This is a genomic window from Schaalia meyeri, from assembly GCF_900105015.1.
GTDB classification, from domain to species: Bacteria; Actinomycetota; Actinomycetes; order Actinomycetales; family Actinomycetaceae; genus Pauljensenia; species Pauljensenia meyeri.
Genome location: NZ_FNLK01000005.1, coordinates 115344 through 173014, shown reverse-complemented (window position 1 = coordinate 173014; position 57671 = coordinate 115344). Strand labels below are relative to the sequence as shown.

The 57671-nt window shown below is 64.3% G+C and carries 50 protein-coding genes, 1 tRNA gene and 1 pseudogene (2 of these 52 cut by a window edge); 5 read left to right on the top strand and 47 right to left on the bottom strand.

Annotated elements, in window-relative coordinates; genetic code table 11:
• Positions 1-82, bottom strand: the 5' portion of a protein-coding gene (locus tag BLT68_RS01545; protein WP_009211600.1) for an ANTAR domain-containing response regulator. Its footprint begins 509 nt before the window's first position; 82 of the gene's 591 nt are visible here — the first part of the coding sequence; it begins with the start codon at positions 80-82; the stop codon falls past the left edge of the window.
• Positions 83-146: 64 nt separating this feature from the next.
• Here BLT68_RS01545 and BLT68_RS01540 point away from each other — a divergent pair.
• Positions 147-220 (top strand) — tRNA-Leu (locus BLT68_RS01540).
• Positions 221-355: 135 nt separating this feature from the next.
• On the opposite strand, the gene BLT68_RS01535 is transcribed toward BLT68_RS01540, so the two are convergent.
• The 15 genes and pseudogenes from BLT68_RS01535 to aspS all read right to left on the bottom strand — a co-directional run bounded on the left by BLT68_RS01535 (position 356) and on the right by aspS (position 18269).
• Positions 356-571, bottom strand: a complete 216-nt coding sequence (locus tag BLT68_RS01535; RefSeq protein ID WP_050694705.1) for a hypothetical protein — start codon at positions 569-571, stop codon at positions 356-358.
• Between the two features lie 243 nt (positions 572-814).
• The gene (gene pyk / locus BLT68_RS01530) at positions 815-2263 is read right to left on the bottom strand and encodes a pyruvate kinase (RefSeq protein WP_074632555.1); all 1449 of its coding nucleotides are present in this window, start codon (positions 2261-2263) and stop codon (positions 815-817) included.
• Positions 2264-2395: 132 nt separating this feature from the next.
• Positions 2396-3349: a prolipoprotein diacylglyceryl transferase gene (gene lgt / locus BLT68_RS01525; RefSeq protein ID WP_050695756.1), complete on the bottom strand. Its 954-nt coding sequence runs from the start codon at positions 3347-3349 to the stop codon at positions 2396-2398.
• A 265-nt stretch (positions 3350-3614) separates the two neighbouring features.
• Positions 3615-3991, bottom strand: a pseudogene (locus BLT68_RS01515) (indole-3-glycerol-phosphate synthase TrpC); the annotation flags it as partial.
• Positions 3992-4453: 462 nt separating this feature from the next.
• The gene (locus BLT68_RS01510; RefSeq protein WP_074632553.1) at positions 4454-5146 is read right to left on the bottom strand and encodes a prepilin peptidase; all 693 of its coding nucleotides are present in this window, start codon (positions 5144-5146) and stop codon (positions 4454-4456) included.
• Entirely contained in the window at positions 5143-6012 is an 870-nt protein-coding gene (locus BLT68_RS01505) for a shikimate dehydrogenase (protein ID WP_074632703.1), read from the bottom strand. The genes BLT68_RS01510 and BLT68_RS01505 overlap by 4 nt, the downstream gene beginning before the upstream one ends.
• Positions 6009-7448, bottom strand: coding sequence for an endolytic transglycosylase MltG (mltG, locus tag BLT68_RS01500; protein ID WP_232618782.1), 1440 nt, complete (start codon positions 7446-7448; stop codon positions 6009-6011). Before mltG ends, BLT68_RS01505 begins: the two co-directional genes overlap by 4 nt.
• The gene (gene ruvX / locus BLT68_RS01495; RefSeq protein ID WP_082175834.1) at positions 7445-7933 is read right to left on the bottom strand and encodes a Holliday junction resolvase RuvX; all 489 of its coding nucleotides are present in this window, start codon (positions 7931-7933) and stop codon (positions 7445-7447) included. The genes mltG and ruvX overlap by 4 nt, the downstream gene beginning before the upstream one ends.
• Positions 7930-10635 (bottom strand): alanine--tRNA ligase, encoded by a 2706-nt coding sequence (gene alaS / locus BLT68_RS01490; protein WP_050694702.1) that lies wholly within the window; start codon positions 10633-10635, stop codon positions 7930-7932. Before alaS ends, ruvX begins: the two co-directional genes overlap by 4 nt.
• Positions 10636-10753: 118 nt before the next feature.
• Positions 10754-11377 carry a 30S ribosomal protein S4 gene (gene rpsD, locus BLT68_RS01485; RefSeq protein ID WP_050694701.1) on the bottom strand — a complete coding sequence of 208 codons (624 nt, stop codon included), beginning with the start codon at positions 11375-11377 and terminating at the stop codon, positions 10754-10756.
• 123 nt (positions 11378-11500) lie between these two features.
• A complete protein-coding gene (locus BLT68_RS01480; RefSeq protein ID WP_070779009.1) occupies positions 11501-12844 on the bottom strand; it encodes a replication-associated recombination protein A in 1344 nt (447 codons plus the stop codon).
• A 10-nt stretch (positions 12845-12854) separates the two neighbouring features.
• Positions 12855-14198 carry a type IV secretion protein Rhs gene (locus BLT68_RS01475; RefSeq protein WP_074632701.1) on the bottom strand — a complete coding sequence of 448 codons (1344 nt, stop codon included), beginning with the start codon at positions 14196-14198 and terminating at the stop codon, positions 12855-12857.
• A gap of 208 nt (positions 14199-14406) precedes the next feature.
• Positions 14407-15420 (bottom strand): hypothetical protein, encoded by a 1014-nt coding sequence (locus BLT68_RS01470; protein ID WP_232618783.1) that lies wholly within the window; start codon positions 15418-15420, stop codon positions 14407-14409.
• A gap of 363 nt (positions 15421-15783) precedes the next feature.
• Positions 15784-16401 (bottom strand): L-threonylcarbamoyladenylate synthase, encoded by a 618-nt coding sequence (locus tag BLT68_RS01465; protein ID WP_074632548.1) that lies wholly within the window; start codon positions 16399-16401, stop codon positions 15784-15786.
• Positions 16402-16475: 74 nt separating this feature from the next.
• Positions 16476-18269: an aspartate--tRNA ligase gene (gene aspS / locus BLT68_RS01460; protein WP_198482602.1), complete on the bottom strand. Its 1794-nt coding sequence runs from the start codon at positions 18267-18269 to the stop codon at positions 16476-16478.
• A gap of 102 nt (positions 18270-18371) precedes the next feature.
• Here aspS and BLT68_RS01455 point away from each other — a divergent pair, with 102 nt between their 5' ends.
• Positions 18372-19766, top strand: a complete 1395-nt coding sequence (locus BLT68_RS01455) for an MFS transporter (protein WP_173546186.1) — start codon at positions 18372-18374, stop codon at positions 19764-19766.
• Here BLT68_RS01455 and BLT68_RS01450 read toward each other — a convergent pair.
• The 18 genes from BLT68_RS01450 to BLT68_RS01365 all read right to left on the bottom strand — a co-directional run bounded on the left by BLT68_RS01450 (position 19754) and on the right by BLT68_RS01365 (position 40814).
• Positions 19754-21934, bottom strand: coding sequence for a DEAD/DEAH box helicase (locus BLT68_RS01450; RefSeq protein WP_074632547.1), 2181 nt, complete (start codon positions 21932-21934; stop codon positions 19754-19756). The two genes, BLT68_RS01455 and BLT68_RS01450, sit on opposite strands and share 13 nt — an antisense overlap.
• 223 nt (positions 21935-22157) lie before the next feature.
• On the bottom strand, positions 22158-23747 hold the full coding sequence (locus tag BLT68_RS01445; RefSeq protein ID WP_198482603.1) for a GTPase: 1590 nt from the start codon (positions 23745-23747) through the stop codon (positions 22158-22160).
• Entirely contained in the window at positions 23744-25396 is a 1653-nt protein-coding gene (locus BLT68_RS01440; protein ID WP_074632546.1) for a GTPase domain-containing protein, read from the bottom strand. The genes BLT68_RS01445 and BLT68_RS01440 overlap by 4 nt, the downstream gene beginning before the upstream one ends.
• Positions 25397-26749, bottom strand: a complete 1353-nt coding sequence (gene hisS, locus BLT68_RS01435) for a histidine--tRNA ligase (RefSeq protein WP_074632544.1) — start codon at positions 26747-26749, stop codon at positions 25397-25399. It lies immediately after the preceding gene.
• A gap of 28 nt (positions 26750-26777) precedes the next feature.
• Positions 26778-27497 (bottom strand): MBL fold metallo-hydrolase, encoded by a 720-nt coding sequence (locus BLT68_RS01430; RefSeq protein ID WP_050694693.1) that lies wholly within the window; start codon positions 27495-27497, stop codon positions 26778-26780.
• A gap of 1 nt (position 27498) precedes the next feature.
• On the bottom strand, positions 27499-28830 hold the full coding sequence (locus tag BLT68_RS01425; protein ID WP_074632542.1) for a DUF349 domain-containing protein: 1332 nt from the start codon (positions 28828-28830) through the stop codon (positions 27499-27501).
• A 162-nt stretch (positions 28831-28992) separates the two neighbouring features.
• Positions 28993-31293 carry a RelA/SpoT family protein gene (locus BLT68_RS01420; RefSeq protein ID WP_198482604.1) on the bottom strand — a complete coding sequence of 767 codons (2301 nt, stop codon included), beginning with the start codon at positions 31291-31293 and terminating at the stop codon, positions 28993-28995.
• 80 nt (positions 31294-31373) lie between these two features.
• Complete coding sequence (locus BLT68_RS01415) at positions 31374-31913, bottom strand: adenine phosphoribosyltransferase (RefSeq protein WP_050694691.1); 540 nt, start codon at positions 31911-31913, stop codon at positions 31374-31376.
• The gene (gene secF / locus BLT68_RS01410; RefSeq protein ID WP_070779005.1) at positions 31910-32998 is read right to left on the bottom strand and encodes a protein translocase subunit SecF; all 1089 of its coding nucleotides are present in this window, start codon (positions 32996-32998) and stop codon (positions 31910-31912) included. Before secF ends, BLT68_RS01415 begins: the two co-directional genes overlap by 4 nt.
• 1 nt (position 32999) lies before the next feature.
• Positions 33000-34976 (bottom strand): protein translocase subunit SecD, encoded by a 1977-nt coding sequence (secD, locus tag BLT68_RS01405; RefSeq protein WP_074632541.1) that lies wholly within the window; start codon positions 34974-34976, stop codon positions 33000-33002.
• A 26-nt stretch (positions 34977-35002) separates the two neighbouring features.
• On the bottom strand, positions 35003-35416 hold the full coding sequence (locus BLT68_RS01400) for a preprotein translocase subunit YajC (protein ID WP_070779003.1): 414 nt from the start codon (positions 35414-35416) through the stop codon (positions 35003-35005).
• Positions 35417-35593: 177 nt separating this feature from the next.
• Positions 35594-36607 (bottom strand): Holliday junction branch migration DNA helicase RuvB, encoded by a 1014-nt coding sequence (gene ruvB / locus BLT68_RS01395; protein ID WP_131800060.1) that lies wholly within the window; start codon positions 36605-36607, stop codon positions 35594-35596.
• A 31-nt stretch (positions 36608-36638) separates the two neighbouring features.
• On the bottom strand, positions 36639-37244 hold the full coding sequence (gene ruvA, locus BLT68_RS01390; protein ID WP_050694686.1) for a Holliday junction branch migration protein RuvA: 606 nt from the start codon (positions 37242-37244) through the stop codon (positions 36639-36641).
• Positions 37245-37301: 57 nt separating this feature from the next.
• Positions 37302-37931, bottom strand: a complete 630-nt coding sequence (gene ruvC, locus BLT68_RS01385; RefSeq protein WP_050694685.1) for a crossover junction endodeoxyribonuclease RuvC — start codon at positions 37929-37931, stop codon at positions 37302-37304.
• On the bottom strand, positions 37931-38524 hold the full coding sequence (pdxT, locus tag BLT68_RS01380) for a pyridoxal 5'-phosphate synthase glutaminase subunit PdxT (protein WP_074632540.1): 594 nt from the start codon (positions 38522-38524) through the stop codon (positions 37931-37933). The genes ruvC and pdxT overlap by 1 nt, the downstream gene beginning before the upstream one ends.
• On the bottom strand, positions 38518-39420 hold the full coding sequence (pdxS, locus tag BLT68_RS01375; protein ID WP_070779000.1) for a pyridoxal 5'-phosphate synthase lyase subunit PdxS: 903 nt from the start codon (positions 39418-39420) through the stop codon (positions 38518-38520). The genes pdxT and pdxS overlap by 7 nt, the downstream gene beginning before the upstream one ends.
• A gap of 2 nt (positions 39421-39422) precedes the next feature.
• The gene (locus BLT68_RS01370) at positions 39423-40184 is read right to left on the bottom strand and encodes a YebC/PmpR family DNA-binding transcriptional regulator (protein WP_050694682.1); all 762 of its coding nucleotides are present in this window, start codon (positions 40182-40184) and stop codon (positions 39423-39425) included.
• Positions 40185-40331: 147 nt separating this feature from the next.
• The gene (locus BLT68_RS01365; protein WP_074632539.1) at positions 40332-40814 is read right to left on the bottom strand and encodes a SixA phosphatase family protein; all 483 of its coding nucleotides are present in this window, start codon (positions 40812-40814) and stop codon (positions 40332-40334) included.
• Positions 40815-40845: 31 nt separating this feature from the next.
• On the opposite strand from BLT68_RS01365, the gene BLT68_RS01360 reads away from it, so the two are divergent.
• Entirely contained in the window at positions 40846-41067 is a 222-nt protein-coding gene (locus tag BLT68_RS01360; protein WP_050694680.1) for a hypothetical protein, read from the top strand.
• Here the strand turns inward: BLT68_RS01360 and BLT68_RS01355 are convergent.
• The 7 genes from BLT68_RS01355 to glgA all read right to left on the bottom strand — a co-directional run bounded on the left by BLT68_RS01355 (position 41055) and on the right by glgA (position 49600).
• The gene (locus BLT68_RS01355) at positions 41055-41726 is read right to left on the bottom strand and encodes a histidine phosphatase family protein (protein ID WP_074632537.1); all 672 of its coding nucleotides are present in this window, start codon (positions 41724-41726) and stop codon (positions 41055-41057) included. The two genes, BLT68_RS01360 and BLT68_RS01355, sit on opposite strands and share 13 nt — an antisense overlap.
• Positions 41723-44659 carry a bifunctional [glutamine synthetase] adenylyltransferase/[glutamine synthetase]-adenylyl-L-tyrosine phosphorylase gene (locus tag BLT68_RS01350; protein ID WP_074632535.1) on the bottom strand — a complete coding sequence of 979 codons (2937 nt, stop codon included), beginning with the start codon at positions 44657-44659 and terminating at the stop codon, positions 41723-41725. Before BLT68_RS01350 ends, BLT68_RS01355 begins: the two co-directional genes overlap by 4 nt.
• Positions 44656-45996, bottom strand: coding sequence for a glutamine synthetase family protein (locus tag BLT68_RS01345; protein WP_050694677.1), 1341 nt, complete (start codon positions 45994-45996; stop codon positions 44656-44658). The genes BLT68_RS01350 and BLT68_RS01345 overlap by 4 nt, the downstream gene beginning before the upstream one ends.
• A gap of 67 nt (positions 45997-46063) precedes the next feature.
• Positions 46064-47017 (bottom strand): SPFH domain-containing protein, encoded by a 954-nt coding sequence (locus tag BLT68_RS01340; RefSeq protein WP_050695748.1) that lies wholly within the window; start codon positions 47015-47017, stop codon positions 46064-46066.
• Positions 47018-47053: 36 nt separating this feature from the next.
• The gene (locus BLT68_RS01335; protein ID WP_074632534.1) at positions 47054-47536 is read right to left on the bottom strand and encodes an NfeD family protein; all 483 of its coding nucleotides are present in this window, start codon (positions 47534-47536) and stop codon (positions 47054-47056) included.
• A gap of 15 nt (positions 47537-47551) precedes the next feature.
• Positions 47552-48340: an ABC transporter ATP-binding protein gene (locus BLT68_RS01330; RefSeq protein WP_050694675.1), complete on the bottom strand. Its 789-nt coding sequence runs from the start codon at positions 48338-48340 to the stop codon at positions 47552-47554.
• A gap of 36 nt (positions 48341-48376) precedes the next feature.
• Complete coding sequence (gene glgA, locus BLT68_RS01325; RefSeq protein WP_074632532.1) at positions 48377-49600, bottom strand: glycogen synthase; 1224 nt, start codon at positions 49598-49600, stop codon at positions 48377-48379.
• A gap of 170 nt (positions 49601-49770) precedes the next feature.
• Here glgA and BLT68_RS01320 point away from each other — a divergent pair, with 170 nt between their 5' ends.
• Entirely contained in the window at positions 49771-51009 is a 1239-nt protein-coding gene (locus tag BLT68_RS01320) for a glucose-1-phosphate adenylyltransferase (RefSeq protein ID WP_070778997.1), read from the top strand.
• Positions 51006-51716, top strand: a complete 711-nt coding sequence (gene serB / locus BLT68_RS01315; RefSeq protein WP_050694673.1) for a phosphoserine phosphatase SerB — start codon at positions 51006-51008, stop codon at positions 51714-51716. The genes BLT68_RS01320 and serB overlap by 4 nt, the downstream gene beginning before the upstream one ends.
• Here the strand turns inward: serB and BLT68_RS01310 are convergent.
• The 6 genes from BLT68_RS01310 to BLT68_RS01285 form a co-directional block, all read right to left on the bottom strand.
• On the bottom strand, positions 51713-52237 hold the full coding sequence (locus tag BLT68_RS01310) for an NUDIX hydrolase (protein ID WP_050694672.1): 525 nt from the start codon (positions 52235-52237) through the stop codon (positions 51713-51715). The genes serB and BLT68_RS01310 overlap by 4 nt on opposite strands.
• 52 nt (positions 52238-52289) lie before the next feature.
• The gene (locus tag BLT68_RS01305) at positions 52290-53483 is read right to left on the bottom strand and encodes a PrsW family intramembrane metalloprotease (RefSeq protein ID WP_232618784.1); all 1194 of its coding nucleotides are present in this window, start codon (positions 53481-53483) and stop codon (positions 52290-52292) included.
• 302 nt (positions 53484-53785) lie between these two features.
• On the bottom strand, positions 53786-55081 hold the full coding sequence (locus BLT68_RS01300) for a PrsW family intramembrane metalloprotease (protein WP_074632530.1): 1296 nt from the start codon (positions 55079-55081) through the stop codon (positions 53786-53788).
• Between the two features lies 1 nt (position 55082).
• Positions 55083-55706 (bottom strand): hypothetical protein, encoded by a 624-nt coding sequence (locus BLT68_RS01295; protein WP_050694670.1) that lies wholly within the window; start codon positions 55704-55706, stop codon positions 55083-55085.
• Positions 55703-56884, bottom strand: coding sequence for a glycosyltransferase family 4 protein (locus BLT68_RS01290; protein ID WP_070778996.1), 1182 nt, complete (start codon positions 56882-56884; stop codon positions 55703-55705). The genes BLT68_RS01295 and BLT68_RS01290 overlap by 4 nt, the downstream gene beginning before the upstream one ends.
• A protein-coding gene (locus BLT68_RS01285) for a phosphatidylinositol mannoside acyltransferase (RefSeq protein WP_074632529.1) crosses the window boundary here: on the bottom strand, positions 56881-57671 show its 3' portion. 136 nt of this gene lie beyond the right edge of the window; the window shows 791 of its 927 coding nt (coding positions 137-927); its start codon lies off the right edge, out of view — the gene reads right to left on this strand; the stop codon is at positions 56881-56883. Before BLT68_RS01285 ends, BLT68_RS01290 begins: the two co-directional genes overlap by 4 nt.

The window sequence follows — 57671 nt, the reverse complement described above, 5'->3', positions numbered from 1 at the left end:
GCGTCTCAACGATATCGAGACGGATCAACCCCTCGTCCTCAGCGACGAGGACGCGACGCGGCTCAGCCTGCTCTTCACTCATTGTCATATTCCTCAGTTTGATCGGTTTGCTCAGCTGTTCTATTGTGGGTCTCGCACACGCGAAAGCCCCGATAGCCCAACTGGCAGAGGCGGTCGGCTCAAACCCGGCTTGTTGTGGGTTCGAATCCCACTCGGGGTACCGCCAGTGGAGTACGTGCTCCCATGGTACCGGCAATCCTGTACCTACGCGATGCACGAATCGCAATTATTTCAACATATCTGCACACAGATGGAGGGGCCGACAAGCATCGCTTGTCGGCCCCTCCATCGCGACTCAGGCCACCACGCTCAGTTCGAGACCGAGATACTCGGCTGCCGCTCCCCTCAGGGAGGGTTCGTCAAGATCGGCGATCGCCTGCTTGACCCTCGAATCATGGAAGTCAGCAAACCACGGCTCAACAGCGCGAGAAAGCTGGCCGACCTCCAGGTTGTTGGCCACCCGGCCAAACAGAGTGTCGTGGACCGACACGGTCCGGATATCCGTATTCATTTCTCCTCCATCTTTCGTTGTGATGCGCCGGGGGAACGTGCTTTGATCGCACAGGCATCCCTCTACGCACCAGGCAGCGATCTGCTGCTATGCCGCGCCGTCGTTGGAGCGGCATCCACACGTTTCAACGTGTATCCGAGTACTGTATTCCCTCATCTCCCTTTTGTCCATACGAACGCGAATGAGTCGCGGCACAGGGGTGGGGGTGTCGGCACGTGCCGACACCCCCACCCCGCGAGAATCTCACGCGTCGCGTAAGCCCCCAATCGCGTAGTCGGCCTCGTCGCCAACTTCGTGGATACGCAGCATGTTCGAGGAGCCAGCGATGCCCGGCGGCATGCCGGCGACGATGACGAGCTGCTGACCGATATCCGCCAGGCGGGAGGACTGCACGACCTGGTCGAGCTGCCACACCATGTCATCCGTGTGCTGCACCTCGGGGACGCGGTAGGTGTGAACACCCCACGACAGAGCGAGACGCCGACGCGTTGATTCCAACGGCGTAAAGGCCAGCATGGGAATCGGTCGGCGCATACGCGACAGCAGGCGGGCGGATGTACCCGACTGAGTGAATGTCACCAGATAACGGGCATCCATGTGCTCGGCGATACGGGCTGCTGCCTCGCAAATGACGCCGGCCCGATCCGACGCGAAGTAACCGGGAATCGAAGCGATGCGCTCACCGCCGTTTTCCTCGGTGGACTCGATAATCGCGGCCATCGTGCGAACGGTCTCGATGGGGAAGGCGCCCACCGAGGTTTCGCCGGAAAGCATCACTGCGTCCGCGCCATCAAGAATGGCGTTAGCGCAGTCGGAGGCCTCCGCGCGGGTCGGACGTGGGTTTTTGATCATGGAATCCATGACCTGCGTGGCCACGATGACGGGCTTAGCCGCGATCCGCGCCAGCTCGATCGCCCGCTTCTGAACCAGCGGAACCGCCTCGAGAGGCATCTCGACGCCCAGGTCACCGCGCGCGACCATGATGCCATCGAAGGCCTCGATGATCTCTTCGAGCGCTTCAACGGCCTGCGGCTTCTCGATCTTGGCGATGACGGGAATCCGCTTGCCCATCTCGTCCATGATCTCGTGGACATCCTTGATGTCTTCGGCGGAACGCACGAAGGACAAGGCGATGAAATCGGCATCCATTTCGATGCCCCAGCGCAGGTCCTCCTTGTCTTTTTCGGACAGAGCGGGAACGGACACCGCGACGCCGGGCAGGTTCAGCCCCTTGTGATCGGAGACCGTGCCGGGGACCTCAACGCGGGTTACCACGTCAGTGTCGGTCACCTCGACGACGCGAACCGCGACGTTGCCATCGTCGATCAGCAGGCGATCGCCGGGAGCACAGTCACCCGGAAGGCCCTTGAAGGTCGTTCCGACGAGTTCCTTCGTGCCTGGAACATCGCGGGTGGTGATCGTGAAAGTGTCACCGATCGCCAGTTCCTGGGGCCCGTCTCGGAAAGTCTCCAGGCGAATCTTCGGCCCCTGGAGGTCAACGAGAACGGCAATCGCACGGCCGGACGTCGCGGATGCCTTCCTGACGCGCGAAATGACGGCCGCGTGTTCCTCGGCGTTTCCGTGCGACCGATTGATACGCGCGACATCCATGCCGGCGTCAACCAGCGCCTGGAGCTGCTCGGGGGAATCGGTGGCAGGTCCAATGGTGCAGACAATCTTAGCTCGACGCATGATGCCGATTCTAGCGCCCAGTGTCACCTTAATCACGGGGGCACCCCCACGCGATAACGTGATAATTCCCATGAATCACACCGATATGGGACCTCCGACTCACGTACCTCGGCACACGGTGCCCGCCCCGAGCTAGGAATCTGCTGTGGTCTGCGCCGCTTCCTCCCCACCTGTCGTTGCATCGTCATCGGGGTCGGGTGCGCTACCCGCGCGCTCCTCGCCCTTCTCCGCTAAAGCCTTATCTGCCTCGTCACGATCTGACCAGGGCTCCACCCGGCCAGGCCTCCCCAGACGCCCCGCAGCGACAAAGACACCTACGCCCAGCGCGAAGACGACGAACGACGTCCAAACATTTAGGCGCAGCCCGAAGAACGTGTGCGCATCGTCAATCCGCAGCATTTCAATCCAGCTGCGTCCCAACGTGTAAACCATGAGGTACAGGCCGAAAACCTGCCCGCCAGCGAAACGGTGACGGCGATCGAGCCACACGATGAACGCCGCCCCTGCGAGGTTCCACAGGCACTCGTAGAGGAACGTCGGATGAAAGAGAGTCCCCGTCGCATACCCCGCGGGGATATGCGACGCGTCAATCTGTAGTCCCCAGGGGAGCGTCGTCGGCCCTCCGAACAGTTCCTGGTTAAACCAGTTTCCCCAGCGACCGATCGCCTGGGCCACAAGAAGCGCCGGGGCCAGCGAGTCAGCGATGGGACCAAATCGAACGCCCGCGCGCCTAACGGCGATATACGCGCCGAGAGCGCCAAGGGCGACGCCTCCCCAGATACCGAGGCCCCCGCGCCACAGCTGGAGCGCTAGCCAGGGATCGCCGCCGGGACCGAAGTAGGCATCCGGCGAGGTCACAACGTGATAGAGACGGGCGCCGACGACCCCCAGCGGGATCGCCCAGAACGCCACGTCGTACAGCGTGTCCGGGTTTCCCCCACGCTGGCGATAGCGGCGGGCCGTCCACCAGACACCGACAACCATTCCGACGGCGATGATGATGCCATATGCTCGAAGAGGAATCGGTCCCACATACCACACGCCCTGAGACGGCGACGGGATACCGGATGCTGCCACAATGCTCACGCGCACGCTCCGTTCACACCAGACTCCAGTTCACGTGCGAGCTTCCCGATGGCCCCCAAAGCGCGGCCAGTGCCGCCGCCAAGGAGGGGCTTGACAAGCATCGCAACGATCGCCCCTTGCGCGTTATCGCCCATCCTGGCGATAACGCGCGTTTGCCCGCACTCCTTTACAAGCGGCGCACGCCCCAAGTCGCTGCTGATGCGACACGAGCCCTCGTGGCTTAGGTCCCCGATAGACGTTCCCAACACAAAGTTCTCCGTTTTCATCACTGTCCTTTCTGACGTGCCGCAGCGACACGCGCCTTGCGATCCGTCCGCAACGCGGGGTGTTGCCCTGCACTCACCATATCTCGAATACTTGCGCGCGGGTCATCCGACGTCACGAGGGCTTCCCTACCAAGACGGCGTCCGCGCCCCACTTTGCGTACCCGCACACGTCGTGCTCCCTGGCCACACCCGACTCCGCCACCGAAACAACATCCGGGAGAATCACATCGATCACCTGCTCGACTTCCGCGTGGTCAACCTCGAGAGTCTCGAGGTTGCGGGCGTTCACGCCGATAATCGATGCACCTGCATCGAGCGCGCGCAGCGCCTCCAGACGCGAGTGCGTCTCGACCAGAGCCTCCATGCCGAGCGAACGCGCTCCTCCCTTTCCTTCACGCGGGTTAGAGGAAGGTGATCTGCGCGCTGTTTCAGGTCCTGTCGGACCCCCGCAATAATGTCATCGAGAACGCTCATAACACTCCCCTTTCACCGAGAACCAATCCGACCTTTATAAGGCTATCGAACAAAACACTCACGGACGGAACATCCCACGCCGTCCACCAGCGGAACCAACGCGGATGCCGGCACGGCCAACCCCACGGCTGCGGCAGCCCTATCGCGGGACTCCACGTATCCAAATGCGCGCCATCGATAAATGGCGGGGATCACGGGCCATGATGCGGCCGACGAACGAAAGACGCCGCGCACAGGCCAGGTCAAAATCCGACCGAGACGCATAGGATCAAACTGATGCGAACGCATCGAAATACTTACGATGTCATTGTCCCATCCCCGACCCGCGCCGACCTGGCGGGCCCACAATGAAGCCGGTCGCGACCTACAGCCAGTCAGGAATCACGCCCCACGCGATCGTCCCCACCAGGGCAGAGCCGATCATCCACGGTCCCATCGCAACGCGCGACTTCGTCCCCGCGGAGCCGACAACAATCTTCCAGAGGGCGGCCACGCCGGCTGACACGAAGGACAGCGCTAATGCAAAGACAGCCGCATGAATCCCCACCGAACCGACCATCGCACCGAGGACGGGGGCTAGTTTGACGTCTCCACCACCCATTCCACCGGGAATACGATTCAACACAGCGATTGGAATAAACCAGATCAGGGCGCCGATCAGGCAACCCGTCAGCCGCTGCTGCCACAGGGGAGAAATAACGATGCCGACAACGACGCCAACGACAACACCGATCCCCATGGCCACCGTATAGGCGTTGGGCAGGCGATGGGTACGCGCATCAACGTAGGCACTCAGGGCCCCAACCATCGAGACCGTCATAACGGCCGGTATCCCGGGACGCATCTGAGCTGCAACGAAAGAGATGGCCCCGACGATAGCCGCACCCCACACGATGGCGTTGCGGCTGAGCGGCGTTTGCGTTGCCTCCACGAAGTATCGCCGTTGAATCTTCCATCCCGAGCGCCACAGCCACGCCAGGACGATGACCCACGTCAAAAAGCCCGACGCAAGGGATAGATCCGCGCTGATGCGCGTCGACAGCAACTCGACGATCACGAATCCACACCTCCCCCACCGGAGCGCGCGCGGCGCGCCAGCTCGTCTTCCAGGGCCTGCCTCATCACGTCCGAATGTGGGCTTTGCCCCGTCATGAGTTGCACCTGTGCAGCCCCTTGAAAAACCAGCATATCCGTGCCTTCAGCGACCACCGCGCCAGCGCGTTCGAAGACCGAACGCAGCGCGGTATCACGCGGGGTGTAGACGGCGTCTAGCAAGACCTGCCCCTCTCGCGGAGCAAGCAGAGCAGCGAGCGGGTCTGCAATCCCGGCGGGCAACGTAGAAATCAGAACGTCGGACGCGGTCGCCACCCGTGCGACCCCTTCAAGGTCCGCCCACATCGCCTGCTCAACGCGCACGCCTAGTCGCGAGGCAGCCGTCATGACGGAGCCGGGTCCGCCAAAGCGACGAGCCGCCACAGTCGCCAAGGTGATCCCCAATTCACCGAGCGCGGCGAGCGCGGAAGACGCTGTCGCGCGTGCTCCCAGGATGAGGGCGCTGCCCGGGATCGGGATTCCCGCCTGATCGCATGCTCGCCGGATCGCGGAGGCGATACCTGCGACGTCCGTGTTGAACCCGACGAGAAGCCCCGATGATGGCACAACGGTGTTCACTGCGCCGACGGCGACGGCCAGCGGATCGATCACATCAAGCAGGGGCATAATTGCCTGCTTGCAGGGCATCGTCACCGACAGCCCGCGGCACGCGTCGTCAAGCCCGTCGATGAAGGCGGGGAGAGACGAGGCATCCTGCTCGATGCGGCGGTACTCCCACCCGTCGATGCACAGTTCCTCCCACGCCGCCCGGTGAATGACCGGTGACAGGGAATGCTCAATCGGAGAACCGATGACGCCGACCCACGTCATGACGCGCTGCAAACCATCGGGTTAGCGTTGCAGTACTCCACTAGCTTCTCCCGGTTCTTCTCCTGTTCCTCAAGGGTCGATGCAAACAGGGTTTCTCCCGTATCGAGATTGACGGTCACGAAGTAGAGCCAGTTTCCTTCTGCCGGATTAAGGACGGCCTTGATGGCCCTCTCGCTGGGCTGGCCGATGGGCGTGGGCGGCAGTCCCGCGTGCAGGCGCGTGTTGTACGGGTTGTCGTTATCGAGGTCCTCCTGGTTGGGCACCCCGCTGGTCTTACCCACGCCGTAAAGGACCGTGGAGTCCATGCCGAGCATGCCCTTTGTTTCCCCGTCCTTGTCTGCCAAACGATTCTCGATCACGCGGGCGACCATCGGCATGTACTTGCCGATGTTCATTTCGCCATCGACGATCGAGGCCTTGATAAGCACAGTCTCTCGGTCCGCAGGCGCGACTCCGAGGCGATCCAGCTCGTGGATGGTGCCTGCCACCATCCGTGCGATCACGGTCGTTGGGGTATCGCCCTCCGAAACCTCGTAGGAGCCCGGCAGCAGCCACCCCTCAGCGTTGCCGCCGGCCTCGGAGGGAAGACCAATCGCTTCGGTGTCGGCGAACGCAGCGTTAACGTCGGATTCCGAGACCCCCATGATGTCGACGATGCGCTGCTTCACCTCAGACAGCTTTTGCCCGGCTCCGACGGTGATCGTCGAGTCCACGCGATTGGTCTCGTCCAGCAGGGCGGCGAGAGCTCCCGCAGCGCTCATCTGCTGCTGCAGGCGGTAGGTACCCGGGCGGATCGTCAGGGCCGCTCGGTTGGTCTCAAACTGGCGCACAAAAGCGCCCACTGATTTGATAACGTCGGCGTTGACGAGCGTTTGGCCGATCTGGCGACCGGAGGAGTCTTCGCTGATCGTGATCTCGACGCGGCCGCTACCGGGTCCCGGGTAGTCATCGGAGGCGGTTGTAGAGCCGTTAACCAGCTGAGAATAGGCGATGTATCCGGCTCCACTGACGAGACCAAGAACGACAACGAGAACGAAGAACGAGCGCAGACGACGGCGACGTCTGCGCTTGCGGGCCGCACGCCGCTCACTCGCCAGGCGCCGAGAACGCAACCCCGTGGTTTCCGCGGGGGAGTTTATCTCTCGCTCGGAGGCCGTCTTTTGCGCGGGGGCAGCTTCAACTTGCGAAGTCACCCCGCTGTCCGTCACCTCGTCGAAGGAAGGAAGAGCCGTGGAACGACGGCGCATGCTGGTCCCACGAATAGGAGTTTGGTCGGGATCTGACGAGGCGGCGGCACGCACTGCGTTGCCTCGCACCGGGGTGGGCGTCGCCGCTGTCGAGGATTCCTCCTCGCGCGGAACATCGGAGTAGACCCGCGGTTCACCGGAGTGAATCTCACGGCGCGAGCGAAAAGGATAGGTGGGAGGCGTGCTCATCGGTGCGCTCCTTCGCTGGTCTCGAGGATGATCTCCTCACCGGGAGCTCGACCGCTCATGCGCTCAAGCTCGAGAGCCTGTTCAAGGATGATCTGCGCCGCAACCTGATCAATGACCCCGCGGTGGTCATTCTCGGGGATTCCTGAGGCGCGCAGCCGCGCATGCGCCTGATTGGACGTGAGGCGCTCGTCAACCATCGCAACGCGAATGCCGGGGACGAGCTTCTTGATCCGGCGAGCGTACTTACGCGCACCCTTGGCGGATACGCCTTCTCCGCCACGAAGATGGCGCGGCAATCCCACGATGAACTCGATCGCATCATGTTCAAGAGCAATGTCAGCAAGTCGGCGAAGATCGGATAGATCAGAAGATCGAATGAGAGTTTCGACGGGCATCGTCAGGATGCCTTCGGGGTCACATCGGCTGACGCCGACACGCACGGTGCCAACGTCCACGCCGATGCGAACTCCCCTCCGCACGCTCACAGAGCCTCGATTTCATTGCGGATCGCATCGATCGCCGCCGCTATTCCCTCGGGCTTCGCGCCTCCGCCCTGGGCGATATCGTCGCGGCCACCGCCGCCACCGCCCATGTGCTTACCGACGGCGCGCACGAGCGCTCCCGCCTTGACGGATTGCTCGCGTGCTCCCTCGTTCGTGGCAACGACCAGGGACGGCTTGCCGCCGACGAGGCCGCCGAGGGCGACGACCGCGCCGCGCTCATTGCCCATACGGTCGCGGACATCAAGCGCGAGCGTGCGCAGCGCGTCGGCGGCGGGCATCACGCCAACGTCCGCGGCGACCAGGCTCACCTGTCCGACGCGCTCCGCCGAGGTCGCGAGGTCCGCGCCCCGGCTGAGCGCCTGTTCGGTGCGAATCTTTTCCAGTTCCTTTTCGGAATCGCGGAGCTTCGCAAGCAGGGTCTCGATGCGCTCGGGGAGCTCGTTGGGGCGGCCTCCGACAAGCTGCGACAGCTGTGCCACGAGCGCGTGTTCCTTGGCTTGGAACTCGTAGGCGCCATCTCCGACGAGAGCATCGATACGCCGCACACCGGAACCGATCGACCCCTCACCCAGGACGGTGATGCGGCCGATGTGCCCGGTGGTCGGCACGTGAGTGCCACCGCACAACTCCCGATCGAAGCCGTCGCCGATCGTCACCACGCGCACCTGCGCGCCGTACTTTTCGCCGAACAGGGCGATCGCGCCCGTCGCCTTCGCCTGATCGATGCTCATCACCTCGGTAGTGACCGCCAGATCCTCAGCGAGCTTTTCGTTGACCAGCGCTTCGATGTCCCCCAGCTGGGTGCCCTCAAGAGCGCTGGAGTGACGGAAGTCGAAGCGCAGGCGCGAGGGGGAGTTCTCCGACCCCGCCTGGGTTGCGTCCTCCGACACGACTGAACGCAGCCCGGCATACACCATGTGGGTGGCGGTGTGTGCTCGAGCAATATCCAAACGACGCTGCCCGTCGATCTGCGCATATGCCTTTTCGCCGACCGTCATGCCGCCCTCGGTGAGGGTGCCGCGATGGACGTTGAGTCCGCGAATGGGAGCCTGAACGTCGTTGACCTCGACGACTCCGCCGCCCGCCAGACGGATCACGCCGTGGTCGGCCAGCTGTCCGCCCATCTCCGCATAGAAAGGCGTGCGGTCCAGGACGACCTCGACCTCGGCGGGGGCGCTGGCCGCGGGCGCGGCGACACCGCCGACGAGGAGTGCCTGCACGGTCGCCTCGGCCGCCTGCTCCGTGTAGCCCAGGAAGGTTGACCCTCCGCCCATCTCCTTCTCGATGTCGCGGAACACCCTCACGTCGGTGTGGCCGGTCTTCTTCGCCCGCGCGTCGGCGCGGGCCCTTTCCTTCTGCTCCGCCATGAGCGTGCGGAAGCCCTCTTCGTCGACGGCGACGCCCTGCTCGGCGGCCATCTCGAGGGTCAGGTCGATCGGGAAACCATAGGTGTCGTGCAGAGAAAACGCCGAGGCACCGGAGATGACGGGAGCTCCCTTGGTTTCCTTCGCCGAGGCCACCGCGGTATCCAGGATCGTCGTCCCCGCACTCAGCGTGCGCCGAAATGCGTCTTCCTCCGCGTACGCGACCTCGGAAATCGTCTTCCAATTCGTTTCGAGCTCCGGGTACGAGGCCTTCATCGCGTCCTTCGACGCAGTCAACAGGGTCGGCATGGCCGCTTCGTTGACACCCAGCAGGCGCATCGAACGAACCGCGCGGCGAACGAGGCGGCGCAGCACGTAGCCGCGGCCGTCGTTGCCCGGGCGCACGCCGTCGCCGATCAGCATCAGGGCGGAGCGAACGTGGTCTGCGACGACGCGCAGGCGCACGTCGTCCTCGTAGGCGTTTCCGGCGCTCGGACCCTCTGCTCCCAGACCGTAGGTCTTGCCCGACATCTCCTGGGCGGCCGCAATGACGGGGAACACCTCGTCGATCTCGTACATGTTCGGCTTGTCCTGCATGATGAAGGCGAGTCGCTCGAGGCCCGCTCCCGTATCGATCGCGGTCTTGTCGAGCGTGCCGACAAGTTCGAAGTCGTGGCCCTCGCCCTCACCTCGGACGAACTCATCGAACACGAGGTTCCAGATCTCGAGGAAGCGGTCGCCGGCGACATCGACGATCGGCCCGCCGTCGGGGCCGTATTGGGGACCGCGATCGTAGTGGATCTCGCAGCACGCGCCGGCCGGTCCCGGCTGCCCCGTCGACCAGGAGATCTCCTCGAACGGGAGCCGCTGGACGCGCTCGGGATCGACGCCGATGGTCTTGGTCCAGTGAGTGAAGGATACCTCGTCCTTCTCCCAGATCGTCATCCACAGGCGATCGCCGTCCAGACCGTAGCCGCCCTGCGCCTGGGGCGTCGTCAGGAGCTCCCACGCGTAGTCGATCGCACCCTCCTTGAAGTAGTCACCGAAGGAGAAGTTGCCGTTCATCTGAAAGAACGTCCCGTGACGAGTCGTTTTACCAACGTTATCGATGTCATTCGTTCGGATGCACTTTTGGACCGACGCGGCGCGCGGCCACGGAGCGGGCTCGACACCCGTGATGTAGGGGATGAAAGGAACCATGCCGGCAATCGTGAATAGAATCGATGGTTCCGGCGACACCAGGGACACCGAAGGACGGATCTCATGCCCCTGCTGCTCGAAGTATTCGAGCCAGCGGGTGCGGATTTCAGACGTACGCATATTCCCCCATCGTAGCCGGTAGGCTCCCATCGCGGCACATCGGCACGCAGAACCGGCCGGAGGTATAAACACGACCGCGCCCCCGAGCACAGGCTCGGGGGCGTGGGATGGACGAGTGTCAGCGCGAGTAGTGCTCGACGACCATCTGCACGTCGACGGTCACGGGGACCTCAGCGCGCTTCGGGCGGCGCACCAGGGTGGCCTTCAGACGGGCCAGGTCAACATCCAGGTACTCGGGGACGGCGGGAAGCACGTCGCGGTGGATGCCCTCGGCGGCGATCTCGAAGGGGACCGTGGTCTGCGACTTCGGCTTGACCTGCAGGGTCTGACCGGGCTTGACGCGGAAGGAGGGGCGGTCAACGATCTTGCCGTCGACCAGGATGTGTCGGTGGACGACCACCTGGCGGGCCTGCTGGATGGTGCGGGCGAAGCCGGCGCGCAGCACCAGAGCATCCAGGCGCATTTCGAGCAGCTCGACCAGGTTCTCACCGGTCAGGCCAGCGGTGCGGCGGGCCTCTTCGAAGGTGCGGCGCAGCTGCGACTCGCGGATGCCGTACTGGGCGCGCAGACGCTGCTTCTCCTTCAGACGAACGGCGTAGTCAGAGTCCTGGCGGCGGCGGGTACGACCGTGCTCGCCGGGGCCGTAGGGGCGCTTCTCGAAGTAGCGGACGGCCTTGGGGGTCAGTGCCAGGCCGAGGGCGCGTGACTCGCGCACCTGCTTACGGGAACGATTCGTTGCCATGATTCTTCTTCCTGTTTCTCGTGTCATGCCGGGGAACACCCGGCATGGGGCCAACTCCTGGATCGAAGTAAAATCCGCCGGCTAAGGCCCCAGGCGTCCGCCGGTGCGGACAGCTGTTCTATCCTAGCGTCTCTTCAGCAGATTGCGAATCACACCGAGCCGCTTCGTGAGCATCGCCTCATGTCCGTTCTCGGTTGGCTCGTAGTATTGCTGGCCTTCAAGGTCGTCGGGCAGGTATTGCTGGGCGGCCACGTGGTGCGGATGGTCGTGCGCGTACAGGTAGCCGTCTCCGTGCCCGAAGGTCTGCGCGGTCGCATAATGGGCATCACGCAGGTGCGCGGGGACGACTCCCCCACGACCGGCTCGCACGTCGGCCAGCGCGCGATCGATGGCCAGGTAAGTTGCGTTCGACTTTGGTGCGGTCGCGACGGCGACGACCGCTTGGGCCAGGAGCAGCCGAGCCTCAGGCATCCCGACGAGCGCGACGGCCTGGGCGACGCTGACGCAGGTTGGTAGCACCTGCGGGTCGGCCATCCCGACCTCTTCCGACGCGGCGATCATGATCCTGCGTGCGATGAATCTGGGGTCCTCCCCCGCTTCAATCATTCGGGCCAGATAGTGCAGCGCGGCGTCGACGTCCGACCCACGCATCGACTTAATAAAGGCACTGGCCACGTCGTAGTGCTGGTCCCGATCCCACCGAACCAACGCCTGGTTAGCGGCAGCTTCCACGCTCTCCACCGTGATATCGCCGGAGTCGTCGTCGCTCGCGACTCCCGCGGCGGCCTCAAGGAGGGTGAGGGATTTGCGCGCGTCAGCCCCCGCCAGGCTAACGAGGCCCGACACGGCCTCGTCGCTGATCGCAAAGCGTCCGCCGAGCCCACGTTCATCCTTCAGCGCGCGGCGAATAAGCCTCTCGATTGCTTCAGGTTCCAATGGACGCAGCGTGAGCAGGAGGGAGCGGGACAAGAGCGGCGAGATAACAGAGAACGAAGGGTTTTCCGTCGTCGCCGCGACGAGCACCACCCACCGATTCTCAACCGCAGGAAGGAGGGAATCCTGCTGCGACTTCGAGAATCGGTGCACCTCGTCAATAAAGAGCACTGTTTCCTCGCCACCACCAGCGAGCCTGCGTCGAGCCTCTTCGACGACGCCGCGCACATCGCTGACCCCGGAAGAGACGGCCGAAAGCTCCACGAAGTATCGCCTTGGCGCGCGCGCTATCAGGTACGCGAGCGTCGTCTTGCCTGTGCCCGGGGGACCCCACAAAACGACAGAGGACACAGCAACCCCGTCGTGAGAGTCCGGAGCGAGGAGGCGACGCAGCGGTGCACCATCCCCCAGCAGGTGCGACTGTCCCACGACCTCTTCGAGGCGGGAAGGACGCATACGAACGGCGAGGGGCGCGTCCGCGTTAAACGCGGGCACGCCCAGCTCGTCGATGGACCAGGAATCGAAAAGATCCACGAGGCATGGCCTATGACAAGGGCACTCCGCCGCCGCGCGAGGAGGATCCGATCTTCGGGCCGGAGAGAACCTGAACGACGACCAGACCGCCGAGAATCAGCATGCATACTCCAGCCCCGAGCAGGTACCCGTTCAGTCCCTGAGATTCATCGCCGCTCTGAGAGGAGGACAGCGTCTCGGCGTGCAGCTTAACCGCGCCCGAGGCGTCGGTCGCTGAGTCCGAGCTGGCAGTTCCGACCGCCGAAGCGACTTTAAACTCTGCCCAACCAACAAGCTCGTGCGAACGATTGGCCACGACCACCTTGTAGTCGCCGTTGGGCAGGCCCGTCACGTCCATCGACACCTGATTGGAATCGGCGACCTGCAGCCAACGCGCCTCGCCAGTCTGCATGATGTTCGCACTGACCCAGTCGCCGACGGCGGCCTTGTCGGCAGGAACATTGATCGTCAGCTGGCCAGCGGTGAAAGCCGCGCTAACCCCACCCTTGTTTGCGTCGTTGAGCTGCGACTCATCGGTCACGGGCGACACTGGAGTATCCGAGGGCTTTGTCGGATTAGCAGATACGGACGGCGCGGGCGCGGGCGACGCAGATGGGGATGGCGTCGGGCGCACAGCGGGCAGCTGAGGATCGTCGGGCTGGGGGACGGGAGCAGCCGACGGCGAAGCACTCGGCTGGGCGGAAGGAGCGGCCGTAGGCGCAGCCGGAGGGGCGGGCGTCGTCGGAGGAGCCGTCGTAGGCTCCACAGTCGGCGCGGGGGTGGTCGGCTGAGTCGTCGGTGCGGGAGTGGGCTGAGTCGTCGGCGTAGGGGTCGGCTGAGTTGTTGGCGTAGGGGTCGGCTGAGTCGTCGGTTCCGGTTGTTCCGGCTGTTCTGGTTGTTCCGGCGAGTAAGGCTTATAAACCCTCACGTAGTGCGTCGAGGAGCTCACGGGTGTCGTGGAATCCGCGTAAATCACGACCTCAACCGTGTGAGTACTTCCGGGTTCCCACGTCACACCCTCACGGTTGTTGGCGCCATTGGGCACCTGAACGTTCATGCTGTAGTTAGACAGTGATGAGACCTGCCACAGCAAAAGGTCGGACGGTGCGGTCACCTGGTCCCCGCGGCGCTCAAAAGTGAGCGGAGCAACCGGAGTGAGCGTGCCCCCATCGAGCCTGACACCCCAGAAGCCGGTGTCCGCATACTCCCGCTCATAGGTGGAACCGTGCTCCATATTCACCGCGAAGGATGTGGTCGGAATGGGGAAAGGGTCTTCAGGGCTCGTCCCGGTACCGGTTCCGTCCGCATGAGCGGTGAAACCGGGGATCGCGAGGGCGACGGCAGCGAACAGGCACAGGGCCATGAGAAGGCTCATCGTTCGACTGCACCCCACCAGCCTGCGTGCGGCGAGCGCAGAGGTAGCCCGTCCGTGCTGCATTCCATTCTCCTTAGTGGCTAATAATCCTCAGATGGGTTCGTTCTGGAACTAGGGTAACAGGCGTGACGCCTGAATGCTAAATACCAACGCACACCACGCGGTTAATGCACATATTCTCAGTGCGACTGACCCTTACTTGCAAGGCTTAGCGAATCGGCCCATGCAAACGTCTGACAATACTGACCGTCACGATTGCGCCAAGCAGGGCCAGCAGACCCCCTCCCGCGAGTATCCATCCAGTCAAACGACTTTCCCGCTCGCGAGCAGCCTGATTCGTCGCCTGCTGTTCCGTATGAGCTTTGGGACCAATCTGGGAGGCCGAAACACTCTGTTTCTCCGAAGAGGCAGAAGCCTCGGGTGTGGGCTCTGCGCCATCGCCACCGGTATAGGGAGAGGAAGTCGCGGATGAGCCGGGCGATGATTGTTCGGAGGGAGCGGCAGAAGGCGTCGGCGCGCTTACCTCCGGCGCCGAGGTATCGGTGCTGTCAGCATCCCTACGTCCGCCCCACGTGGCCCCGGTCGGATCAGCGGTGGGAGCAGGGACCGCGGCCGCCCGATCCGCACCGCTTCCGCCAGGAGATGAGGTGGGGGTCTCAGTGCCAGGATCGTCCGGACTGTCCGGCCTGCCGTCGGGATCGGTGGTAGGCGGATCCGTCGGTTTAAGTGTGCAGGATTGGATGGCGACACCCGCATCGACGACGAAAACCTGTACTTGCACGTACGTGCCGGTTACTCCGTCACCGATGGCGATCTGGTGCCGCGAGCCGACCTCCCACGTCGCAGGCACGGCGATATCCACCGAAAACGAGCCATCGGATGTAACCTCCGCGACCGTCCACGCCGCCTTATTCCGCACAACAGAGGCAGGAACCCACGAAGGAAGCACCACATCATCCGGTCGTTTCTCCCGGCCATCATCAAGCGTCACGACAACAAAACCGCGGGTCTTATCAGAGCTGGGCCCCCACCCAGCCCCCTCAGCATGAACGGGCGCCCCAGCATGCACGATGGACGACACGACCATAAACGCAGATTCTTCCGACGCCGTCAGGCACTGCTCGGGAACCTCACCCGTCTCATCGACGCTGTATGCGGGGGTGGCAGCGATAAACACGCCGGTAACAATGGACGCAGAAGCGGTCAGCGCAAGCAGAGGCATGCGCAGCCCCCTGCTTCGCAAACGCACCTGCGTCGCCATGCGTGTCCCTTTCCTTTTCTTTGGGATACTCTCAACCAGTCGGCACAATTAAGCGCAGAACAGTCGCGCCAGTGTACGAGTAACCACCCGCCACAAACACGATAGTATTGTGTCATGCTTGCCGCACAATTGCGAGCAACAAGCAAGTTCCCGGAACCGGCGCACAATGCCAGTGACTGCGCGGATAACCCGCGTTCTCACGACAAAACTGTGAGCTTTATTATCGGACAATCATGCCGTCATATGACCCAACGGTTAGCATCCGGGGTCCGCGGGCACCACGCACACCCGGCAAAAAGGAACCGGAAATCAAACGCGATACGCTCAGTCGAACAGCGAGGTGTCGCCGGCCCCAACGCGCGCGACGAGCGCCCCGCCACCGGCAAAATCAATGACCGTGGTTGGCTCCGCGACGCCCACCGGCCCCACGACGACCAGATCGAGCTGGTGACCGACACGATCATCCACGTCAAAACCATCAGTCAGCGGTTCCGTCTCTCCCGGCATAATCAGCGTCGAGCAGGCCAGCGGCTGCCCCAAAGCCTCAACGATCGCCTGGGTGATGACATGGTCGGGGATGCGCACACCCACCGTGTGCTTCTTCTTGTTCAGCATGATTCGCGGTACTTCCTTGGTCCCGCGCAGAATGAACGTGTAGGGTCCCGGTGTCAGGGCCTTAATGGTGCGGAACTCGTGATTGTCGATAATCACCAGCTCCCCCAGCTGCGCGAAGGAGTGACACAGCAGCGAAAAATTGTGCTTGTCGTCAAGCTTGCGGATCGCACGGATCGTGTCCATGCCTGCCTTGTTACCGATCTTCGTAGCGATCGCGTAACCCGAGTCCGTCGGCAGTGCAATTGTTCCGCCGCGCTCCAACAGGTCGACAACCGTGCCCACCAGACGGGCCTGAGGATTCTTTGGGTGCATCTCGACGTACGACATACTCCTATTGTGCACGAAACCCCCACCGAGCGAGTGCCGATGGGGGTTCCGTACGCTAGCTCACGCGAGCTGGGTCACTTCGCGGCTTCTTCCCCCCGCTTCTTTGGCTTCGCATCCACGCCAGCTTCCTTACGCTGAGCGGGAGTAATCGGAGCGGGCGCCTCGGTGAGCGGATCGAAGCCACCGCCGGACTTCGGGAACGCAATCACGTCGCGAATCGAATCGGACTTGGTCAGCAGCGAGACGATACGGTCCCAGCCGAAGGCGACGCCGCCATGCGGCGGGGCGCCGAACTTGAAGGCATCCAGTAAGAAACCGAACTGTGCCTGCGCCTCTTCCTCGTCGATACCCATTACGTCGAACACGCGGTTCTGGACGTCGCGGCGGTGAATACGGATCGATCCGCCACCGATCTCGTTGCCGTTGCACACGATGTCATAGGCGTAGGCCAGCGCGTTACCGGGATCCTGATCGAAGCTGTCAATCCACTCGGGCTTCGGCGAGGTGAAGGCGTGGTGAACGGCCGTCCACGCGCTGTGGCCGAGCGCGACGTCGCCCTCAGCCTCGGCATCGCCGGCGGGCTTGAACAGCGGCGCGTCAACGACCCAGGTGAACGCCCATACGTCGGGGTCGATCAGGTCGCAGCGCTTGCCGATCTCCAGGCGTGCCGCACCGAGCAGCTCACGGGACGGCGTCGGCTCGCCGGCCGCGAAGAAGATGCAGTCGCCTGGGTTCGCACCAACAGCGTCCGCCAGCCCATCGCGCTCGGCCTCACAAAGGTTCTTGGCGACGGGGCCTCCCAGGGCGCCGTCTTCACCCACGGTCACGTAGGCCAGGCCCTTGGCGCCGCGTGCCCTGGCCCACTCCTGCCACTTGTCAAAGGTGCGCCGCGGCTGGGAGCCACCGCCCGGCATAACAACGGCCCCCACGTAGGGTGCCTGGAAGACCCTAAAGGTCGTCTCCTTGAAGTACTCGGTGAGGTCGGTCAGCTCCAGATCGAAGCGCAGGTCGGGCTTGTCCGAGCCGTAGCGCTCCATCGCGTCCTTGTAGGTCATGCGGGGGATCGGCGTTGACAGGTCGTATCCGATCAGCGCCCACACGTTCTTGAGCACGTCCTCGGCGACCTCGATGACGTCGTCCTGGTCGACGAAGCTCATCTCGATGTCCAGCTGGGTGAACTCGGGCTGGCGGTCCGCACGAAAGTCCTCGTCGCGGTAGCAGCGAGCGATCTGGAAGTAGCGTTCCATCCCGGCCACCATGAGCAGCTGCTTGAAGAGCTGGGGGGACTGGGGAAGCGCGTACCAGGAACCGGGTGACAGGCGGGCCGGAACGATGAAGTCGCGGGCACCTTCGGGGGTGGAACGGGTGAGCGTCGGGGTTTCGATCTCGACGAAGTCACGGGCGTACAGGGCCTCGCGGGCGGCACGCGACACCATGGAGCGCAGGCGAATCGCATGCTGTTCGGGCTCGCGGCGCAGGTCCAGGTAGCGGTACTTCAGGCGAGTTTCCTCGCCCACGTTGCCGGAATCTTCAGCATTGGAGGACACCTGGAAAGGCAGGGGCGCGCAGGTGTTCAGGATATCGATATCATCGCCCATAACCTCGATGGCGCCTGTGGCCAGGTGCGGGTTTTCGTTACCCTCCGGGCGGGCCGCGACCTCGCCGGTGACCTTCAGGACGAACTCGCTGCGAAGCTCGTGAGCGACACTCTCGTCGCGCACAACCACCTGAGCGATACCGGAGGCGTCGCGCAGGTCGATGAAGGCGACGCCGCCGTGGTCGCGCCTGCGATCAACCCATCCGGTGAGGGTCACGGTCTGGCCGACCAGGTCGGGCCCGAGTGTTCCAATGTTGTGAGTGCGAAGCACTGTTATTCCTTTCGTTGGTACCATCCGCGAGACAGGCGGCGGCAGGGCCATTGTACGCTCGCAATCCGCAGGCCAGCGGTCGCCGCGAGTAGGATAGGCGTCATGTCTCCAGCCTCCTCTCCCCCGTCGCCCACCCCGTGGAGCCGGATCGAGATCGGCCTGGCGCTCGGTTCCGTCCTGCTCATCACCCTCGTCGCCTTTGAGGAACTGTCCGCCACGACGATCATGCCGACGGTGGTCGCGTCGTATGGGGCGTCCGCCTGGTACCCGATCGCCTCGGGCGCGGCCATGGCGACTCAGCTGAGTGCGACGGTCGTCGCCGGGGTGATCGCCGACTGGAAGGGCCCGCGTTTCGTTCTCATTGGGGGTATCGCTCTGTTTACGGTGGGCCTGGTCGTCAGCGCGCTCGCCCCCACCGTCGTTGTCTTCGTCGCGGGTCGTGCGCTGCAAGGGCTCGGCGGCGGTCTCCTCGTCGTCCCACTCTACGTCCTCGTCGGAAAACTCGTCGCTCCCGCGCGCCGCCCCGCCTTTTTCGCGGGCTTCTCCCTCGCGTGGGTCCTCCCCTCTCTCGTCGGCCCCGCAATCGCGGGATACGTCACGCAAATCTGGGGCTGGCGCTACATCTTCGGCGTTGTTCCCATCTTCATTGCCGCCGGGTCTATCCCGGTCGCCTTCGTTTTGCGGCGGCTGCCTCGCCAGGAGGAACGCCGGGCGTCCAACCTGGCGTCCCTGTCGCGCAATGCCGTCTTGGCGGGCGTGGGCGTCATGGCCCTCCAGCTCGCGGGAGCACTTCCCTCCCTCGTTGCCCGCCTCCTCGTTCTCCTCGCGGGTACGGCGCTGTGCGCCTGGGCCCTCCCCCAGCTGCTCCCCCGCGGTACCTTCCGCTCTCGCCCGGGCATGCCCTCGGCGGTTCTCGCCCGCCTGAGCGCCATGGCCTCCCAGATCGGCCTGGGCGTGATGATCCCGCTGGTCCTGCAGCGGCTGCACGGGTGGGACGAGGCCTCGGCGGGCTGGTGGGTGACGATCGGTTCGCTCACGTGGGCCGCGGGTTCGCTCGTCCAGGCCCGCGTGCGCGACCCGCAGCGGCGGCGTTCCCTTCCCGTCATCGGAGGAACGCTGATGGCGGCGGGCTCGCTGCCGTTGGGAGCGATTCTCGTCACCGCCCTTCCCCTGTGGGTCGCGCTTGCGGGCTGGCTCGCGGTCGGCCTGGGCACCGGGCTGGTTCACGCCCCCCTGTCCGTCATGGCGCTCGAGGCGACGCCCGAGGAGAAGCACGGTCGCGTGGCGTCGTGGCTGCAGGTGGCGGACTCGGCTGGACCGGCTCTTGAGCTCGCCCTCGTGTCCGTCATGATGAGCGCGTGGGCGGCGACCGGCATCTCCGGCGGGGCGGCCTACGCACCCTACTGGGTGATCGCCACCGCCCTCGCCTTCGTTACCGTCGCCGCGGTGCTCCGGCTTCGTCCCTCGTCCACAGAAAGCAACACTCAGTCGTCGTAGCGGCGCTTGCCGAAGTGTCGGCGGCCTCCCTCGCGGTCCCATCCGCCATCTCGGCCGCCCTCGCGTTCGCGGCGCGAGCGCTTGATGTCCTTCTCCCAGCGCTCGGAGCGCACGGAGCGGCGGGGCCGCGAGCCGTCGCCCTTCTCGAAGCGATGCGGGCGCTTGTCGCCTCGCTCCGTCAAGCGCCCCTGACGATCCCCGCCAAAGGATCCGTGACCTCGCCCGTCGCGCTCACAGTCGCGTCGCTCCCGGTGCTCGAAACCACCACGATCAGCGTGGGAACGGCCGCCCGGCCCCTCGTCCACGCGGATGCGCAGCTGACGGCCCGAGACGTATCCCTTCGATATGCGCGAGAGTTGCTCACCCGACAGGTCGGCGGTGATGTCCACCAGCGAGAAGGTCGGATAGATCTCGATGTGGCCGATATCGCGGCCATCGATGCCGCCCTCGCCAGCGATGGCGCCGACGATGGATCCGGGCTTCACGCGGTCTTTCTTACCTACCTCCACGCGGTATCGGGTGCCCGATCCGGGGATGGAACGACCCCCTCCGCGTCTGCGCGCACCGCCGACACCGCCCTTGATCGGACGGTCCTTGTCGCGTCCCGCCTCGAAAGACGCCCCGACGAACTCCCCGGACTCATCCAGGTGTTCCTCGCGGCGGATCTTGCCCGCGCCGCGGCGATCCTTCTCCACGCGCGGGGCTGGTCCCTCGTCACCGACGGCGCTCGCCATGAGCGCCGCGGCGATGTCCTCGACGCTCACCTCCTGGCCCAGCTCGGCCAACAAACCCTTGTACATATCCAGGCGACCGCGCTCAATACGAGCCCCCAGGCTTTCCAAAATGCGACGCGCGCGGAACTCAGAAACAGCTGCGGGCGACGGAATCGCGACCTCCTCCATCTCGGTGCCCGTCAGCTTCTCGATGCGGCGCAACCGGCCGTGCTCGCGCGGGGTAAAGAACGTCAGCGCGCGTCCCTCGCGTCCGGCGCGACCGGTGCGGCCGATACGATGCACGTAGGCTTCCGGCTCGCGCGGCACATCGAAGTTAACTACCAGCGAGATGCGCTCGACGTCCAGGCCGCGCGCCGCGACGTCGGTGGCCACCAGGACGTCGAGGGAGCCGTTCTTCAGGCGCTCAACCATCCGTTCTCGCTCCGTCTGGGCAACGTCGCCCGAAATGCCCGCGGCGCGGAAGCCCCGTCCCGACAGTTCCAGCGACACTTCCTCGACGTCGGCCCGCGTGCGGACAAAGACGATAGCGGCATCGGCTTCCTCCTGTCCGCGGGCGATGTGCTGGGCTCGCGTCGCCAGGACGCGCGAAAGGGCACCGATCTTGTGCTTGTAGGGAACAACCGCGTAGGTCTGGTGAATCGTGTCGACCGTGGAGGACTCCGTCGACACGGCGACCTTCACAGGGTCCTTCAGGTGCTCCCGGGCCACCTTCTCGATGGCCGCTGGCATCGTCGCGCTAAACAGCGCGGTGAGGCGATCCTCGGGTACGCTCGACGCGATGGTCTCCACGTCCTCCGCAAAGCCCATACGCAGCATCTCGTCAGCTTCGTCAAGCACCAGCATGCGCACGTTCGACAGATCCAACGCTCCCTTTTCGATCAGGTCGATGACGCGCCCGGGGGTACCGACGACGACCTGCGCGCCCCGTTTGAGGGCACCGATCTGCGGGCCGTACGGCGAGCCACCGTAGACCGGAACGACGTCGAGACGCGCGGTGCGCGCCGCAAAATCCTCGACGGCTTGCGCACTCTGCATCGCGAGTTCGCGGGTGGGAGCCAACACCAAAGCCTGCACGTCGCGCTCGTCAGCATCGACGATGGCCAGCATCGGAAGACCGAAGGCTGCGGTCTTCCCGGTGCCCGTCTGGGCGATGCCAACGACGTCGCGCAGCTCCAGCAGAGGCGGGATCGCAGCTGCCTGGATCGGCGTCGGGATGCGGAACCCCATGTCGGTAACCGCAGCCAGAATCTCGTCGGGCAGGCCCAGGCTGGCAAAGGTCACCGCGTCCGCGTCTTCTTCCTCGTCGCGGGCATCGGGGTCGAGCTTGAGGCTGGCGTCGGCGTGCTCTTCTTCGACGAGGCCGGGGTTCTCCTCCTCGCTGCAGGCCTTTGCGCGCTCGGCCTCGGAGTATTCAATGTGGTCGTCGGCAGGCATAGTCATCCTTGCGTGTTGCAATTCGGTTAGCAAAACCATCGGGGCGGGCCATCTCGGCTCCTCGGCGCGGCCTCACCCATAACAACAAATCCCGCTTCTCGCGGGCACCATAACAAGGGGCAGCGCCTCATCGCTGCACCCAGCATACCCGGGGAACACGCGTCGCGAGGCGTGTGGTCGGCGAACTCACTGTTCCACCGCGCCTACCGCTGCCGTGAGGCGCTCACAGGGATAGTCTGGCGATAAAAGAAGCGATCGTTACCTGCCGGTTATCTTCCGTACGAACGGGCCCAATCACGAGTCGCTCGACCTCGCAACGACACAGGGCCTCCAGGTCCGTCATGATCGCGCGGCGGCGTCGCGACGCAACCCACCTGCACAGGCTGCGGTTCACCCCCGCGCAGACGAAAGTAAACAGGAACGAGACAAGGGCGAGTGCCGTGGGCACGGGAATCCGTCCGAAGGCCGGCACCTGCGCGTCGATCAATGCGGCGCGCCCCAGGTGCACCAGGGCGATCCACGTCACGCTCAGGATGCACGCAACCCACGCGAGCAGCTGAACCCAACCCAAAACCCTGCTCGCCGACGGTGCGCCGGTGGACACCTGGACGTGCTGCGACACCTCGCGGTGAGCGGCAGCGGGCACGGCACGCGCGCCTTCGAGCGCACGATCAACCAGGAGGCTACGCCAGCGCGCTGGACGCCCCTGCGAACGCTGCCCGATCCCGCGGCGCACGGCGTTCACGAAGGTGGCTTCGTCAGATGCCGAGCGAGTCGGCAACGTCGGCGTATTCCCATCGTCTGAACGCGACTCGGCATCAAGGTGAAGGCGCCGCAGCGGATCGGCGCCCAGGAGGGGCAGCCAGCGCAACGGAAGCCAGCCACCCACACGTCTGCCCGTCCGCAGCGTCGAGGCGGCCACGGCCTCAGAAATGACGGAGGCACCCGCCAGGTCCGCAGCGGCCCTGGCCAGGCCTCCCGCCAGCCCGTCCGTCTCCACACCGCGCACCCTGCCGGTAAGACCCAAGGCGTCGCGTAGAATCGCGGCGGCTTCACGCAGGGAGGCCTGGGCTCGCGCCGCCTCACGCGAGACTCGCGCCGCCTCACGTGCGAGGTGCTTCGCCAGGGCATCGATTCCTTCGCCGCTCGTTGCGGACACCGGCACGATACGCGCGCCCGCCAAACCGCGAGCATCGAGGATACGACGCAGATCCCGCTGGATGACATCGCGGGAGGTCGCGTCCAGCGTGTCGATGTGAGTGAGCGCGACCGTCACCGATGCGTGCGAGAGGCGCAAACGGGCCAACCACTCGTCGTGCAACCGCGCATCCGCGTACTTCTGCGGGTCCACGACGACCACGAGAGCATCCACGCGTGCCGCCAGATGATCGCTGACCTGGGCGTGTTCTTCCCTGATGGAATCGATGTCCGGCATATCGATAACAACGGTGTCGCCGGGCAGCGCCTCGGGAGCCTCAACCTGCTGTGATACTCCCAGCCACCCCAGGAGCTCCCGGGGTGCGCGCCCCCGCGGCAGGACGGCGCACGCCTCGTTCGTCGTGGGGCGCAGGACACCGGCGGCAACCACTTCTCCCCCGCCAAGCGCGTTCACAAGCGAGGATTTGCCGGCCCCCGTCCCTCCGATCATGCCGATCACGCACCACTGCGGATCCAGCTCGCTGCGCTGCGATGTGACATCGATCAGTTCGCGTATGCGTCCCATGGTCGCATCGTCAACGTCCCTGGCGGCGAGCGAGCAGACCTGCTCCAGCTGCGCAGCAGCCGAAGTAATCGCGTGAGGTGCTCGCCTCATACCAGGACCTCCGAAGCGCGCTTGAGAGCGGCGTCCAGGGAATCGACACAAGCCGTGTCGTCGGAGCGATCCAAGCAGGCGACCACCGGAGCGACCACGTCTCGCACAGACGAATTGGCCAGCCGCTCCAGCGACTCGCGTGCCTGCTGCGCGAGCGATCGAACCGTCCGCTCACCGAAGTACGACTCGAGTATCGTTTGCGACAAGGCTGCCGAAGCGCCCGCGACGCCAACCTCGATCCCGGTGATGCCTCCCGTCATCGCAAAGACGCTCACCATGAGGGATACGGTTACGACGTTGATCCCACCGGCCAACAGCCGACCCGTCAGCCGTGACGACTCGGCCTGTCCCCTGACGATGTTCGTGACCTCGCTGGTCCACTCCTGAGCGGTTCGGCGGGAGCGCTGCGCCGCTTCGTTCGGGTCGAGCAGCGGATCGGGTAGCACCGAGGCCACGAGGGGCTCGGCCCGACGAAATGCCTCCCGCCATGCCCGGTGGTACTGATCTGCGAGATGCTGCGCAACGCCGCCGATCAGGTCGCGTCGAATCTGAGTCTCGGGGCCACCCCGGCCCCGGACGGCCCCCCTGACGCGGGAGCGAAGCTTCGCCATGAAGCGGGATGTCGCCCTGGTCATGTCCCACGAGCCCAGGACATCAGCGATCCGCGTGCTGACCTCGCCGCGCAGCACGTCATCGCTGGACGAGGATGCGACGTTCCGCGCGCACGCCGCGACAATCTGGTCGATATCCTCCAGCGCGGCGTTGAAGGTCCGAATGCTCTCGCGGGCGCCATCCAGCGACCTGGTGGATTCATCGAGAGAGGAGGACACGGCGCCCGACAGCGAGCGACGAACGATGCGCGCACGCTCGCCCGCGTCACGACCGATCGATTCGAGGAATGCCCCAACGGGCGCAACCGCTTCGATAGGCAGCAGCCCGTCGGCCAACGGCTGCTCGTCGATCGTCATGATCGGAACGTCTCCCAAACCCCGACGCCGCGCCAGCGCCTCCATGTCAGCGCGAATCACGCTGCGCGCGCTCAAAGGCACTCGATTGAGCACGATTGCAATGCGCAGGCCGCGCCGAGTAGCCTCCTCCAGGTGGTTCCACGCGACAGCGTCGGCGTAGCGTGCAGCGCTGGTCACAAAAACCCACAGGTCTGCTCCGTCGAGTAGTTCCCCAGCCAAGCGGCGGTTTCCTTCTTCGACAGAGTCAATATCGGGCGCATCCAGGACGCCAACACCGGGCCACAGGAAGTTCTCCACCGCGATCGTGACGGCATCAAGGCTCTGTCCGTCCTCCTCCGCGTGCTTGGCGAGCCGGGGAAGGATGCGGTCGGACATAAACCAGGCGCGGGCCTCGGGCGAGCACGCCAGCACGGGGCGACGCGTCGTGGGACGCACGGCTCCCGCACGAGTGACGTTGTGGCCAAGCAAAGAGTTCACGACCGTCGACTTACCCGACCCCGTCGGACCACACACGACAACGAGGATCGGCGCATCCGCGGCTGCCAAACGAGGAAGCACCACATCCTGCAGGCGTCGAAGCGCGCGCTCAGCATCGGCGCGGCACCCCTGGGGCATCGCCCCCAGCGCCACTTCGAGAGCATCCGCGAGACCGCGGGCTGCATCAACCGCCGTGCCCGGCACTCAGTCCATCACCTTCTCGATCACAGGGAACGCGTCTGACTCGGGAACCGTCCAGGTGGATGGATCCGCCTCCAGCTGGTCTCCGCTGCGGATATCCTTCACCGTGTCGGGCTGCCCATCCTCGCCCGGAAACCAGACAAAGGGGATGCCCCGCCTGTCGGCGAACTTGATCTGCTTGCCGAACTTCGCCGCGCTGGGGGAAACATCGGTCGAGATGCCGCGCGCGCGCAGCGTCGCCGCGATCCCCTCCGAACGTTCGCGTGCCTCCTCGTTGTTCACCGCGACGACGACCGCCGTCGGTACCTTCCGGGACGCGCGCACCATCGGAGCCGAGATCATCCGCGACACCAGCCGAGAGACGCCAATCGACAGCCCCACGCCGGGATAGATACGCTTACCGTCCTTCGCCAGCGAGTCGTACCGTCCACCCGAACAGATCGATCCGAGATCCTCGTGCCCCTCGATCTCGGATTCGTAAACGCTGCCCGTGTAGTAGTCCAGACCCCGGGCGATCTTCAAGTCAGCCACCACTGTGCCGGGCATACGCCTACGGGCGGTGTCAAGGAGCAACGTCAGCTCATCGAGCCCCTGCTCCAACAGCTGACCGCCAACGCCAATCGCGTCGAGTCGTGAACGAACCTCAGAAGAGTCAGCCGTACGTATCTGAGCCATCCGCAGCAAAACGGACGTTTGTTCGCCGCTGATTCCGCAGGCAGCCAACTCGCTCGCAACGCCCTCGGGGCCGACCTTGTCGAGCTTGTCCAGGCCACGCAGCGCCGCCTCGATATTCGTCACGCCCAGCGACTCGCACACCCCCTGGACAACCTTACGGTTGTTGACCAGCACGCGCACCGGTGGAATCGGCAGGTTGTTGAGGGCCTGTGCCATCACCAATGGGAGGTCGACCTCGAAATGAAAGGGCAGCTCGCCATTACCGACGACGTCGATATCCGCCTGGGTGAACTCACGGAAGCGACCGTCCTGAGGACGCTCGCCGCGCCACACCTTCTGGATCTGATAGCGCTTAAAAGGAAAGTCCAACTCGTTCGCGTTGTCCACAACGTAGCGGGCGAAAGGAACAGTGAGGTCAAAGTGCAGACCCATGCCCCGTTCCTTGGGTGCCCGTCCCCCGCAGGCGCCCGCCTTGATGGCTTGCAGGCGCTCCAGGATGTAGATCTCCTTCGAGGTCTCCCCCTTCGCTTCCAACTGCTCGAGTGACTCGACCGCTCGCGTTTCGATCCCCGCGAAGCCGTGTAATTCAAACACGCGTCGCAGCTCGTCAAGAACGTGCATCTCGATGATGCGGCCCTCAGGAAGCCATTCGGGGAAGCCTGACAGGGACGTGCGAGCCATGAAGCGTCCTTTCTGCGATGTTGCGGTGCTAGCCGATCCGGCGAGCACGAATCAGATACTGGTTAGAGCGTATTTCGTCGGCCAACGTCGTGGCCGGACCGTGCCCCGGGATGAGGACGGTACTCGGGTTCAGCACGTTGGAGATCGTACGCAACGAGTGCCGCATCTGCGTTTCGTTGCCTCCGGGCAGATCCGTGCGTCCGACGCTGTCCTTAAACAGGACATCGGCGCTCAGCGCCCACGGCACCATCTCGTCCGAGGCGTAAAAGGACTGATCGTTGACGCGAATGTCTAGCGAACTCTCGCCCACAAACACCGCCGATCCCTCCGTGTGCCCGGGCGCGGGAACCATCCGGAGCCATATGCCCGGGCTCATTTCGAAAGAGTCGGCGGGCATCTCACGCAGGTCGGTCGGTTTGCTCCACGGACCGGCGAACTCGGGAATCGGCATGGGCAGGAAGGCCGCGGGATCGTCCATGCGGTACATGTCCGGACCCGGGACATAGACGGGAACGACCTGCCCATCCGCCCCCCACGTGGACACCTGAGCCGCGTCCCAGACGTGATCCGGGTGGCCGTGCGTCGCCAGAACCGCGCCGACAGCGACGCCCTCGCGTTGAAGGACCCGGCGAATCAGGTGCTGGATTCCGGCGGAAGGGTCAACAACAAGGGCAGTGCCCGCCCCGGATGGGACGAGCACAAGCCCATTCGCCGCAAAGAAAGGCGAAGGAATAACGTGCAGACGCATATCACTCCATGGACGAGGAGATCTGCGCGAGCCACGCGCGCTTGGTTTCGAGGGCCTCGCGCACGCTAGAAGCGTTCTTCTCGTCACCCTCCGCCTCAGCCTTAGCCAACGAACGCTCAAGCTGAGCGATCTGTTCCTCAAGCTGTCCCACCATGCCTGCGGCGCGGGCACGAGTCTCGGGGTTCGTGCGACGCCACTCCTGCTCCTCTGCCTCGCGGACTGCGGCCTCAACGGCGCGCAGCCGTCCCTCAACGCGGTGCAGGTCCGAGGACGGCACGCGTCCGATCTCTTCCCACCGATCTTGGATCTGGCGGAGCTGCGCCTTAGCGCGCTCGATGTCCGTGATCGGAAGAATCGCCTCGGCCTCAACCAGGATCTTCTCCTTGGCGACGAGGTTCTCACGGTACTCGGCGTCGGTAGCCTCATCCTTGGCCCGGCGCGCGTCGAAGAACACCTGCTGGGCCGCCCGGAAACGAGCCCACAGGGCGTCGTCTTCCTTGCGCGAAGCACGCGGAGCGGCCTTCCAACGGTTCATGAGCTCGCGGTAGGCACTGGAGGTACGCGCCCAGTCCACGGACGAGGACAGGGACTCGGCCTCGGCGATCAACGCTTCCTTGATTCGCTTGGCTTCAGACTGAGCCTGATCCAGTTGAGAGAAAAACTGGCGGCGGTGGCGGTCGAAATGCGTACGAGCGGACGAAAAGCGCTTCCACAGCTCGTCCTCCACCGACTTTTCCAGACGCGGACCGCGACGCTGGAGCGTCTTCCATTCCTCCAGAAGGTCGCGGAGGGCCTGCCCGGACTGCTTCCAATGTGTCTTGGCGGGGTCCTGAGCGACAATCGCCTCGGCACGTTCCACGACGGCAGTCCGATCGGCAAGGGCCTCCGCCTTTGCGGCCTTGCGCTCCTCGCGAGCGATCTCCTTGCGTTCCTCGGCAGCCTTTTCGACCGTGGCGACCCGATCACGCAGTGCAGGAATATCGCCGATGACGTTCGGCGAAGCGACCTGCTCGCGCAGCGTCGCGAGGGTCTGATCGATGTCACGCGGGCTCAGCGTCGCCAAGCGGTCCTCAAACAGCTTGATCGTTGCCTCAAGGTCGGCGTAGCGACGCTCGTAGAGGGCGTAGGGCGAGGTCGGGATGCCCTCCGGGAAGCCACCGATGACGCGTTCCTCGTCTCCGTCCGTGACATAGACAGTCCCATCCTCACCGATGCGGGCGAAGGGGTGTGCGGGCACCTCGGTCGCGGCAATCGTCGACGGGGCGGCGGACCCCTCGGTAGTCGTTACGGCTTCGGGAGCGGTTTCTTTATTCGGAATCGGCGTCGTGGTCACGATATTCCTTCTGAGACGAGGGCTTACGCCCGGCGCGGTGGTGTGCCGATGCGACACACACGGCTAGTGTGTCACACCTAACGAGAGGGTGTGAACTAATCGCCGAAAAAGGGGACGGATGTAACACGCTTTCCGCTCCTGAGGGCGATTCCCCGGCTCCGTCTACGAATCCGCCCCGATGCGTACCGCCTCGAACACCCCGTCGACGCGGCGCAGCGCGGACAGCACCGCATTGAGATGCCCCAGGTCCGCGAGTTCAAAGGAAAAGTTGCCCGAGGCCACCTGGTCACCGTTCGTCTTGAGAATCGCCGACAAGATATTGACGCGGTAATCCGACAGCACCCGAGTCAGATCGGAAAGCAAGCCGCCGCGGTCCAGCGCACGGATCTCAATCTGCACGCGGAACGGCGCCCCCACCCCCTGAGCGTTCCATGACACGTCAACAAAGCGCTGCGGTTGCAGCTGCCCCAGACGCACCGCGTTGGCACACGTACTGCGATGCACGGACACGCCCTGCCCGCGCGTAATGAAACCCACAATGTCATCGCCCGGCACGGGCGTGCAGCACTTCGCCAGCTTCACCCAGATCTCGTTCGGACTCAGGCCTGCAACGGTGATCGCGTCATCCCCGGCCGTGCCCGATCGCGACTTCGCTGTTCCGGGGGTTACCCCCTCGGATAGGGTCTCCTCTGTGCCGTCTCCCCCACCCAGGTTATCCACCAGCTTCGACACGACGTTCTGCGCGGAGATATGGCCTTCACCCACGGCCGAATACAGACCGGACACGTCCGGGTAGCCGAAGGAGGTAGCGACCGACAGGATCGACTCGTGACTCATCAGACGCTGCAACGGAAGGTTCTGCTTTCGCATAGCGCGCGCGAGAGCTTCCTTACCCGCCTCGACGGCCTCCTCACGACGCTCCTTCGAGAACCACGCCTTGATCTTTGAGCGTGCGCGCGGCGAGGCCACGAAAGCGAGCCAGTCCCGCGACGGTCCCGCCTTGTCCGACTTCGACGTCACCACCTCGACGGTCTCACCGGACTCGAGCCGGGTATCGAGCGAAACGAGGCGTCCATTGACCTTGGCTCCCACCGTTCGATGGCCCACCTCCGTATGCACGGCGTAGGCAAAGTCAACCGGGGTGGCGCGCGCGGGCAAAACGATCACCTCGCCCTTCGGGGTAAAGACATATACCTCGTCGCCGGCGATCTCGTAACGCAGCGAATCCAGGAACTCCTCGGGGTCGCCCGTCTCGCGCTCCATCTCCACCAGGGCACGCAGCCAATTCGCCTGCTCATCCGAACTCATGCGATCCGGATCGCCGCTGGAGGCCTTCGGGTTCTGCTTGTACTTCCAGTGCGCCGCCACGCCGTGCTCCGCCCGCTCGTGCATATCGAAGGTGCGGATCTGGATCTCCACGGGCTTGCCGCCCGGTCCGATCACCGTCGTGTGCAGCGACTGGTACAGGTTGAACTTCGGCATCGCGATATAGTCTTTGAAGCGCCCCGGGATCGGATTCCATCGCCCGTGCAACGATCCGAGCACCCCGTAGCAGTCCTTGATGGACTCCACCAGGACGCGGACGGCGACCAGATCAAAGACCTCACCAAACGCCTTTCCGCGCACGATCATCTTTTGATAGATCGAATAGTGGCTCTTCGGGCGTCCGCTCACCGTCCCTTTCGTCCCGGATCGTCGCAGGTCTTCCTCGATCTGATCGATCACGTCTCGCAGGTACTCCTCGCGCTGCGGAGCGCGCTCCGCGACCAGCCGATCGATCTCGTCGTAAATCTCCGGGTACAGGGTCTTAAAGGAAAGCTCTTCAAGCTCCCACTTCACCATGTTCATACCGAGTCGATGCGCGAGAGGCGCATAGATCTCGAGCGTCTCCTGCGCCTTCTTTCGCGCCGAGGCCGCAGGAACGAAGCGCCACGTGCGGGCGTTGTGCAGCCGGTCGGCCAGTTTGATCAGCAGGACCCGAATGTCGCGGCTCATCGCGACGAGCATCTTACGCAGAGTTTCGGACTGCGCCGCGGCGCCGTAGTGGACCTTATCCAGTTTGGTCACGCCATCAACGAGGTTGGCGATCGGCTCGCCGTATTCTGCGGCCAGCTGGTCGAGCGTGTAGTCGGTGTCCTCAACCGTGTCATGCAGCAGCGCAGCCACCAGCGTCGGAATCGTCATCCCCATCTCTGCGAGAATGGTCGCAACCGCGACGGGATGGGTGATATACGGTTCACCGGACTTGCGCGTTTGCCCGCGGTGGCAAGCCTCCGCGGTGCGATAAGCGCGCTCCACGACGCCGATATCCGCCTTCGGGTGATTCGCGCGCAGAGCCCGCACGAGGGGCTCAATCTCGGGAATCGTCGCACGCCCACGGGAACCGAACCAGACCAGGCCGGAGCGCACCCGGGAACCTGCCGCCGGCAGGGCGGCCCCTGAAGTCGTGTCGTCGCTGCTCATGGCCCCATGATAACCACGAAAGAGCGGGGCCGGGGATCCTCACAATCCCCGGCCCCGCAAACGCGAGATGACACAAACACTCACAGGTGCACGGCAGTCTCGACCAAAACATTCGACAGCTTCGAGCGTCCGCCCAGGGCGTCCAACTCCAGCAGGACAGCCACGGCCTCGACCGAGGCGCCGCACTGTCCCAAAAGCTCAACCGCCGCATGCGCGGTGCCCCCCGTGGCCAGCACATCGTCAATGACGAGTACGCGCTGCCCCTGGCGGACGGACTCAGGGTGAATCTCCATCCGAGCGGTGCCGTACTCCAGGGCATAGTCCACGCCGATGACGTGACCGGGAAGCTTGCCCGCCTTGCGAATCGTCAGCATGCCAATGCCCAGTTCGGCCGCCACGGGCGCACCGAGAATGAAACCGCGTGACTCCAACCCGGCTACCGCATCGATCGTGCCTGCGTAGCGCGCACCGATCAGCTCGACCAGTTCCTTGAACGCCGGGCCGTTGGCAAACAGCTCGGTAATATCGCGAAACAGAACGCCCGGTTCAGGAAAGTCCGGGATCTCCAGCAGGTTCTCCTGCACCAGAGCGGCGACGCGGTCGCCGAGTTCACCGATCATCGATGGTTCTTCTTCCTGTGGGGCTGTTTCTCATTGCCCAGACGCTTGCCGGGCTTAATCGGAGCCACCTTCACAGAGCCGGAGGCTAACGCCGTCTCAGTGGCCGTGTGGCCCTGACGCCCTTTCTCGACCACGGCGTTATGCTGGCGTGTCTTGCCAGACATCTCCTGGAAGCTCACCAGGAGCGGGGAGGCGATAAAGATCGACGAGTAAGTTCCGGCGATCATCCCGATGAACAGGGCCAGCGAGATATCCACCAGGGTACCCGGCCCCAGCGCGACCGACCCGATAATGAGGATCGCGCCGACGGGCAGGAGCGCCACAACCGAGGTGTTGATCGAGCGAACCATCGTCTGGTTGACGGCGAGGTTAACGTACTCGGAGAACGTGTAATGCTCCTGGTCATACACATCACCGGTCAGCTCACGCACCTTGTCGAACACAACGACCGTGTCATACAGCGAGTAACCGAGGATCGTCAGGAAGCCGATGACCGTTGCCGGCGAGACCTCGACCTGGAGCACTGCGAAGACACCGACCGTCACGGCAATATCGTGAAGCAGCGCGAGCAGCGCGGAGGCAGCCATCCTCCACGACCGGAAGTACAGGGTCATCAGGAGAGCAACCAACGCCATGAAGATAAACAGTGACTGCGCGGCCTTAGTCGTCACCGAAGAGCCCCACGAAGGACCGATAGATGAGGATTGGACCTCCGAGGCATCGACACCGTAGGCTCTGGCCAGAGCTTCGCGCATCGAAGCGGTCTGAGCAGAGTCAAGCGACGTCGTTTGAATACGCACCGAATCGGCGCCCACGCGCGTCACCTTCGGGGCCCCCTCAACGAGGCCCGTCTCACTCACTGCGCGCGCCGCAAAGGACTCGCTCTGGTCGCTCACGTGCGCGACGTCGAACTGCGAGCCGCCCGTAAACTCGATCGAGCGATTCAGCCCCATGATTGCAACGAGTACAAAACCGAGCGCAATGGCTGCGGCAGCGACACCGACGAATATCTTACGGTTTGGAATGACACGATAGGACTTGTCGCCGGAATACAGGGCGTTGCCCCACTGAGCAAAACTCATCATCTCAGTCCTCCTCTTCCTGGGTCGCGTTATCGGCTTCAGTCGGTTTCTCACAGGACGAAGGAGTATCGGCGGAGGACTCCCCCGCAGCCTTCTCGGCGGCCAGACGCGCCGCGCGCCGACGCTCGGCGATCGATAGGCCATCCCCGGCCTCGTCCCTATCGACCGACGAGGAGGACTCTGCGCGCGCAACCACGCGTCCGCGTCCCGCGTAGACGAGCGAGTTCTTCGCGCCCAGGTGCTCCGGATCCAGGCCTGAGAGCTTGTGCCCCTGACCGAAGAAGCGCGTACGAATGAGCAGCTCCATCATCGGGTGGGTGAACAGGAAGATCACGGCGATATCAATGACCGTCGTGACGCCCAGTGTGAAGGCGAAGCCCTGGACACCGCCGACCGCGAGCAGGTAAAGAACGACGGCGGCAACCAGGTTCACGGCGTCGGAAACCAGGATCGTACGCTTGGCGCGATCCCAGCCTTCCTCGACGGCGGCGCGCAGCGGTCGTCCATCGCGCACCTCGTCGCGCACACGCTCAAAGTACACGATAAACGAGTCCGTCGTGACGCCGATCGCCATGATCAGGCCGGCGACGCCCGCCAGCGACAGGCGATATCCCATCACCCAAGACAGCAGAGTAATCACCAGGTAGGTGGTGACCGATGCGATCACCAGTGAACCCGCCGAGATGACCGCCAGGCCGCGGTACTGCCAGATCAGGTAGAAGATAACGAGCAGGAAACCGATCAACGCCGCCCACAGGCCGATTGTCAGATGGTCGGTACCGATCGTCGCGGAGATCTGTTGCTCGGACTCCACCTCAAAGTTCAGCGGAAGCGAACCGAAGCTCAGCTGATTCGCCAGCGCCGAGGCGGACTTCGCCGTGAAGTTACCCGTGATCTCAGCCTGACCGCTGGGGATGATGGCGTTCATCGAGGGAGCGGTGATAACAGTGCCATCGAGGACAACTGCGAACGAGTTGCGGTCGGGACGGCCCTTGTAGAAGGAGGAACCCGCCGAGTCCGAGGAGTGGAAGCCGTAGAGGATCGTCGAGGTATCCTTGAACTTTTCGGTTCCCGCTTCGTTGAACTGCAGCGACACGGCCCACTGGCCGGTCGTCTGGCCGGTCGAGTTGCGCGTGAGCCCAGCAGTCGCCGTCTTCAGGTCGGAGCCGGGAACAGCGACGGGGCCGAGAATGTACTTGATCTGGCCGGAGCCGTCACACGCCGCGTAGGGCTTGTCGGAGGCGCCTTCCACACGCTTGGCGTTAGAGGCGGCCGAGCAGTCGAGCGTGAGGAAGTCGTACATGACCTGCTCAGTGACCCACGCCAAATCTGACCCGTTCTCCGGCGTCGATGCGGGCGTATCGGACAGCTCGCCATCGTGGTTGGTATCGGCCGTTTTCATCGCCGTCGCAGCGTCAAGCACGGCGGATTGCGCTCCGGATTGGGCGGAATCGCCAGAACCATTCGACGAACCGTCGCTTTGACTGTCGGTATCGCCCGACTGCGCGCCGGACTGCGCACCCGACTGGGCCCCGGATTGGCCGTTATTGGCCTGCGTGTTCTGTTTCTTCTGGGGGACGCCCCGCGCCGCACCGATACGCAGCACCGGGCGGAAGTTCATCTGCGAGGACGAACGGATGAGGTCCAGTTGCTCCTGGGAGGGGGTACCGGGAATCGATACCATGATGTTCGAATTACCCATGGAGGAAATCTCGGATTCAGACACGCCGGAGGCGTCGATTCGGTTACGGATAATCGAGATCGCCTGCGTGATGTCCTCATCGGTGATCTCACGCTGTCCGTCACCCGTCACGGTCGGAGTAAGGATCAGCTGGGTTCCGCCCTTCAGATCGAGGGCCAGGTCGGGATACGGGGATACGTCCTTCGTGAAGTGCCCGATCGCCAGTGCCGCGCACGCCGCCACGATGGCGATGGTGAGCGTCACGAGCGCGCGCACGGGACGTCGCTTGTGTGATGCCACGGTTCTACTTTCCGTTCAGCCTTGTGTTACTTCTGCTGCTCGTCGAGGTCCTCGGCAGAGGACACGCCGCTGTTCATTTCGCCCAGTCCGAGGACGTTGCTATCCTGCTCCGTCGTCTCCTCTGCGTCAGCGGTCTCTTCCGCCTGGCTGTCTGTCGCGTCGGCGAGAGGGGGTTGCCCGCCGATCTCGGCGATCATTTCCCGCTCCCAGTACATCTCATGCCCATCGGTGGTCTCGAGGACCACGATGTCGCCGTCGAGGTCAACGAAACGACCCCAGAAGCCTACGCGGGTACGGACCCATTCGCCGGACTTAACGGCGGCGAGCTGGTCGCGCTTTTCCTGCTCCATCTTCTGAATCTGCTTCTTGCGTGAGCGCGAACTCCACCACATGAAGACGATCATGGCGGCGAGCAGGAGCAACAGGATGTAGTTGTTCATAAAGGCTGATTCACTTTCGATGACGGTCGGGCGCTTTTGAGCGCACTCTGCCAGTCTAATGCCCGAAGAGGGTTTTAGCCTAAGTGATCAGCATGCGGCGCGGCGCACCCGCCGACAAAGCCGACTCCGCCCCATTTACTCCCCCCGACAGGACCTGTATCGACCGGGCCCACTCCCCTAGTCAAACAGCGCGCCGCTCGGGCCAGGAGGCGTCAACCCGAGGTGGCCCCAAGCCTTCGAGGTCGCCATCCTGCCGCGGTTGGTACGCACCAGGAATCCTTCGCGCACGAGATAGGGCTCCGCGACCGTTTCGACCGTCTCCGCCTCCTCGCCGATGGTGACGGACAGGGTCGTCAAGCCAACCGGGCCACCCGCGAAGCGGCGGCAGAGCGCCTCCAATACAGCGCGGTCGAGGCGATCCAAGCCACTGGGGTCGACCTCGAACAGTTCCAGAGCGGCGCGTGCCGACTCCAACGTGAGTTGACCGTTTCCATGCACCTGCGCATAGTCAACGACTCGTCTCAGCAGCCGGTTCGCGATGCGGGGTGTCCCGCGCGAACGCGAAGCAATCTCGTGGGCAGCCCGGGCGTCAATGACCGCCCCGAGGAGCGAGGCAGAACGGGTTACTACCGATCGAAGCTCATCGGTTGCGTAGAACTCGAGGTGTGCGGTAAAGCCGAAACGGTCGCGAAGCGGAGCCGGCAGCAGCCCCGATCGCGTCGTCGCGCCGACGACAGTGAAGGGGGGGAGCGTGAGAGGAATCGACGTGGCGCCGGGCCCTTTGCCTACGACCACATCGACGCGGAAGTCTTCCATCGCCAGGTACAGCATCTCCTCGGCTGTTCGAGCCAGGCGATGAATCTCATCGATGAAGAGAATGTCGCCTTCTTGAAGGCCGGAGAGAATTGCGGCCAGATCGCCCGCGTGCTGAATCGCAGGCCCCGATGTAAGGCGCAGGGAGGTCCCCATCTCGGCGGCGATGATCATCGCAAGCGTGGTCTTCCCGAGCCCCGGGGGGCCTGCCAGTAAGACGTGATCCGGGGTGACTGCGCGCATGCGCGCAGCGTCAAGCACCAGCTGAAGCTGTCCCCGGGCCACCCGTTGCCCGACAAACTCTGACAGTTTCTTGGGCCGCAGCGCCGCCTCTGCCGCGCGCTCGAGTTCACTGGCGTCCGGAGCCACGATTCGCATCGCCTCGACGTCGGCATCCCGGTTCGCGTTGTCAGCCACGGCCGCCTCCCAACGTCACCAGCGCCGCCCTGAGCATATCGGACGCCCCGAGCCCGCTGCCCGACAGCTTCTCGATGGCTTTCGCAGCCTGCGCCTCGGACCAGCCCAAGCCAACGAGTGCGGCACTCACCTCTGCCGCTACCGTGTCCTCCGTGCTCTGGGCTACGGAAGGCGATTCCGTGCCGGGCAGGGCGGCGGGAGTCCCCAGCTTGTCACCGACTTCGAGCGCCATGCGCTGAGCGGATTTCTTTCCCACACCCGGGATCCGCTGCAGCGTCGGCAGGTCCTGGTCGCGCACAGCCCGCCGCAGATCGTCCGGACGGAGCACGGCCAGCGCCGCCAGGGCGATCTTGGGGCCGATGCCGGACACCGACAATAGCTTGACAAAGACGTCGCGCTCGTCGCGCGACTCGAAGCCGTAGAGGGTCATCGAGTCCTCGCGCACTACCATCGAGGTGTAGACCGTCAGCTCTGCGTCACGAGCAGCGCCCTGCGCGTAAGCGGGGGTGACGTGGACGCGAAAGCCGATACCTCCCACCACAATGTCGATGTGGTCGAGTCCGACGTTCACAACGCTACCGCGCAGAATTGAGATCACTGCGTTCCTTTCGCTCACCGATCGCCCACCGAGGGGCGGGCGAACATATGTACGATTCTAGCCGCGTCTGCGCCTGGGATCGACAGCGCCCGTCCGGCGTTGCGCGGCCTGGGCCTCGGCCCAGGCCCGTTGCGCCGGTGTCATCGCCCCGCGCGAGGTGAGGCGTCCCGAGATCGACACGGCGACGGAAGAATCGTCTGGCGCGCCAAGCAGCCCCGTCCCGCGCCACGCGTGCGCGATGGCGATTGCCAGGGAGTCCGAGGCATCCGCGGGCTTGGGCGCCTTAGCCAGGCCAAGAATCCGAGCAACCATGGCCTGAACCTGCGTCTTGTCCGCATTGCCGTTTCCAGAAACGGCTGACTTAACCTCGGAAGGAGTATGGATGGCCATGGGCAATCCCGCGCCCCCGACGCAAGCCATCGCTGCGCCCATCACCTGCATCGTCGTCGTGACCGACTGCAGATTGTCCTGCGCAAACACCCGTTCGATGGCGACCACATCGGGCTCGTACTCTTTGATGACTCCGTCAATCGCATCGGCGATCGTGCGGATCCTAAAGTGCGTTGCCAGGTCCTTGTCGGTCCTGGCAACGCCGACGTAGACCAGTGTTGCTCGACGCGACGCATCAACATCGATGACGCCCAGACCGCACCGCGTCAGCCCCGGGTCGATCCCCATGACGCGCATCAATGCCCCTCAACCATGCCGACGAAGAGTTCGTGGATGCGTTCATCCCCACCCACCTCGGGATGGAAGGAAGTCGCCATCACGTTCCCGCGACGCACGGCGACAATCGGCCCGTCGGGTCGGTTTCCGGCTCGCGCGATTACCGTGACCCCCGCTCCCACAGACTCCACCCACGGGGCGCGAATGAAAACAGCGCGGAAGGGGGCACCCCCAAGCCCACACACTTCCAGGTCCTCCTCGTAGGAGTCGACCTGGCGGCCGAAGGCGTTGCGCCGCACGACCATGTCGAGCGCGCCGAGACAGCGCTGATCGTCGCGACCGTCAAGGACCGAGGAAGCGAGCACGATCATGCCCGCGCACGTTCCATACACCGGCATCCCCGAAGCGATGCGAGCGCCAAGTGGGTCGAACAATCCAAAAGAAGTCAGCAGCTGTGACATGGTCGTCGATTCCCCACCCGGGATAACCAGCCCATCGACCCGCGCGAGTTCGCTGTCCCTGCGCACAAGCAACGTGCGGGCACCGGATTTTTCCAGCGCCCGCACGTGCTCCGCGACGTCGCCCTGGAGGGCGAGAACGCCGATGGTTACCATCCGCGCTCCGCAAGACGGTGATCGATTGGCAAATCGTCAACGTTGATGCCGACCATGGCCTCGCCAAGCCCGCGGGAAACGTCCGCGATCACGGCAGGATCGTCGTAGAAGGTGGTCGCCTTGACGATCGCTGCTGCGCGCTTGGCGGGATCTCCGGACTTGAAGATGCCGGATCCCACGAAGACGCCTTCGGCGCCGAGCTGCATCATCATCGCGGCGTCGGCGGGGGTGGCGATGCCGCCCGCCGTGAAGAGCACGACGGGGAGGCACCCCTCGCGGGCTACTTCGGCGACGAGCTCGAAGGGGGCACGCAGTTCCTTGGCCGCAACGTACAGTTCGTCGGCGGGCAGGGACGTCAGGTGGCGAATCTCGTCGCGAATCTGACGCATGTGTGTGGTCGCGTTCGACACGTCACCCGTGCCGGCCTCGCCCTTGGAGCGGATCATCGCCGCACCCTCGTTGATGCGACGCAGCGCCTCGCCCAGATTGGTGGCACCGCACACAAAGGGAACCGTAAAGTTCCACTTGTCGATGTGGTGTGCGTAGTCGGCGGGGGTTAGCACCTCGGACTCGTCGATGTAGTCCACACCCAGGGACTGCAGGACCTGCGCCTCAACGAAGTGCCCGATACGCGCCTTCGCCATGACGGGGATTGATACGGCATCGATGATGCCCTGGATCAGATCCGGATCCGACATGCGAGCCACGCCGCCCTGTGCGCGGATGTCGGCCGGCACCCGCTCCAGAGCCATGACCGCGACCGCACCGGCGTCTTCGGCGATCTTCGCCTGCTCGGGCGTGACGACGTCCATGATCACGCCGCCCTTGAGCATCTGTGCCATACCACGCTTGACCTGCGGTGTGCCGACCTCACGCGTAGCGGTGGAATCGCTCATGCTCACTCCGCCTCTTCCAGCTGGGCTCGAACCTCGTCCGACAGGGACATGTTCGTGTAGATGTTCTGAACGTCGTCGGAATCCTCTAGCACGTCGACGAGTTTGTTCACCTTGAGGGCGCCCTCTAGATCCAGCTCGACCTCGGTGGAGGCGACGAACTGCACCTCGGCGGAGTCGTAGTCGATGCCCGCGTCCTGCAGGGCGCTACGAACGGCGACGACATCCTTCGGGTCGGATTCGACGATGAACAGCTCGCCGGCGTCCTCGACCTCTTCCGCTCCCGCATCAAGGACGGCCATCATGATCGATTCCTCGTCCACCCCGTCCGCAGCGGGCACCTCCACGACGCCGCGACGGGAAAAGAGGTAGGAAACCGAACCGGGGTCCGCGAGGGAACCGCCGTGTCGAGTAAAGCCCAGGCGTACGTCGGAGGCAGCGCGGTTACGGTTGTCCGTCAAACATTCGACCAGGAAGGCGACGCCGCCCGGACCGTAGCCTTCGTACATGATGGTCTCGTAGTTGGCGCCGCCGGCCTCAGCGCCAGAACCGCGCTTGACGGCACGGTCAATGTTATCCGCGGGGACGGAGTTCTTCTTAGCTTTCTGGATGGCGTCGTACAGCGTCGGGTTGCCAGCGGGGTCGCCTCCACCCGTGCGAGCAGCAACCTCAATGTTCTTGATGAGGCGCGCGAAAAGCTTGCCGCGCTTGGCGTCGATAGCGGCCTTCTTATGCTTGGTGGTCGCCCACTTAGAGTGTCCCGACATCACTTCTCCTTGTTGGGTGGATAAATACCGGTCTATTCTATCGCGTCAGCGCTCCCCTTCCCTACCCGGGTGGCACACGCGTAGACAAACGTAAACACCGTCACAACCGGCGGCGCGGCGGCCCGCTCCCTTCGCCGATTCGCGAGGCTATCGGGTGGGAGGTATCTCCAGCACGCGCAGGGAACAGCTCCCGGGAGCCAGGCCCTCGAAGGCGCCGCAAAAGCCCAGGACCAGGGCGGTGGCGGTGCCGACACCGCGGGCAACGGACTCCCTGTCCTCCTCGCGCGCCAGCAGGTATCCCGCCGACGAGATCGTCGGTTCGTGTCCGACGATGAGGCCCGCGTTGCCGCTGAACGAGCGGGCAAGCTCAATGACGTCCTCCTCGTCGGCGTAGTACAGGCCGCGCTCCCTCCACGCATCGGCGACGTCCACGCGCGCCATGATGGCCGCGAAGGTCTGGCGGGCGCGCCGCGCGTCGGAGGATACGGCGACGGAGAAGGTGCCGATCTCGCGCGCGAGGGCCTCGCCGAGCCTGGCGGCCTGGTCCCGCCCGGCCTCGGTGAGCGGGCGAGAGCGGTCGGGGTAGGAGTGCGACGCCTGCGCGTGGCGAACAAGAACGAGGGTTGGCATACTGCAAGCGTAACCGCATCGGGAGGACAACATGGCTCTGGGAGTCGAAAGCGCCTCGGGCATCTGCTCGGCGCGCGAATGCACCAACGCGGCGCGCTACCGGATCGACTGGTCGAATCCAGCGATCCACCGGGCGCGCACCAAAACGTGGCTGGCGTGCGAAAACCATCTGGCGTACCTGGAAAACTACCTCAAGTACCGCTCGTTTCCTTTCACGATCTCGCCGTTTCAGCCGCCGAATCAATCCCACTGATCGACGGGTCGGTCGTTCCAGGTCAGGGCGCGCAGCTGCCTGGCGAGCTCATCCGCTGACTGAGGACTCAAGTCGGCGGGCCACTCGAAAGTAGACGTCCCCGTATTCGACATGAAGTGCGCCGAAACCAACAACTCATTGATCTCACAGGACAGCCACGTTGCCAGCAGGCGCGTGAGGGCTCCGTGTATGACAAAGACGGCGACTGCCTGATCGCCAGCTTGCTCGCGGGCAGCCAGGCCGACGCGGCGCACGGTTTCCAGGGATCGGGTCAGCGCCTCGCGCCCGCTTTCACCGCCCGGCATGCGCGCTTCCAGATCCCCCGCGCACCACGACAGGGTCGTGCGAACGTAGAGAGACTGGGAGACGGCGTCGGCCGCCATCTCCAGGTCGCCGGAGCGCAGTTCGCGGATCCCCGGACACACGAGGGGCCTCAGGCCGTACGCCCTTGCTAGGGGCGCGGCCGTGAGGCGCGTGCGTGTCAGCCCAGACAGGGCGATGACGCACGGAGCGGGCGCGACCTCCGACTCCCAACGATCCGCCAGGCGCTGGGCCTGCGCGTACCCCCGATCGGTCAGTCCCAGGCCGGGGCGGACGGTGTCCAGGGCACCGAGGCGGTTCGCGGGTGTCTGTCCGTGCCGTACCAGCACAATCTTCACTGCTGCTCCCAGAAAATTCGTTCCATGACGTCGCGCGCCTTTCGCGCCGCGCGCAACCAGTCTTCTTCGAGGGCGTTGAGCCCGTCGCTACGGTACCCGAGGATAGCCGCCAGGGCGCGCAGCTCGGCGCTATCTCGCGGAAGAACGTCGAGCTTCACACCACTCATCCTGCCCGTAGCCAGCACGTTTGCGGCTCGGATGCGAGTCGCCAGTTCCCAGGATCGCAGGAGCGTCAGGGCGTCTGGGGCGACAAGCAGCCCGGCCTCGCACGCCGCCTCGATGGCGCCCGTCGTCGATTGCGTGCGCAGTCCCGCATTGTCCCGGCCAGCACGCATCTGGATCAGCTGAATCGTCCACTCCACGTCGCTGAGCCCCCCCGGTCCGAGCTTGACGTGCCGCGCAGGCTCGATTCCCCGGGGCAGTCGCTCGTTTTCGATACGGGCTTTCAGCAGTCGAATATCGCGCAGCTCGGACTCGCTCACCGCCGCGTAGGCGATCTCTTCAAAAAGCTCACTCGCCCGATCGGCAAGAGCCCCCTCGCCGATCACGCGCGCCCGGACGGCGGCCTGGCGTTCCCACGCGGCCCCCCACCGCCGGGCGTACTCGCGATGAGACTCCACGGTTTTGCTCATCGGCCCGCTCTTTCCTTCCGGCCGCAGGTCGAGGTCAACAGCGATGCCAAGCTGGCTGGTGGCGGAACCCAGAAGTTTCTTGACGCGGTTGACGATCGCTGTGGCACTGGCCGCCGCATCGGCTTGCGAAAACCCGTCCGCGGCCTCGTGGAGTGCGATCACATCGGCGTCGGAGGCATAGGAGCATTCGCGTCCCCCGTACCGCCCCATGGCGACGAGAACCACGCGCGCACGCGGACTCCCCCACCGCGAGGCCTCTTCCCGCTCCGCGATGGCCACGGCTCCCAGGAGCGCGGCGTCGGTAGCGTCGGCAATCGCACTCCCACGCGGGTCGATACCGCCCAGCAAGTCATTCATCGCGCACCGCGTCAACTCCCGAGTACGCACGGCTCGCACGCGTGCCGCCGCTTCGCCTGAATCTTCGTGGCGGTCGATCAGCGCGCTGACTTCGCGCTGGAGCCTGTCGCGCTGACGGGGCGCCAACTCATCATCGTCATCCAGCCATGCGACGGCTTCCGGACGCTTTGCGAGCGCCTCGGCAATCCAGCGGGAGTTGGGCAACATCGTCATGAGCCGGTGCGCGGCCACTCCCGAATCGCGCAGGAGCGCGAGGTACCAATGGGAATCACCGATATCCTCCGACAGGATGCGGAAGTTCAACAAGCCCATGTCGGGATCAGCCCCGTTCGCGAGCCAAGCGATGAACACGGGAAGAAGGTGTCGTTGAATGGTCGCACGTCTGCTGGTGCCCTGCGTCAACGCGGCAATATGCGTCAGCGCCCCCGCCGGGTCACAGTAGCCGATGGCTGCGAGGCGGTCGCGGGCCCCCTCGGTATGCAAGGCTATCTCGTCTTCGCTGAGCGACGCGGTGGCCGCGACAATCGGCCGGTAAAAGACGTCCTCGTGCAAGGCGCGGACGCAGTCACGAACCTCGTCGATAGCCCCGCGAATAGAGGCGGCATCGAGGTAGCGTCGCACCCCCATGGCGCGCCCAAGGACGCGCATTTCGCTTTCCTTGTCCGGGATCAGGTGGGTGCGACGCATGCGGGGCAGCTGGGTGCGGTGTTCGACCGTGCGCAGGAATCGGTAGCAGGAGGCGAGCTGGGCGGCGTCGCTGCGGGCGATGTATCCGCCCTCGCCGAGAGCCTCGATCGCTTCGAGGGTGGAACGCACGCGCAGGAACGCATCGGTCCTGCCGTGAACCAGCTGCAGGAGTTGCACGGTGAATTCGACGTCGCGCAGCCCGCCTCGTCCAAGCTTCAGCTCGCGAGAGGCGTGGGAACGAGAGATGTTGTCTTCGACGCGCCGACGCATCGCGCGCGATGCCTCAACGAATCCGTCACGGGCGGCGACGCTCCACACGTACGGTTGCGCCGCATCCTCGAAGGCGGCGCCCAGCGCCTTGTCTCCGGCGCAGGAGCGCGCCTTGACCAGCGCCTGAAACTCCCACGTCTGCGCCCACTTGTCCCAGTACTGTTGGTAGGAGTCGATCGTGCGAACCAGTGCGCCGTTGCGTCCTTCGGGCCGCAGGTTCGCGTCCACGGTCCACAGGGGCGCCTCGGTGCCGGGCCCCGAGCAGGCAGAGGCCGTGGCCGCGGCCAGCCGGGTCGCGATCTCGAGGGCATCCCGCTCGTCCCTGTTAGCCCCGGACTCGGCAACGTAGACGACGTCGACGTCCGAGACGTAGTTGAGTTCGCGGGCACCCGTTTTCCCCATTGCGATGATCGCGAAGGGCACGTCCCCGCCGGGGTCAATGTCGCGGCGGGCTAGGGCCAGGGCGGCCTCGAGGGCGGCATCCACCAGGTCCGAGATGCGCACGCTCACACTCGGCATGAGCGACTCCGGGCATTCACACACGAGGTCATCGGCCGCGAGGGAGAGCAACACGCGCCGGTACGCGGCACGCAGGTCGTCCACGTGGGCGCCGGGGGCCGCCACGTACGCGCCCGTCGGACACAGCGAAGCGCCAACGGAAGCCAGGAGTGCCTCGAGGGGGTTCCCCGGATCCTCGTTGATAGCGGACGCGCGCGATGGGGCAGCGATCACGTAGTCTCCCAGCCACCGGCTGCCACCCAGCAGCGCGCAGAGGCGACGCCTGGCGGCCTCGTCGTCCATCAGTGAACGGACGAGGCCGGGGGCGGCTTCATTCAAACGGGTCGCCTGGAGCAGGGCCTGGTCGGGGTCGGCGGAGGCACTCACGTCGTCGACCCAGATTCCCTCCCCTCCCGGCAGCTCATCGAGCAAGGACTGGGCGCGACGCGGCTCCAGGAAGCCAACAACCCGCAGCTCATCGGGTGTCACCGGGGAACGACCTTCAGGAACTGTTCGATCTCCTGGCGGGTAATCTGCTGGCGATACTCGGTCCATTCCTTGCGCTTATTGCGGATCACGTAGTCGAACACCTGCTCGCCAAGCGTGGAGGCCACCAGATCGGAACTCTTCATCGCTCGAACCGCGTCCGACAAAGACGCGGGCAACGCGCGAATCCCCATCACCTGTCGCTCCCTGTCCGACAGGTCCCAGACGTTGTCCTCAGCCTGCGGCATCAGCTCCATCTTGTGCGCGATCCCATCCAACCCGGCGGCAATCAGTACCGCAAAGGCCAGGTAGGGGTTCGCGCTCGGGTCGGGTGCCCGATATTCGATGCGCGCAGATGCGCTCTTCTTTGGCTTGTACAGGGGAACTCTCACCAGAGCCGAACGGTTCAGGTGTCCCCAGCACACGTAGGACGGCGCCTCTCCCCCGCCCCACAGGCGCTTGTAGGAGTTTACGTGCTGATTTGTGATCGCCGCGATCTCCTCGGCATGGGCCAAGAGACCGGCGATGAACCGCCTGCCCATCGGCGACAGTCGGTACTGGCCCGACGGAGAAAAGAACGCGTTCTCCTGCCCCTCGAAAAGAGACAGGTGCGTGTGCATGCCGGAACCGGGATGTTCAATGAACGGTTTCGGCATGAACGTCGCCACCAGATCCTCGCGCAGCGCAACCTCTTCGATGACGGTACGCGCGGTCATGATATTGTCCGCTGCGCGCACGGGATCCACCGCGCGCAGGTCGATCTCATTTTGTCCGGGACCGCCCTCGTGGTGAGAGAACTCGACGGGGATCGCCATGTCCTCCAGCATGCGCACGGCACGACGCCTGAAATCATTGGAGTCTCCGCGCGCGACGTGATCGAAGTATCCCGCCTGGTCGACGGGCACCATACGCTCGGGCGTCACGGGCTGGCGCAGGAGGTAGAACTCAATCTCCGGGTGAATCATGACCCTAAAGCCCGCATCCGCTGCCCGCTCGACCGCGCGCTCGAGGACGCCGCGGGGATCGGAGGGAGCCGGACGCCCATCGGGCATCAGGACGTCGCAGAACATACGGGCGACGGGATCCTCATTCGTACACCACGGAAGCAGCTGGAACGTTGAGGCATCCGGCTTGAGCAGCATGTCGGATTCAAACACGCGGGTCAGGCCCTGGACGGCAGAACCGTCAAAGCCGATCCCCTCGCAAAATGCGTCCTCGAGCTCGCCCGGATCAATCGAAATCGACTTCAAGACGCCCGCAACGTCCGTGAACCACAGCCTGATGAAACGAATGTTCTTCTGCGCGACCTCACGCAGCACGTATTCCTGATGCGAATCCACCAGCATCCTCCCGCCGGATAAACGGGCGGACCAACCGCCGGTCGCGGTCAGTCCGCCACGTTGAAAGTCACTTACCCGGGTTAAAACCCTTCGAGATGGACTCCAGTGCGCCGGTCAGATCGGAGGGAAGCATCCACAGCTTGGATGCCTGTCCCTCGGCGATCTTGGGCAGGATTTCGAGGTACTTGTAGGACAGCAGCTCGGGCGTGGCGTTACCCGCGTTGATCGCCGCAAACACCGTCGCGATCGCCTCGGACTCGCCCTGCGCACGCAGGATCTGCGCCTGCCGAGAGCCCTCAGCCTGCAAGATCAGAGCCTCCTTCTGGCCCCTGGCCTGAAGAATCTGTGCTTCCTGCTGGGCGGACGCGGCCAGCACCGCCGCCTGCTTAGCACCCTCGGCCTTCTTGATCTGAGACTCACGCTCGGCCTCGGCTGTCAGGATCGTGGCACGCTTGGTGCGCTCCGCGGTGATCTGCTGTTCCATGGCAGCCAACACGCGCGGCGGCGGCTCAATCGACTTGAGTTCGACGCGCGTCACGCGAATCCCCCAGGGACCCGTGGCCTCGTCAAGCACACCGCGCAGCTGCTTGTTGATAGACTCGCGCGAGGTCTGCGTCTGTTCCAGATCGAGCGACCCAATCAGATTACGCAGGGTCGTTGCCGTGAGCTGTTCAATCGCCTGCAAAAAGTTGGCGACCTCGTACGTTGCGCTGCGAGGATCTGTGATCTGGAAATAGATCACCGAATCGATCGATACCATCGCCTGATCCGCCGTGATCACCGGCTGAGGCGGAAAGTTCGCAACCTGCTCACGCAGGTCAACGCGCGCAGCGACACGGTCCACAAAAGGAACCAAGATGTGGAAACCACCCTGCATGACAGCCTGGAATCGTCCCAGTCGTTCCACCACGTAGGCCTGGGACTGTGGGACGATCCGCACCGCGCGCGCGAGCGCAACGACAACAAATATGACAAGGGCCATAACGACCAGCAGCGCTACGTTTCCGATGATAGCACTCATGTTCACATCACTTTCCTTTCTGTTGAAATTGACCGATTATTCGCCTGACGCCGCCGGACCAGCGTACGGATTCCCCGGCGTTGGAGCCGACGAACCGAGGGCGCTGACGATGGCAGTGGCGCCGTCGATCCGATCCACACGCACCTGCGCGCCAACCGCGAGCGTCGGGCCCTCCGTGCGCGCGCTCCATTCGCCACCCGAGAACTGGATCCTGCCGTGGCGCTCCCCCACGGTTTCGGTCACGTAGGCGCTCTTTCCGACGAGGGCGTCCGTATTCGTGCGCACGTCGCTCCCCGACCGATCGATGCGTCCCTTCAAGAAGGGGCGAAGGACGGCGAGAAGAGCAACAGAGACGACGACGAAGACGACCACCTGGACGGGAATGCTCGCCCCGAGCACCGCGGCAATTCCAGCAGCCAACGCCCCGATCGCAAACATCAGGAACACGAAACTGACGCTGACCACCTCGACGATGCCGCACAGCGCAGCACCGAGGATCCATAGCCACCAGACACTCATCGCTTTCCTTCTTTCTTACTCGGTGACCCCGCGAGCCCACCAGCGCCCGTTCGAGTGCCCGACGAGCAACGGGATGCCGTAGACCTCGGACAGGTTGACGCCGGTGAGGACATCCTCGATGGGTCCTTGGTGAGTGATGACTCCCCCCGACATGATTGCGCAGTGCGTGACGCCCGCTGGGATCTCCTCGATTTGATGGGTAACCAGGACGGTCTGCGGGGACTTGGAACCCGCCATGATCTCCGCCAGTGCGCCGATGAGGAGCTCGCGCGCACCGAGGTCAAGGCCCGACGTGGGTTCGTCAAGGATCAAAACCTCGGGGTCAGTCATGAGAGCGCGTGCGAGCAGTACTCGCTGGGTTTCCCCTTCGGAGAGGGTCGCGAACTCGCGCTGCGCCAGGTGATCCACCCCGAAGATTTCCATGAGCACCCTGGAGCGGTGATCGTCGACCTGCTCGTATTCTTCGTCGTGGGCGATGGCCAGACCCCAGGCAGCGCTGCGGACGGTGTCCAGAACCGACTGCGTCGGGACGATCTTTGCGCCAACGGCGGCCGACGCCAATCCCACGCGGGTCGCTACCTCAGCCGGATCGGCGTTGCGAAGATTCGTGTGTGAAAGGGTGACCTCCCCGGCATCGGGCGCCACCCGCCCCGACGCGACGCGCGCAAGCGTGGTTTTGCCCGCGCCGTTGGGGCCAACGATGACCCAATGCTGACGCGGACGCGTCGCCCAGGAGACGTCGGAAAGCACCTGAGTGCCCCCTCGTTGGACGGACACGTGAGAGAGATTCAGGACGTACGTCATGTGCCAAGCCTAGTCGTCTTGCCCGTGACGCGCGCCCTAAACGAGCGAACGGTAAAGCTCGGCCGTCCTGACACCAATTGCCTCCCACGAAAATTGCTCGCGCGCGCGCGCGAGGCCCGCCTCACCCATGCGACGCCCCCGCTCGGGATCGTCAAGCACACGGATCAATCGATCGGCCATCGCCTCTTCGAATGCGCCCGGATCGAGCGGGGTTCCCGTTCCGCCCTGCATCTGCTCGATGGGAACCAGGTACCCCGTCTCACCGTCGACGATGACATCGGGGATACCGCCGGTGGCGGTACCTACCACGGGCAGCCCGAGTGCCATCGCCTCAAGGTTCACGATACCGAGAGGCTCGTACACCGAGGGAGTGATAAAGACCTGTGCCGCGGACAGGATCGCGGCAACTTCCGGCTGCGGGAGCATCTGAGAGATCAGCACGACACCCGAACGTCGTGCGCGAAGCGCCGCGACGAGGCCCTCTACTTCTGCCGCGATCTCGGGTGTATCGGGGGCGCCGGCGCACAGCACCAACTGAACATCGTCCGGCAGGAGCCGTGCGGCGCGAAGGAAATACGGCAGGCCCTTTTGACGGGTGATGCGTCCAACGAACACAACCGTGCGCCTCGTGGGATCGATTCCGTGCTGGGCGAGCACGCCGGAGCGCAGTTCATCCCCCGCATCTCCCACGGGCGCGTGCCACTTGTTTAGGTCGATACCGTTGTGAATGACGTGGACGCGCTGCGGATCAACCGCCGGATAGCAGCGCAGGATGTCATCGCGCATCCCGTTAGAGACCGCGACGATGGCGTCAGCAGCCTCGCAGGCGGTCTTCTCGACGTAAGACGACAGCCGGTATCCGCCGCCGAGCTGTTCCGCCTTCCACGGGCGCAGCGGCTCCAGCGAGTGGGCGGAAACGACATGCGGAATATCGCCCATCAGCGAGGCCACATGGCCCGCGAAGTTCGCGTACCACGTGTGGGAGTGAACCAGATCCGCCCCGTCGCAGGCCGCGGCGATCTCCAAATCGACACCGAGGGTGCGCAGGGCGGGATTCGCTCCGGACAGCTGCGGCAGATCCGAATGTCCGGTGACACCCGGCCCCGCCCCATCCGTACCGGGTTCGCGCGGACCGTCGAATGCCTGCACCCGCAGGTCGTCAACCAGTCCGCGCAGGACCTTGGCCAGTTCGAGGACGTGGACACCAGCTCCGCCGTAAACGTGAGGCGGATATTCGCGGGTAAGCAGATCGACGCGCATGATGTGGTCCTTCCGACAGTAGCGACGCGTATGACACATCGTATCTGATATCGCGTCGTTCCAATCCAAAACGAGACAATCTAGCAATTGATAGACATTTGTAATACAGTGTGACAACACCCACGGGCCTGCACCGTTGCAGGTCCCCACGACCAACGAAGAGGTGTCGCATGGCAAAGAACCACGTTTTGGCAATCGTTCTTGCGGGCGGTGAGGGGAAGCGACTGATGCCATTGACGGCGGACCGCGCAAAGCCGGCCGTTCCGTTCGGGGGTCACTTCCGCCTGATCGATTTCGCCTTGTCAAATATCGTCAATTCCGGATACCTCAAGATCGTCGTTTTGACGCAGTACAAGTCCCACTCGCTCGACCGCCACGTCACCAAGACGTGGTACACGTCCCCCCTGTTAGGCGACTTCATCGCCCCCGTTCCCGCCCAGCAGCGCCGCGGGCCGCACTGGTACCTGGGCAGCGCGGACGCCATCTACCAGTCACTGAACATCGTCGATGACGAGCAGCCCGAATACATCGTTATCATCGGCGCGGACAACATCTACCGCATGGATTTTTCGCAGATGGTCCAGCATCACATCGATTCGGGCCTGCCTGCAACGGTCGCGGGTATCCGTCAACCGATCGAGCTGGCCCCCGCCCTGGGCGTCATCGACGCACAAGGCGGCGTGGTCAAGAACTTCCTCGAGAAACCCAAGAACGTCCAGGGGCTTGCGAACGATCCGACGAAGGTGCTGGCGTCAATGGGCAACTACGTGTTCACCACGAGGGACCTTGTCAATGCACTGCGCGAGGACGCGAAGGATCCGGATTCGAAGCACGACATGGGCGGGAACGTCATCCCCTGGTTCGTTAACCGAGGAGAGTGCGGCGTCTACGACTTCCAGGATAACGACGTGCCGGGTTCGACCCCGCGCGACCGCGATTACTGGCGCGACGTCGGCACGCTGGACGCCTACTACGAGGCGAACATGGATCTGATCTCGGTGCACCCGGTGTTCAACCTCTACAACCGGAACTGGCCGACCATGACGATGATCGACGGATCGTTGCCTCCGGCGAAGTTCGTGTACGGCGATCGGAACTCTCGTCTCGGTCACGCAATCGACTCTTTCGTATCGCCCGGCGTGATCATCTCCGGTGGCGAGGTCTCCCGCTCGGTGGTGTCCCCGAATACCCATGTCCACTCGTGGGCACAGGTGAGCGATTCCGTCATTATGAACGGAACGCGAGTGGGACGCTCGTCGCAGGTCGTCAAAACGATTCTCGACAAGAACGTGATCGTCGAGGAAGGCGCCATCGTGGGTGTTGATCTTGAACATGACCGCGAGCGCGGCTTTACAGTGACCGAGTCTGGTATCACGGTTGTCCCTAAGGGGACGGTCGTTCGCAAGTGAGTCCCACTCACCTTATCGACCGGCCGGGTGTGCCTCGCATTTTTCGCGAAGCCGCGCCCGGCCTCGTCGTCACTGACGTCGATTCGACGTTGATCTCCCAGGAGGTCATTGAGGAGCTCGCCCAGGCGGCGGGAACGCGAGCCCAGGTTGCGGCGATCACCGCGCGCGCCATGAATGGCGAGCTCGATTTCGCGCAGTCGCTGCGGGAGCGGGTCGCGACTCTCGCGGGGGTTGACCGCTCCGTGTTCTTCGAGGTCCTTGCCTCGATCACGCCGACACGCGGCGCAAAAGAACTCATTGATGCGGTGCATCGTGTCGGCGGAAGGTTCGGGGTCGTCTCGGGAGGTTTCGAGGAGGTGGTCGCTCCCCTGGCCGCCTCCCTCGGGGTCGATTACTACGCCGCCAACCGCCTTGAGGTACGCGACGGGATGCTGACCGGTCGCGTGCTCGGGCGCATCGTCACCGCCCAGGTCAAGGTCGAGTGTTTGCGCTCGTGGTCCGCTTCCCTGGGTATCCCCATGGAGCGAACGGTCGCCATCGGCGACGGGGCAAACGACGTTCCCATGATGCGCGAGGCCGGGCTCGGCATCGCTTTCTGCGCGAAGCCGACGGTACGCGATCAGGTGGCAGTGCAGGTGAACGTACCTGACCTATCCCTCGTGATCGCACCGCTAGGCCTGTGCGAGGAACAGCAGGCGCAGCGCTAGGGTTCGCGGTCGGTCAGGCAGATCATCTGACCATCCCACCCCTCGCGCCACCTACGCGCGTATTCGAGGATGCGAGCGGGGTATAGTTCGCCGTCGATCGTCGCTGCGGCCTCGTCGATATCCCACCATCGCTGGGTGTCGATGACGGAGCGTTCGAGCTTCGTCCACCCGTCCCTGCTTAGCGCGGTCGACGGCGCGTGCGCGATGAAAAACCACTCGTCTTGGCGTGCCGTGACGGCCAGGAAGTCAAACTCCGCTGTCCGATAGAGGACGGGTCCGATGAGGTCGTGCGACTCCAGTTGTAACCCCGTTTCTTCGAACACCTCGCGTACAGCTGCACTGCGCGGATGCTCGCCGTCTTCGATACCGCCGCCGATCGTGAACCACCAGTATCTGTCGGGTTGATCTTCGTCATGACCCTTCGCCAGGAGGACACGACCAGCGTCATCAAAGAGGAGGACGCGGGCGGCCTCTCGATGGGGATAGCCATCCGCATCCAAGGGCCAGTCGAGTGCGCTCATGCTCCCAGGGTAGCCTGGCTGCGGCGCATGCCCCAGCCGAGCAGCACCCTGGTCAGCCCACCCCCATGAGCGTCAAGAACACCTGACGATCCCGGGTCGCCTCCTGAAGCTTGTCCCGCGTCGATTCGATTCGCCGTTGTTCCGCGCCGCACACATTCATCACCACCTGGTCCAGACCCAGGGATGCGAGCGCGTACATAAAATTCTTCATCGCTTTCTTCGCCGGGGCACCGCCGCCCGATACCCACCTCAGCGCGTTCCTGCGAAATGCGGGATCGCAGACCATCTGAACCTCACCGGCCAAAACCCACCCCTGATTGAGGTATGGAATGAGGCCGGCCGCAATATCACGTCTCTCGCGGCGCATAGTTGTGGCGACGAAACAGAGCCAGCAGCAAAACAGCGGCACGTGCACAAATACATAGATGACGTAGAACATCTCCTCCGACCGGGCGATGGCAGCCGACCCATTCCACAGGCCGTGAAGCGAGACGGCAATTAGGTAGGCCACGAGTACCGCGCCGATGCCGGCGCCCACTGACCGCGTTCGCGTGACAGCCCACCCGATTGCCCAACCCGTACACGTCGTGTACATCACATGCCCAAAAACACCCATGAAAACACGAACGAAGAATGTTTGAGCGAAGCGCCCGTCGTACACGGCACCGACAAAGTAGCCGAAGTCCTCGACAACCAGGAAGCCCGCCGCGGAAAAGCCCGCGTAGACGAGTCCGTCAAGCGGCGAGGAAATACGGTCCCGCCTAATCATGACGATCACCAGGACCCCCAGGGCCTTCATGAGTTCCTCGCCCAGTGGCGCGGCGACGACTCCCACGAATAGTTTGCCCGCATCCACGTTGCCGGTCGCATTCGCGACGGCCTCCTTCGACAGCGTGTTGGACAGCCCCGCGAAAAAAACAGCCACTCCCCCGCCCCACAGAAACGCCGCGGTCTTCGTCCACCACGGTTCGGGCTCGAAGCGATCGACGAACTGCAGGAAGAGGACGATAATGCCCAGGGGAACGAGGCAGCAGATCGCGAGGAATAGAGCCAGGAAAGGGCCGCTGGCCAGGAGGTAGCCTAAGATGCCGACGAGCATGAGCCCGGCCCCGGCGCCGATGACCAGGGCCTCAAATATGGGTAGTTTCTTTTCCGGTGTCGGCATCGCCCAGGCCTGAACAGCCTGCGGGGGTGCCTGCGGATACTGGACGGCGCCAGAACCGGGCATGGCGGGGGCTAAGCTCACGAACCTCTGGAACTCCGACGTGAACTGGCCGGGCGCTGACGTGTCATTCGTGGGCGCGGGCGCCCTCGTTAGCGAGGCTTCCGAAGCCGCTTCACCATGGCCTTTGCTCACCTGCGCTCGGGAAGGGGGCGGAACCGGGATCGGCGCCACCTCCGGCTGAGGAACGGGGGTGGATGGGCGCCTCACGGGCTCAGCAGGCTGGGGGATCGGCGCCGCTGCGCGATGGGGCTGCGGGATGGGAGCGAATGAGCGCGGAGGCGCAGGAATCTGTGGGGTATCCGTCATTTGTCTCTCCTTGTCATTCAGGCGATCTGGGCCCGCGCGGAAACAGCATTTGTTACGTCCTGCTGTTGCTCGGCGATTGACGTCAGGCGCAGGAACTCGCGCCTATTCTCGACTGTTTCGGAGAGGATCTGACGGTCGTGATCAATACGGGCAGGGTCCGGCCCGTGTTTCGCCATAAGGTGCTGATCAAGTCCCAGGGAGGAAAGGTGAGACAGGAAGGAACGCATGGCCCGCTTGGAGTCTCGCCCGCCTTGAACGGACCACTTCATGGCGGCCTTGCGCGAACGCCTGTCCGTCACCATCGTGACCTCGCCGGGCAGCACCCAGCCGGTGCGAACGTAGGGGACGAGGCCGACGCGAATTTTCTCGGGCTCCTTGCGGGCCGCGTGGGCCAGCAACGCCATCCACACGATGAAGGCTGGAACTTCAACGATGAAGTAGAACAGCAGGAAGAGACGACCCAGGTACGCAGACGCGCCGTTCCACACGAAGTGGACCAGCATGGCGAGGAACCAGAAGATGAGGACAATACCGGCCTTGGACCATCCCCTCTTAAACTTCAGCAGCGCAAGCGCGAGGCCGATTCCGGTCATGGACGTTGCCATTGCGTGAATGAACGGGCTGAGAAGTCCACGCAGCACGAAGACCAAAATGAGCTGCGTGGTTCCCGCGTTATCACTTCGCAGGTAGTAGAGAATGTCCTCGGCGAACATAAATCCAGCCGCGGAAAAACCCGCGTACACGACGCCGTCAAGCACCGAGTTAATGCGGTTGCGCCTGACGATGACGACGATCAGCACCCCCAGGCCCTTGAATGTTTCCTCCACGAGCGGAGCGATGAAGGTCGCGCCGAGCATGCTGGCCCTGTTTGCGTCGCCGATTGAGAAGGTGACGTTGTATTGCAGCGCTGTGTTGATGATGCCCGAAGAGAGCGTCGCGACGCCGGCTCCCCAGAGAAACAAGGCCCCTTTCGTCTTCCACGGCTCGGGATCCCACCGATCAATGCGCAAAAGAAAGCCTGCGACGATCGCCAGCGGAACGAAGGAGAGGAGCGTCGTCTTGACGAGCGAGAACACCCCCGAGGAGGCGGGGTAGAGCATCACGACAACGAGGCCGATGAAACCGAGAACCCCGGTGACCGTCATGACGACCTCGAACAGGGGAAAGGAGCGCAGCGCCTTCGGGGGCTGCCACACAGGCGCGGCGTCATCGGGCGCGGGCGCCGCGATACCGTTGGCCGAATTAATGCTCGCACTGCTGATCTTGCTCAGGCGGTAGTCTTCCCCCGGCCCACCCCAGTGGATCATGTCCATGTCAGTATCCCCGTCCGCCGATGTGTGTGTCGTCGTCAAAGTCGATGGGCTCAGGTATCGGCGCGTGTCCGGCGAGCCGAAGCAATTTTACCATTCGCGCAGACCGCAGGGCGCGAACGCCCGCCACGTCGACGTTGTGCACGTTTCGAGTCAGTTCGACGCGGTAGCACGTCGCGTCGAGCGCTTCCAGCCTGGCCATCCCCTGAGGATCCGCCGCGATCTTAGCGCGAACGGAAGCGGTGAGACCGTCTCGGATCGCACGCGACAGGGCGGATGCGCGTTCAAGTCGGGCAGCTACCTCCACGCGATCCCCCTGGCGTTGGGAACCGGCGCGTCGGTCGAGCCCATCGGTCGTCAGTTGGTCGCCGCCGTCTTGGATATACGCCCGCGCGGCGTAGGCGAGGCCACGGCTCACTTTTTCGTCCAGGGGTGCGGTATGCGCCAGCAGGTCCGCCTCGGAGGCGCGCCGCAGGAGCAGGCGTGAGAGCGCATCGCGGGAGGCGAGGATACGCTGATGGAGGCGGTCGAGCCTGCGGGCGCGGCCGATAGCGACGCTAACAATGGCCGAGAGAACAACGATGGCGAGGCTAAACGCGGCAATGGCCCAGGGCGTCAGCAGGATCATAGGGGTTCCTTCCCCCGCCGCTCGCGTCCCCGGATCAGGTCACGTGCCCTGCGCGTACCGGAGTTGGCGGGGCTTCCCATATCAATCGCGAGCTTGTACACCTCGAAAACCTTGTCCGCGACGGCCTCCCAATCGTATTGCGCGGACGCCCGCTGCCCCGCCTCCGACAGCTTTTCGCACCTGGCGCGATTCCCCAGCAAGTCAAGCAGTTCGGAGGCCAACGCAGCACGATTCCCAGTCTCAAAGAGCGCGCCCACGCGACCATCTTCGAGGACGGCACGGAACGCCGGGATATCGGAGGCGACGACGGCGGTGCGCGCCGCCATCGCCTCTACCAGGACGATGCCGAAGGATTCTCCCCCGGTCTGCGGGGCAACATAGATGCTTGCGCCGGCGAGCAGCGACTCCTTTTCCTCGTCGCTGATGCCCCCCAGGAAGGACACGGAATCCCCGAAACGAGCCAGCTCCTGGCGGATATCGGGGGCATCGCCCCGTCCCGCGATCAAGAAACGCGCCCCGGGCACGCTCTCCAAGATGCTCTCGATCGCTCCCGCAAAGATGCTGAGCCCCTTGCGTGGCTCGTCCAACCGTCCGAGGAAAACGATGACTGGGCGGGTGTCGGTCGACTGCCACTTGGGCAGCGGCGTTGCGGCGCTAAATGCAACCGTCTCGACGCCGTTGGGGATGATGATGGCGTCGCCTCCGTGGTGCTCAATGAGAGTTCGTCGTGCTTCCTCCGAAACGGCGATACGCACGCCGATACGTTCCATGTACAGTCGCATCGGAGCCGACGCGATCGCCCGCGAAAACGAACGCCCGAGCGACGCGTGGAAGGTACCCACGAGGGGGGCGCTCGATAGCATCGCCGCGGCCATCGACACCGAGGGGACGACCGGCTCGTGAACGTGGACGATATCAAAGGCGTTAGCCGACAGCCAGTGTCGTGTCCGACGCAAGGCCGCGGGCGACACCGAGATGTTGGCGACGGACCCGTTGAATGGAACCGATACCGATGTCCCAGCGGAGGTGATCCAATCAGGTAGGTCGGTTGAGGCCGACGGGGTCAGGACCCGCGCATCGTGTCCCCTGGAGCGCAGCTTGAGCGCCAGATCCCGAACATGAAAACCAACTCCCCCGGGGACATCCCACGAGTAGGGATTCACGATACCAATCCTCATCGACTCCTCCTCTCGTGCGCCGCCCTGGCTCGGGCCAGGCGATCAGGATCGAGGTCGTCGACAAACACTCTCTGCATCATGTGCCAGTCCTGCGCACTGCCCGCCATCATGGCCGCGAACTCATCGACCCAGGCCTGGGTCAACGCCTCGACCCGATTGACGCCCGATTCCAGCTGATCAGGCGTGACAATCGGACCGACGCAGCGCACGCGCACGTCGGCGCCGGTGGCCGTTTCGTTTTCGTAGGTAATACACGCGGCGAAGAGCGGGCGGTCGAGCCTGATCGCCAGCGCAGCCGGACCCGCCGCGACCAGCGCGCGGCTGCGTCCCAGGTTCACCTCGATGCCGGAACCCGAAATGTCGCGGTCGGCCAGAAGCGGAACAATGACGCTGCGAGAGCGCACCCGCTCAACGAGGGTGGAGAAGACGGATTCGCCCTTGCCCACGCCGATGATCTCCATGCCCAGTCCCTCGCGGAGGGCAACGAAGCGATCAAAGAGCGAGGAAGGCTCCACCTTCTCGGCCACCGTCACGATGCCGCGTCCCTGCGAGCAGACCCACGCTCCCGCGCGGTCCCAGCTACCGGAATGACCGAGGGCCAGGACCACCGGACCGTCCTCGCTGGCCGCCGCCAAAGAATCGAAGCCCTCGAAGTTCACGCCCTCCACCAGGGGTTTGCCCCTGTGCGAGCCGAGCATCAGCTGTTCCGCGTAATTGCGGATGTGCGATCGAACGGCGGCCGTCATGAACCCGGGAGAAGGTTCCATTCCCGTGAGGCGGGTGATGT

Excerpts from the sequence above, each read along its gene's own strand:
- BLT68_RS01420 (WP_198482604.1), bottom strand. The coding sequence starts at position 31,293 with ATGAGCAGCGACGACACGACTTCAGGGGCCGCCCTGCCGGCGGCAGGT.
- BLT68_RS01470 (WP_232618783.1), bottom strand. The coding sequence starts at position 15,420 with ATGCCTCTGCTTGCGCTGACCGCTTCTGCGTCCATTGTTACCGGCGTG.
- BLT68_RS01430 (WP_050694693.1), bottom strand. The coding sequence starts at position 27,497 with ATGCGTCTGCACGTTATTCCTTCGCCTTTCTTTGCGGCGAATGGGCTT.
- BLT68_RS01290 (WP_070778996.1), bottom strand. The coding sequence starts at position 56,884 with ATGAGGATTGGTATCGTGAATCCCTACTCGTGGGATGTCCCCGGGGGA.
- BLT68_RS01365 (WP_074632539.1), bottom strand. The coding sequence starts at position 40,814 with ATGCCAACCCTCGTTCTTGTTCGCCACGCGCAGGCGTCGCACTCCTAC.
- glgA (WP_074632532.1), bottom strand. The coding sequence starts at position 49,600 with ATGCGCGTCGATCTGCTTACCCGCGAATATCCGCCTCACGTTTACGGC.
- alaS (WP_050694702.1), bottom strand. The coding sequence starts at position 10,635 with ATGCGTACGTCTGAAATCCGCACCCGCTGGCTCGAATACTTCGAGCAG.
- hisS (WP_074632544.1), bottom strand. The coding sequence starts at position 26,749 with ATGGCTCGCACGTCCCTGTCAGGCTTCCCCGAATGGCTTCCTGAGGGC.
- BLT68_RS01465 (WP_074632548.1), bottom strand. The coding sequence starts at position 16,401 with ATGTCGTACGTCGAGATGCACCCAAAGAATCCTCAGGCCCGTCTGGTG.
- BLT68_RS01320 (WP_070778997.1), top strand. The coding sequence starts at position 49,771 with ATGGCAAAGAACCACGTTTTGGCAATCGTTCTTGCGGGCGGTGAGGGG.
- ruvC (WP_050694685.1), bottom strand. The coding sequence starts at position 37,931 with ATGCGCGTCATGGGGATCGACCCGGGGCTGACGCGGTGCGGTCTGGGC.
- pyk (WP_074632555.1), bottom strand. The coding sequence starts at position 2,263 with ATGCGTCGAGCTAAGATTGTCTGCACCATTGGACCTGCCACCGATTCC.
- mltG (WP_232618782.1), bottom strand. The coding sequence starts at position 7,448 with ATGAGCACGCCTCCCACCTATCCTTTTCGCTCGCGCCGTGAGATTCAC.
- BLT68_RS01535 (WP_050694705.1), bottom strand. The coding sequence starts at position 571 with ATGAATACGGATATCCGGACCGTGTCGGTCCACGACACTCTGTTTGGC.
- BLT68_RS01450 (WP_074632547.1), bottom strand. The coding sequence starts at position 21,934 with ATGCCTGCCGACGACCACATTGAATACTCCGAGGCCGAGCGCGCAAAG.
- BLT68_RS01335 (WP_074632534.1), bottom strand. The coding sequence starts at position 47,536 with ATGAGTGTCTGGTGGCTATGGATCCTCGGTGCTGCGCTGTGCGGCATC.
- BLT68_RS01330 (WP_050694675.1), bottom strand. The coding sequence starts at position 48,340 with ATGACGTACGTCCTGAATCTCTCTCACGTGTCCGTCCAACGAGGGGGC.
- BLT68_RS01445 (WP_198482603.1), bottom strand. The coding sequence starts at position 23,747 with ATGAGGCGAGCACCTCACGCGATTACTTCGGCTGCTGCGCAGCTGGAG.
- BLT68_RS01300 (WP_074632530.1), bottom strand. The coding sequence starts at position 55,081 with ATGGACATGATCCACTGGGGTGGGCCGGGGGAAGACTACCGCCTGAGC.
- BLT68_RS01295 (WP_050694670.1), bottom strand. The coding sequence starts at position 55,706 with ATGATCCTGCTGACGCCCTGGGCCATTGCCGCGTTTAGCCTCGCCATC.
- BLT68_RS01475 (WP_074632701.1), bottom strand. The coding sequence starts at position 14,198 with ATGAGCCTTCTCATGGCCCTGTGCCTGTTCGCTGCCGTCGCCCTCGCG.
- BLT68_RS01340 (WP_050695748.1), bottom strand. The coding sequence starts at position 47,017 with ATGAGTGCTATCATCGGAAACGTAGCGCTGCTGGTCGTTATGGCCCTT.
- BLT68_RS01360 (WP_050694680.1), top strand. The coding sequence starts at position 40,846 with ATGGCTCTGGGAGTCGAAAGCGCCTCGGGCATCTGCTCGGCGCGCGAA.
- BLT68_RS01415 (WP_050694691.1), bottom strand. The coding sequence starts at position 31,913 with ATGATCGGTGAACTCGGCGACCGCGTCGCCGCTCTGGTGCAGGAGAAC.
- pdxS (WP_070779000.1), bottom strand. The coding sequence starts at position 39,420 with ATGAGCGATTCCACCGCTACGCGTGAGGTCGGCACACCGCAGGTCAAG.
- BLT68_RS01310 (WP_050694672.1), bottom strand. The coding sequence starts at position 52,237 with ATGAGCGCACTCGACTGGCCCTTGGATGCGGATGGCTATCCCCATCGA.
- BLT68_RS01455 (WP_173546186.1), top strand. The coding sequence starts at position 18,372 with ATGTCTCCAGCCTCCTCTCCCCCGTCGCCCACCCCGTGGAGCCGGATC.
- BLT68_RS01505 (WP_074632703.1), bottom strand. The coding sequence starts at position 6,012 with ATGACGTGGGTCGGCGTCATCGGTTCTCCGATTGAGCATTCCCTGTCA.
- pdxT (WP_074632540.1), bottom strand. The coding sequence starts at position 38,524 with ATGGTAACCATCGGCGTTCTCGCCCTCCAGGGCGACGTCGCGGAGCAC.
- BLT68_RS01400 (WP_070779003.1), bottom strand. The coding sequence starts at position 35,416 with ATGAACAACTACATCCTGTTGCTCCTGCTCGCCGCCATGATCGTCTTC.
- ruvB (WP_131800060.1), bottom strand. The coding sequence starts at position 36,607 with ATGCGAATCGTGGCTCCGGACGCCAGTGAACTCGAGCGCGCGGCAGAG.
- rpsD (WP_050694701.1), bottom strand. The coding sequence starts at position 11,377 with ATGGCAACGAATCGTTCCCGTAAGCAGGTGCGCGAGTCACGCGCCCTC.
- secF (WP_070779005.1), bottom strand. The coding sequence starts at position 32,998 with ATGATGAGTTTTGCTCAGTGGGGCAACGCCCTGTATTCCGGCGACAAG.
- BLT68_RS01370 (WP_050694682.1), bottom strand. The coding sequence starts at position 40,184 with ATGTCGGGACACTCTAAGTGGGCGACCACCAAGCATAAGAAGGCCGCT.